The organism is Paenibacillus sp. FSL H7-0326, assembly GCF_001955535.1.
GTDB lineage: Bacteria > Bacillota > Bacilli > Paenibacillales > Paenibacillaceae > Paenibacillus > Paenibacillus shunpengii.
On the sequence record NZ_MPVN01000006.1, the window covers coordinates 172,880 to 230,550 of the forward strand.

Genomic DNA, 57,671 nt, shown 5'->3' on the forward strand with positions numbered 1-57,671 from the left:
ATGGTGAGTATACCCTTGATGTGAATGGAAGAAGGCTTACGGGGGACGAATTTAAGTCCGTCAACATTACCGATCACAATAACATCGCTGCGAGCATCGGGGCTTACCTCTATGAAGGCATCAATAAGATTGTGGTTGAGGTTCGGATCGAGAATGACGATGACGGGCTTTTGGATCCTTTGATGCTCTCGGGCAGCTTTGGTGTTTATTACGTGGGTGAACAGCTTGTACTTCAGGATATACCAGACCAGACGGCCATTCTCCAGCCGGAGCCTGTGGAGGGGTATCCGTATTATGCGGGCACTATGCGTTATCGCCGTACCTTTATGTACTCAGCTCCAGCCATTCAAAATACCGATAAATTCGAGCTTACCTTCGACGATTTCCGGATTCAAGATGTGGTCGAGCTCCGTGTAAATGGCCATTCACTCGGTGTAAGAGCATGGTCGCCGTACCAATGGACCGGAAGCACCTCTATCCTGAAGGATGGAGAGAATGAAATCGAAGTGAGTGTGACGGGAACGCTGATCGGGCTGCTCGAAGGAGCGTATTTTGATCAGGATGAGCACGCGCTCAGAAATGTGAAGGAACGTTATCGCAAGCCAAAATCGCTGTCTAAGGAGAGAATTTGATATGAGCAAAAAAACGTATGTACTTGTCGGTACGGGCGGAAGAGCTGGATTTTTCTATACGGCACTGGCCAAAGATTTTCGGGAGCAGTCGGAGCTGCTGGCATTTTGCGATACGAATCAGACACGGATGAATTACGCGAATCAAATATTAACCGAGCAGTGCGGATATCACGAGGTTCCTACCTACAAGGATCATCAGTTTGACGAAATGATTGAGGCGCACAAGCCGGACTACGTCATCGTGACGAGTATTGACCGGACACATCATCGTTATATCATTCGAGCCATGGAGCTTGGCTGCGACGTCATTACAGAGAAGCCGATGACGGTTGACGAAGAGAAGTGCCAGGAGATACTCGATGCGGTGGAGAAGACCGGACGAAACGTGAGAGTGACCTTCAACTACCGCTATGCTCCTCATCATACCAAAGCTCGTGAGCTTATTATGAACGGTACAATCGGTGACGTGCATTCTGTACATTTTGAATGGTTGTTAAACACTCAGCATGGGGCCGACTATTTCCGCAGATGGCACCGGGATAAGCGAAACAGCGGAGGTCTGCTGGTACATAAATCAACACACCACTTTGACCTCGTCAATTTCTGGATTGGCTCACAGCCGGAGACTGTATTTGCCTTCGGGGACCTGCTCTTCTATGGCAAGGAAAATGCCGAGAAACGCGGTGAGCGTCATGACTATCCGAGAGCAACCGGTCATGCGAATGCCAAGGAGGACCCGTTTGCGCTGCACCTGGATCAAAGCGAGGGATTAAAGGCCATGTATTTCGATGCTGAGCACGAGGACGGCTACCAGCGTGATCAGAATGTGTTCGGAGACGGAATTAGTATAGAAGACACGATGGGCGTTCTCGTTAAATACAAGAACCGTGCTGTGCTGACATATTCCTTAAATGCCTATATGCCGTGGGAAGGGTACCGAATTGCCTTTAATGGCAGCAAAGGCCGGATCGAGATGAATATCGTCGAGCAGTCCTATGTGAATGCCGGTGGTGACAGAGCCATTGAAGGCGCACTTCAGGGACATAACATCACCGTGTATCCTATGTTTGATGCCCCTTATCGTGTCGAGGTAGAGGAAGGCGAAGGAGGCCATGGCGGTGGTGACCCGGTGCTGCTTAACGATCTGTTCGGAGAGCCAGTTGAGGATCCGTTTCATCGTGCAGCGAATCATGTGGACGGTGCAAGGTCCATTCTGACAGGTATTGCGGCGAATAGAGCCATACGCACAGGACTGCCTGTTCAGATCAATGATCTCGTTAAGTTTTATAACTGATCCCTGTGATCGTCTCGTGCAGTTAATCTATATCAGAATAAAGGAGCGGATAAGATGCGTTATTTTCACGAAAATGAGTCCATTGCAAGCCGCACTCACGATGCTATAGAGGATGTGTTGTCCACCATTGCGCAGCGTTATATCGGTGATAATCCGAAGCAGTCCTTCTTGTTCAGGGCGTATAATGAAGCTGGCTTTAACCGTCTGCCTGACTATAGATATGAGATGAATCTGAATGATCGTCTGCCGGATGCACCGTCAGGAAGCTATGCCTTTATATGGGGGAAGCTGTGGAGTCAGAATCCGAATGAAACCAAGCTCAATATGAGCCTGAGCTGCTATAGCCCGGTAACCATATACGTAAATGGGGAGCTGTTCTTCAAATCAGATCTTCATCAGGAGCTGTTTCCCGACAGACGCTGGCCGCTTGCTGTTCCCGTTCAGTATGGCTGGAATGATATTGTACTTCAGTTTGTGAAGACCGATGTCGGCTTTGGCGGTGTGTTTGGTACGGGATCCTTTAAAAATTTCCCGCTGCACTTCATCAATCCTAGCGCTGATCGTAACGATCAGGAGGGATGGATGTACTCAGAGTTCTTCACCAATCCGGAGCAGGAGCTGCCTAGACTTGGAATGAAGGAGAAGGACACGGATCTCATCTGGTATCCTCGCCAAAGCTGGACCAGGGAGGAGCTGGATCAAGGAGTGTTCGGCAGAATGTACGGGCTGGAGGCAGCGCAGACGGCTTATGCATGGAGCACCTTCCACGTCAAGCAGCCCGAGGGCAAGCCGGTGCGGATTAAGGGGCGTCATGACGGGGCTCTATCGCTGTATGTCGATGGTGAAGAAGTCTATGCTTCAAGTACTTCCGGCGAGATCGACCTGAAGCTTCCACGGATATTCGGAGCCCATCAGCTCATCGCAAAAGGGACCAATACAGAGGCAGCGGCTGCACGGTGGGGATTTGAGCTCAAGGACTTCGGACGTAACAGCGGGGTGAGCTGGAATTTGCCTTATCGGGTGGCAGGCAGTCAGGATTCATGGCTGTATTTAGGGTCGTTTGATCCTTCGAACGAGCCGCAGCTGAGCACCGTTCAAGAAGTGAATCGAATCCATGGTGACGATACTAGAGGTGTATACTACCGGATTGATCTTCCGAATACAGTCATTCGGCCTTATCTGGAGAGCACACATTACGGGAAATGGAATTATCCACTCGGTGTGACGCTGCTCGGATTGATGCAGACCGGGCTTGAGTTGGGCGAGGAAGCGTATGTCCGCTATGCGGTAGAGCATATTTCGCTCAGCACGTCATTTGATAAGTATGGATTATGGGACAGAGCGACTTATGGTGCAGCAGGTATTAACAATCAGCTGTCCGCTATAGATAGTCTCGATGACTGCGGATCCTTTGGAGCAACGATGCTGTTTGCCATGGAGCAGGCTTCTATTCCAGGCGGCAGGGACACGGCGGATCGAATTGCCAAATACATGAGGGAAGATCAAGAGCGTCTGCCGGACGGGGCTTTTTTCCGAAGAAGAGGAGCAGCAGAGATGAGACAGGAGACGATGTGGTGTGATGATCTATACATGAGCACTCCGTTTCTGACGCGGTACGCCAAGCTGACTGGCGACAGCACCTATCTTGAGGATGCCGTCCAGCAGTTTCTGCTGTTCAAGCAATATCTCTATATTCCAGAACGGAAGATCATGTCACATGTTTATGATTTTGTCAGAGGAAGCGCAACAGGCATCCCATGGGGAAGAGGCAATGGCTGGGTGCTGTTTTCACTGACAGAACTGCTGACAATGCTGCCAGAGACACACGAGAAGCGGTCCGAGCTGCTTGGGTTCTACCGTGATTTATGTGAAGGATATCTTGCGCTGCAAGGAGAAAACGGTCTATGGCATCAGGTACTGAATCGTCCGGACAGCTATGAAGAGAGCTCCTGTACCTCAATGTTTATATACGCTTATGCCAAAGGCGTGCGTTTTGGCTGGCTGAAGGATGCGGGCAAGTATGTGGATTCCGTGTTAAGGGGCTGGGAGGGACTCACCCGGATCGCTATCGACTACAAAGGGAATATATATGGAGTCTGCAGAGGGTCAGGATATTCCTTCACGGCTTCCTACTACAAGGATGATCTCGGTTGGAACCTGAATGATACCCACGGAATCGGCATTGTACTGCTCGCAGGGGTAGAAGCTTTAAGAATGCAGGTTGCACTTAGGGAGAGTGCAGATTCAGATGCTTTTGCGGTATCAGGACAACATTAATTGAACCTCAACCTATTGAACATGCAATAAAGCCTTCTCTTCATAACCGAAGAAAGGCTTTATTTGCATGGATTTTGATGACTTGAGCTTCGCTCTGATCAAAATAATTCCAGCTGCTCGGGTTCTTCATCCTGCTTCTTCCGGATCACTTCAGAAGCCAGCGGCTGTGGTATCATACCGAGCATCGTCATCAGCTGCTTAGCGTTTGCTGCGGCATCTCCGCCGGAGTTATTATTGAACACGACACAGATCTCCTGGCTTTGCTTCTCAAGCTGATCCAGCCGTTCCTTCCATTCAGAGAGCTCCTCCTCATTGTATCGATAGAGATATCTTACCTCCCGCCAATTCGGGGCTCCGCTCTGATGCCAGCCGGATGCGTTTCGCCCATGGAATCGCACGATGCTGAGATCTGCATCTGTAGCACTTAGTACGGTCGGAATCGAACCTTGCCCTGCACTCGGCTCGTCGCAGATGCTGTGGATCCAGCCTTCTTTTTTCATAAAGGCAAGCGTTCTATGCATCATCTCACCTTCAAACCAGCTGCGGTGTCTGAATTCAAGTGCACAGGGGATATGCTGCATTCGATCCTTGATACTGCGAAGTGTACCTACGTTCTCTCGATTACAATCAAACCAAGGCGGGAACTGGAACAGTACGGCTTTCATTTTACCTTTCTCGATCATGGGTGCGAGCGACTCCATAAAAGCGGCATACATGCTGTCTGTATCGGGGAAATAGGGTTTACCTCGCAGGTGACCGGTCATGCCTTGATAGGCCTTGACAATGAAGGAGAAATGATCAGGCGTTTCCTCCGTCCATCTTGCCATTCTCTCTGCCGGCTGCACTGCATAGAAAGAGCTGTCGACTTCTACCACGGAAAAATGGGCACTGTATTTGATCAGCTTGTCCTTCGGCTTCGTACCGGGCAAATATAAGTCGTCATGGTCTCCCCAGCCGGTCAGACCAATGTTAATCATCGGATATCCCTCCTTCATTAAGGGTCGTACTTATTATTAAGCTGTATTGGGCCATTATAAATCATGATTTCAACCATGTTCAAACCGGTCAATTATGGAGTATCCTTTAGAATGACGTCATTAGGAAGGAGGCCATTCATGAAACTGCCGGAATGGACACATCACGAACAAGAAGGAATTATCCAGGTGAAGATCACGATGTCATTCCCGCTTAGATGGGTGAACAGCTACATACTTCGAGGAGATGACGGAGTTACGATCATTGATCCCGGGCCGCGCTCCCCTGTAACAGAAGCGGAGTGGGACAAGGTCTGGTCTGAGCTTGCAATTCATCCGAAGCACGATATTAAGCAAATTGTGCTGACACATCATCATCCGGATCATTATGGCCTTTCAGGCTGGATGCAGGAGCAGAGTGAAGCAAGCGTATGGATGTCGAAGAGGGCACACGCAGAAGCTCAGTATATGTGGGGAGAAGCTGCAGATATTAACGATCAGCTGCCCGATTTTTTCAGAGCACATGGCATGACAGAGGAGTGGGCACAGCAGCTGAGACCCCATTTAGAGAGCTTTGACAGCGAGGTGCTGCCTGCGCCAATGGTTAGTTATATAGAAGGTGAACGGTTTGATATGGCTGGAAGGCACTTTTCTGTGATAGAGACCGGTGGACATGCTCCGGGTCATCTGTCTTTTTATGAAGAGAGCACGGGAATCATCCTCTGTGGAGATGCCGTCCTTCCCCAAATCTCACCGAATGTGAGCCTGCTGCCCGGAAGTGATGAACAGCCTTTGCGCCATTTTATTGAGGGACTGCATCAGTTGTCGGGACTGAAGGTGAGCAGAGCCTTTGCGGGACATCGCCATCCTTTCACTGGCTTTGAGAGTCGTATTCAAGGACTGCTGAAGCATCATGAGGAACGTCTGGATGAGATGGAAGGGATGCTGCAGGAGGGGGAGAAGACGGCTTTTGAGGTCTGTGTGAAGCTGTTCGGGACGAAGTTTGGTATTCATCAAATGCGGTTTGCTATGGCAGAGACATTGGCGCATTTGGATGAATTGGTACGGCTGGGCAGGGCTGTCATGAAACTGCCGGATTCGAGAGAAAAAATAGTGAAATTTGCTCCAGCATAAGCGAGTAATACTCCGAATCATTCGGTTGATAATTTGCTAACCAAAGGGTACCGATCACGGGATGAACGGTACCCTTTTTGTTTACACATAGTTTCCCTTCTGGTGTTATTACAAATCCTCTTCGGCATCATCCTTTACAGGCTCATCTCCAAGTTCAGCTTCCCGCTCAGCCTGTTTACGATGGGCAATCCGGCTGCTGGCGGATGCGGCAACAGCACCGACAATGTCATCCAGGAAAGTGTGGATATGCTGATCCGATTTATCATTCAGCCGCACGAGCACTCCAGGCTTCAATTTATCTACATATCCATAGTTCGTAAATCCAATGCTTCCATACACGTTCACGATGGAGAACGCCAGAATTTCATCGACACCGTACAGGCCTTCATCGTATCGAATCATATCCTGTAAAGGCTGAATCAGCTTGCCTTCTTCGGCGAGCAGGTCCAGCTGAATGCCGGTTAGGACCGCATTTTGTACCTCGCGTTTACTCAGCACCTGCTCCACGTTATGTATGCATTCTTCCATCGTTAGATCCGGGTAATAGTCCTTCTGCAGCAGCATGACCAGCTCTGCGATCTCAGGAATTTTCACGCCTCTTTTTTCGAGCCACTCCCAGGTGGCCTCCGCTACCTTTCTGCTGTTCAGACTGTAAGGGATTTTCTCCATTGGTATCTAACCGCTCCTCTTCATGTCAATTTGAGTAAGTTCTAAATTAACATAACCGATTTTGGACTTTTTGATTTCAATAGATCATGTTAAGGCATTTTTTCTATTAGAGCTCGTATACATAGTAGTACAAACTGTACAAAATTGTTAGGAGGACTTTTCACATGAGCCGTTTCCATCGCAAGGTTAAAATGATATCTGCAGCAGGGCTGCTTACCGTTCCTGTGCTGCTCGCCGGATGCAGTGCCCTCTCTTCTCAAACATCCGACAGTGTTGATGCTCCCCCGCCGATCCTTGAATCTGCCATGATTCAGGCTGCAGAAGGCAACGGAGAGATGGTTCAGACGGAGCAGATGACGGTATATCTGAAAGATCAGAATGGACTGCTCGCTCCGGTTTCAATGTCACTTCCGGCTCTCCCAGATCTTACTTTTGTGGAATCCTCACTTGCAGCACTTGTCTCAGGCGGTGCTTATTCGGGATACATGCCTGATGGCTTTACGGGTGTGCTGCCTCAGGGAACCGAAGTGATGGATGTGACGGTTACGCCGGAGGAGAAGCTGGCCGTTGTAGAATTTAATTCCAAGTTCACTGAATACATGCCAGAGGAAGAGCGTCAAATTATGGAGGCTGTGACCTGGACCCTTACCGGAAATCCGGATATTCAGAACGTACAGCTCTGGGTAGATGGCAAAAAACTGAATGAGATGCCCGTGAATGGAACACCGATGGCTCAATCGCTCACCCGGGGAATCGGTATCAATCTGGATCTGGGCAATCACTTGAGCACGAATTCCAGTCCGGTGACTGTGTATTTCTCTGATGAATCCCCTGCAGGAGAACAGTATTATGTTCCGGTCACAAGACTGGTTGAGCCGAGTCCGAATCGTGTGGAGTCCGCATTATCTGAGCTGATCAAAGGTCCTGACAGTGAAGGACTCGAGATGGTGCTGACCACGGCAACATTGCTGGAGTCAGTTGTCACTGGCGAGGATGGCACAGTCTCGGTAGCGCTGAAAGATGAAATGTTTGCAGAAGGTGACCCGATCCCGACAGAGCTGCTTCAATCGGTTGTCTTAACGGTGGCGGATAATTCAGGCAACGCTGATACGAAGGTGCAAATTACGTTTAATGATCAACAAACCGTGATAGGTACCGATGAACAGAACTATGGCGAGCCTGTGACGAAACCGGAATATATTAATGAGATTGGTATCTAAGGAATCGCATCTGTAAAGGGTGCTTTTACAAAAGCATTTTGGTAGAATGATAAGGACTAATACAGGACGCTTAAGACGTAGGAGGCAATATCATGAGATCTAACGGACGTACCAGCGAACAGCTGCGACCGATCACAATGACAGTGGGTACCAACAAATTTGCGGAAGGCTCCGTATTCATAGAAGTAGGAGATACCAAAGTCATATGTACAGCAACAGTAGACGAGAAGGTGCCCCATTTCATGAAAGGACAAGGCAAGGGCTGGGTAACAGCCGAGTACTCCATGCTTCCTAGAGCAACACAGACTCGGAATCAACGCGAGGCAGCTCGCGGTAAGTTAAGTGGACGCACGATGGAAATTCAGCGGCTCATTGGACGCGCATTAAGATCCGTCGTTGACCTGCATGCGCTTGGAGAGCGTACGATTACTTTGGACTGCGATGTCATTCAGGCAGATGGAGGAACCCGTACAACCTCGATTACCGGATCATTTGTCGCAATGGCGATTGCGTTGGACAAAATTGCACAGCAGCACCGGCTGCCCGTGTTTCCGATCACTGATTTTCTGGCTTCTGTCAGTGTTGGTGTTGTTCAGGACAAGGCACTGCTTGACCTGAACTATGAGGAAGATTCCAAAGCCAAAGTGGATATGAATATCGTGATGACCGGAAGCGGAGAATTCGTAGAGCTGCAAGGGACCGGGGAAGACAGACCCTTTAGCCGCAAAGAGCTGGATGAACTGCTCAGCCTTGGCGAGCACGGTATTCTTCAGATGATCGAGAAGCAGAAGGAAGTACTGGGACCGATTGCACTCAAGATCGGCTCCCGCAAGATTGGGGAGGCTTAATCGACAGCATGAACAATTTGGACAGCCCAGTCATTATCGTCGCTACCAAAAACAAAGGAAAAGTACGTGAGTTTGCCCACGCTTTTGCCCGGATTGGCAAAGAGGTCAAGAGCATGTACGATTATCCGGATGTACCTGATGTGGTGGAGGATGGCACGACTTTTGCCGAGAATGCATGGAAAAAAGCGAAAACTGTAGGCGATGCTCTTGGCCTGCCTGTTCTCGCCGATGATTCCGGATTATGTGTGGATCTTCTGGATGGCGCTCCAGGTGTGTATTCGGCGCGGTATGCCGGCGAAGGCGCTGCCGACGCGGATAATAATGAGAAGCTGCTAAGCGAGCTCGAATCACGCAAGCTGGGAGAGGATACGGAGCAGCCGCTCCTTAGCCCTGCCCGGTTTGTCTGTTCACTCGTGCTGTATGATCCGGCAACGGGAGAGAAGCTGGAATCCTATGGTACAGTTGAAGGCTTCATCACTTCCGAAACCGCCGGATGCGGCGGTTTCGGCTATGATCCGCTCTTCTATCTTCCAAGCTATGAGAAGACCATGGCGGAGCTCAGTATGGACCAGAAGCAAGCCATCAGCCATCGCGGTGCAGCACTTCGGGACTTAATGACCAAGCTCGGCGGTTAATACCCGATTAAGATCTTCATATACTTCAAAGAGACCTGCTGTTGACAGCAGGTCTCTTTGTGCTTGCTTGGTGCTCCCAATTACCGAATAGACACTTTATAAGTCTTTAACCAGTTGTTTACTTGTGTCAGGTAAGCAAATAACTGAGGTCCGGACATCAGCTGACCAAACCAAGGATTATTGGAAGAAGCCTCTTTAGAGGCTGCAATTTCTTTGATTTTCTTGACATCCAGCAGAGGCAGCACCGGGGATGAGGGATCATCCAGCACATCCAGCAGTTGCTGCCGAACGCTCTCTAGATAAGCGGGATTATGCGTCTTTGGATAAGGACTTTTTTTGCGATAGAGCACGTCATCAGGCAGGATTCCTTCCAATGCCTTGCGCAGAATACCTTTTTCCCGATTGCCTGTAATCTTAATCTCCCAAGGGATGTTAAATACATATTCCACTAGCCTGTGATCGCAATAAGGAACCCGGACCTCAAGTCCGACCCCCATACTCATCCGGTCCTTGCGGTCAAGCAGTGTGGGCATGAACCGGGTGATGTTAAGATAAGACATGACACGCATCTGCGCTGCTTTGCCGGTCTCTCCAGCGAGAAGAGGAGTCTCCGCCACCGCATCCGAATAGCGGTCATTCAAATATTCAAGCGGACGCGTCCATTCAGCAATATCCGAGGACAAGAGACTGGCTCTCATCTTCGGGGCGACCGCCCAAGGAAATGTACCTGAATTCAGCATTTCATCACGGTGAAACCAGGGATATCCGCCGAATACTTCGTCTGCGGCTTCTCCCGATATGGCAACGGTCGCCTTCTTTTTGATTTCCCGGCAAAATAAATAAAGCGACGAATCGACATCCGTCATCCCCGGCAAATCTCGGGCGAGCGTAGACGCGTTCAAGGCTTCCACAACCTCCGCCGTATCAAACTCCATAAAATGATGATTCGTCTTCAGCTCATCGACCATTCGCTGGATATAAGGAGCATCTGAATTGGGCTGGAAAGAGTGGGCTTTAAAATGCTTGTCGTTATCTACATAATCGACAGAGAACGTGTCAATATTTCCTTGCCCGTTTCTTTTGTAATACGCTACGGCCAAGGCAGACAAGGCGCTGGAATCCAGTCCCCCGGATAGTAATGAGCCTAATGGTACATCTGAAGCAAGCTGTCGTTCTAAGGTGTCAATGAGCAGACTTCTAACTTGTGCTGCCGTAGCGTCCACATCGTCTTCATGGGGCTGGCTGACGAGCTTCCAGTAGGCGTAAGAACGGAATCCGTTTCTGTTAAATGTGGCTGCATGACCGGCGCGAAGTTCCTTCATTGAGGAATATACACCGTGACCTGGTGTTCTTGCTGGTCCAATGATGAATACTTCAGCCAAGCCTTCAGGTCCGACAACCGCTTCGACCGCTGGATGCAGCAGCAGTGCCTTGGGTTCAGAGCCGAACACGAGCAGATCTCCCTGATCGCTGTAAAATAGAGGCTTTACTCCAAGCCGGTCTCTGGCCATGAATATATGTTCGCGTCCGCTATCCCATATGACAAAGGCAAATATTCCATTAAATCGTTCAACACATTCAGGCCCCCATTCTGCATAGCTGGCAAGCAGCACCTCGGTGTCACAATTGGTTTTGAAATGATGTCCACGGTTCTCCAGCTCTTTTTTGAGCTCAGGTGCATTGTACAGCTCTCCATTATAAACAACGGTATATTGCGTATCTCCATGATTCATGATCATCGGCTGGGCCCCATTCTCCGGGTCCATGACGCTCAGTCTGCGATGACCGAAGGCACAAGGATTCGAGATCCAGGTTCCGCCGGCATCGGGTCCGCGATTTGACATGCTTTCCGTCATGCGGACAAGCAGTTCTGATTCTTGGGTAAGATCACGATTCCATTGTATAAATCCTGTTATACCGCACATGACTGTTCATCCTTTCTTTTACGTAACTTCTCAGAGGCTCATATAACAGCGTGTGGAGAGCGGTCATGCCTCATCCCCTTTTTTCTTCACGAGCAGTACTAGCAAATATATGCCGAAATTAGGCATAAAATGTCTGTCCACATCCGAAACTATAAGAGGCGAGCATATTAGTGTTGGGAGCGATGAATTTGACTAGAAGCCTGTATTTTGTTTCTGTTGGCGGACGTTCTGTTCTGAATGATCAGCAGGCAGCATCCTACGAATGGGTGATTGAGGCGACGCCAGAGCAAGCAGATTATTTGAGAGGGCTCCTTAGCTTGATGCAGGAAAAAGAAGAAGAGGCCTTCCCGGGCTATATCTTCCCTTGGCCGGACACCGAAGAGGCCTCTGTCAACTCGTTATATGAGCAAGCACTTCAGAACGTGTATAACGAAATTTATCAGCTGGGTACGCGAGAAACTCGCAGTCACTTAGCGCAATATGGGATTGTCCGTCACAGTGTTAACGGGAATGGATGAACGTAAGGCGATTAACCTAACATAAGAACAGGAGATGGGCTCATGTATGTGATTCAAAATGCCAAAATTACAAATACCACTGAATTAAATGGAGTACGTTGTGTGGAAGTAGCGGTGGAGCCGGCTCAGGCGGGAGATCCTTCATTGCTTGTATACGTAGCGCAGAATGCGTATGGAACAGGACTTGATCTGCACAGAGTCGTGCGTAATCATCATGATTTGGCTCTGGATTGGTACAATGATAATCAAAATGCAGCATTTGAGGATGCGACAGCAGTTGCGTTTGAGAACAGTCAGCTTGTAACGGCCGAGCAGGAGAAGGGACAGTTTCTCCAGTCCTTATTGAATTACGGGACGTTGAACCAAGATATTTTAAGTAAATTGCAAAAATAAAACTTACACGAGGCTGCAAATGGAATGGATAACTCCAATTTCTTTGCAGTCTTTTTTTGTGATTAGAAAATACTCAGCACATTTATTACACATAATACTGATGTATCCCGGGGAGGTGAATATGATGGCTTCAAAGTACAAGGTAACGAAGAAATACCGTCACGGTTTGGCAAATGAATTTGCTAGTGAAGTACTTGCGAAGAATAAAAATCACCAGCGGCAACTGAACAGAGCACGTTTAGGAAGCAGCAACTAATCCGGGCTGCACACAGGCCTCCATTCTTTCAGTGATGAAAGGATGGAGGCTGTCTATTATAAAAATATGAGGCACAATACGGGATATTGCAGAGGAATACATATCATGAAATAGGCTTGAACATGATTTTATACCTATACAGCAGGGTAAACGCATTAAGGAAGGATACAGAGCAGCATTTTACGATTAATTACAGATTGAAGGTGAACCCCATATGAACGACATCGATATTCGAAGCAGAGAACAGGATTTGCACGATCTAACCCTCACGATAGAGGACGCTGTCAGGCGCGGCAGCATAGAAGAGATGCACGATGAATTTGAAGAGTGGGAAGCATATGACCTGGCCACGATCTATTTAGCACTAAATGAAGCTTACCGGCCTCGATTTATGGATGCACTCGATACGGAGCTATTAGCTGAGATGCTGAGCGAGCTTGAGCCCGTAGTAGAAATTGAAGCCTTATATATTCTGAGTAAAGATCGCGCAGCTCAGGTGCTGAATCGAATGGATAACGACGATTTGGCCGATTTGATGGGCGAAATGACAGATGAAGTTAGAGAGTACATGCTCTCGATCATGGAGGCTTCGGAGCGGGAGACCGTTAGGGAGCTAATGAATTATGGACCGGAGACAGCGGGCGGTATCATGACGAACCGTTATGTGTGGTTCTATGCCAAATATACGGTTCGCGAGGCAGTCGAAAAGGTGAAGCATTTTGCAGACCTGACCAATGATGTACAGGATCTGTATGTATTAAATCAAAACAAAGAAGTCATAGGGCTTACCACCTATAGAGATCTCGTGCTTGCTTCAGATACAGAGCTTATCGAGCATTTAATGAGAGAAAATGTGGTCAAGGTATCAGCGGATATGGACCAGGAGGCGGTTGCGCACTTATTCGAACAATATGATCTCGTGTCGATCCCGGTTGAGAATACAGCGGGCAAATTGATTGGAGTTGTCACGTTTGACGACGTGCTGGACGTCTTGAGGGAAGAAGCGAACGAGGATATCAACAAGCTGGCGGGTACCGACAAAACGATTGATTTTAACACACATTTCCTAACCGCGGCCAAAAGAAGACTTCCTTGGCTTATTATGCTGTTATTTCTCGGGCTGCTATCTGGAAGCATTATTAGTATATTTCAGGGGACGCTCAGTCAAGTGGTGGCTCTCACTTTCTTCATGCCGATGATCGCAGGAATGACCGGGAATACGGGAACACAATCGCTTGCGGTCGTCATTCGAGGGCTGACACCACAGAACAAAATGAACGGAGGAGCCATATTACGTCTACTATGGAGAGAGCTTAGAGTCGGATTTACCATTGGAGCCGTTTGTGGAATAAGCGTAGCGCTTGTTGCGGGAATTTGGCAGAGCAGCTTTGCTCTAGGTGCCGTTATCGGCTTCTCTCTGATCCTAACCATTGTGATTGGTACGATGGCCGGGACGATTATTCCTATTCTGCTGCATAAGCTGAAGATCGATCCGGCAGTAGCCTCCGGCCCTCTTATTACGACGCTGAATGATTTGTTCTCTTTGACGGTGTACTTTGGTACGGCGACGTTATTTATTTCATACCTGGTTTAGAGTTCAAGTAACTTGGCAGTAAGATAAAATGGATTCATATGAAGATAAAATGAAAACCAGCCGCTCGAGGCTGGTTTTTGAACTGTTATGCTAAGTTGTTGTTACGCTGCTTCTCTTAATGATTTGATACCTTGGTAGACGTTATAAATAAATGAACCGAAATAGATGACAAAAAACACAATGATGTATCCTATAATCGAGGCAGGATGGTCTGCGGTGAACAGAAAATAAAGCAATGGAATCGCTGAAACGAAAGGGAATACATGTGAGAATAATGCGCGTTTCGCATGTTTGGTTATGTAATCGTCCTTGGCTACAATCCATATGATTAAGGGGAACAGGAAGGGGGCAAAAAAGATACTGAAATAACTAAGGGAAGATAACAGCTGTCGCATGAAATAACGCTCCTTTTGAATTTTCCTAATATTTAAATCATATTACCCTTCATCGCATGTGATGATACATAAAAAATACTTTGACAAATACAGATTATACGATATAATAAATATCGCACTGTGAAAATAAGTACATATCTTGTCCCAGTAGCTCAGCAGGATAGAGCAACGGCCTTCTAAGCCGTCGGTCGGGGGTTCGAATCCCTCCTGGGACGTAAAAAAGAGAGACAACCGAAAGGGTGTCTCTTTTTTGCGTCCGCGGGGATGAGAACCCCAAATGGGGGTTCGTCGGAGCATAGGCATCGATAGCAATTGCATCGCAGTCAGCCGTAAGGCTGTACCCCGACTGGGACGGTGAGAGACAACCGAAAGGGTGTCTCTTTTTTGCGTCTGCGGGGATGAGAACCCCAAATGGGGTTCGTCGGAGCATAGGCATCGATAGCAATCGCATCGCAGTCAGCCGTAAGGCTGTACCCCGACTGGGACGGTGAGAGACAACCGAAAGGGTGTCTCTTTTTTGCGTCCGCGGGGATGAGAACCCCAAATGGGGGTTCGTCGGAGCATAGGCATCGATAGCAATTGCATCGCAGTCAGCCGTAAGGCTGTACCCCGACTGGGACGGTGAGAGACAACCGAAAGGGTATCTCTTTTTGCGTCTGTGGGGATGAGAACCCCAAATGGGGGTTCGTCGGAGCATAGGCATCGATAGCGTCCGTAACCTAACTAAATAAAAAACTTTACAATTAACGCTTGCTATCATCACATATATATGATACGATATGTCTCGCGCTTGAATTTGTCCCAGTAGCTCAGCAGGATAGAGCAACGGCCTTCTAAGCCGTCGGTCGGGGGTTCGAATCCCTCCTGGGACGTAAAAAAAGAGAGACAACCGAAAGGGTGTCTCTTTTTTGCGTCCGTGGGGATAAGAAGCCCAAATGGGGTTCGTCGAAGCATAGGCATCGATAGCAATCGCATCGCAGTCAGCCGTAAGGCTGTACCCCGAGTGGGACGGTGAGAGACAACCGAAAGGGTGTCTCTTTTTTGCGTCCGTGGGGATGAGAAGCCCAAATGGGGTTCGTCGAAGCATAGGCATCGATAGCAATCGCATCGCAGTCAGCCGTAAGGCTGTACCCCGAGTGGGACGGTGAGAGACATCCGAAAGGGTGTCTCTTTTTTGCGTCCGTGGAGATGAGAAGCCCAAATGGGGTTCGTCGAAGCATAGGCATCGATAGCAATGGCATCGCAGTCAGCCGTAAGGCTATTTATCTGACGCAACATATCCCTGGTCTCAATGAAATAAGCTAGAACATGTTTTTTTTAGACCGGAATCGGTTATGTTAATATATTAGAGCTATACACGGATATGTAGTTTCTATATAATTCAACAAGTCGATTGGTTGTCGTTAAACCGGATAGAGAGGAGGCAGTCATAATGAGCGATACGAACTCCCAAACCAAAGAGAAAAATATTGTTCTCTTCCCGAAGACGCTGGATTACTATCAGATTCAGCTTACTGTAATGCTGGAGAATGAGCGCTATTCGGAAGCGATGCGTTTGCTTGAGTTCCTGCTTCAATGCGAAGGGCAGGAGAAACGGAATTATGAAGAATGGGAAGCTTTGCTGGACTGGCTGCGTGCAGCTTTCCCTCAATATATAGATCGTGATCAGAGAGAAGACGGACGAAATGACGAGGATTTGGAAGAGAGTGAAGAGGATTTTGCTCGTCAAAATGCCCGAAATAAAATGGCGGAAGATGGAGCATATGCGGATAAGCTGCTAAGAACGGTCATGGAAGAGCCGCTGAGCGAGCAGACGATGCTGGCACTGGATCAGCTTGCCTATATCGAAACCCCGGGTATTGATCATTCGCTGTGCGAGTGGCTTCAGCAGCGTAAGCTGCATCCGTTGCTTCAGTTTCGAGTGCTGCAGACCTTGCGAAAAAGAGGATCTCAGGCAACCGTATCTCTTACACGAGGATCGGAGAAAGTGGAGGTTGAGGTGGAATCTATTCCACTGAAGCCGGATGAATTTCCATTTCCAATTATTCGAGTGCTGGAACTGGTGGCAGATCAGACGGAAGTACATGAACCGACCTTATTTTATTTTGCTCAGGAATTGTGGTCTCAATATGTGATGGCTGTATATGGCACAAGCGACTACCGCTCTATGCTTGAAGGCGATGATTCGACACTCGATATATGGGCTGCGGCGCTCCATGCGGCAGTCGCTGAGAGTCTGGGCGGATCACTGGACGAAGAGGAGATTAGAAGGGTCTATGAAATCACGAGTGAAGTGAGATTTAGATTCGAGCAGGCGTACCGATCTATTAAACGATTTGTATCCGGCGGACTGGATGTGAAATAGCCGAAAACTTCCTTTTGACGCCTGCAAGGGTTTACCCTTGAAATTGCATTTAATGTTGTTTATACTAAAATGGTTATTTTGTACGCGCTTGACATGGTTAACATGTGAAATTTGGAGGGGAAAGCATAAATGAAAGCAACTTGGGAAAAAATAGAGAAGAACCTTGGGGTTCTTGAAGTTGAAGTAGAAGCAGATCGTGTAGCTGCTGCTCTCGACAAGGCTTTTAATAAAGTCGTTAAAAAGATAAATGTACCTGGATTCCGTAAAGGTAAAGTGCCTCGCTCGATCTTTGAAGCTCGTTTCGGCGTAGAGAGCCTGTATCAAGACGCAATTGATATCCTTCTTCCTGAAGTTTACACGGAAGCTGTTGATCAAACAGAAATCTTCCCTGTTGAACAACCAGAAGTGGACATCGATCAATTTGCTAAAGGTGAAGCTTTCAAATTTAAAGCGAAAGTTGTCGTTAAACCTGAAGCTAAACTTGGTGAGTACAAAGGACTTGAAGTTCCTAAGGCAAACACAGAAGTTTCCGAAGAAGAACTGAATGCTGAGCTTGAGCGTTTGCAACAACGTCATGCTGAGCTTGTAGTTATCGAAGAAGGTACAGCTGAGTCCGGCGATATCGCAGTAATCGACTATGAAGGTTCTGTTGATGGTGAGCTGTTCGACGGTGGACAAGCTGAGCGTTACTCCCTGGAACTGGGTTCTAACACATTCATCCCTGGCTTTGAAGAGCAAGTGATCGGTCTTGCTACTGGCGACAACAAGGATGTTGAAGTGACATTCCCTGAGGAATATCATGCAGCAGAACTTGCTGGCAAGAAAGCCATCTTCAAAGTGAAAGTGCACGAAATCAAACGCAAAGAGCTTCCAGCAATCGACGATGAGTTTGCTAAAGACGTAAGTGAATTCGATACTCTTGCTGAGTACAAAGAAGATCTTACGAAGCAGCTGTCTGAGCGCAAAGCAGAAGAAGCAAAAGCAAACCAAGAGAATGTTGTTGTTGAAAAAGCGGCTGCTAACGCAGAAGTTGAAATTCCACAAGGAATGATTAACAGCGAAGTTCGCAACATGATGCGTGACTTTGACAACCGTCTTCGTCAACAAGGCATGAACCTTGAAATGTTTATGAGCTTCTCTGGTCAAACGGAAGCAGATCTTCAAAACCAAATGAAGGGCGATGCTGAGAAGCGCGTTCGCAACAACCTGGTTCTTGAAGCAATCGGTAAGCAAGAGAACATTGAAGTATCCGATGAGGATGTTAACGAAGAGCTGAATAATATGGCGACTTCCTTCAGACGTACTCCAGAAGAGATTCGTCAAATTCTCGAAAGCAACGGTTCTTTCGACAGCCTTCGTGAAGAAGTTCTGCTTCGTAAAACGATTGACTTCCTTCTTGCAAACAGCGTAGAAGTTGACGCTCCAGCTGAGGAAGCTGCTGTAGAAGCAACTGAAGAATAAGATCACACATCCATCACGTTAGAAATATAACAGATAAGGCACGTAAAGTATTTTACTAAACGTGCCTTATTTCTTCTCATGAATATCCATTTTATAGTTAAATATATTATTAAATGGTAATCAGTGAGATGTCGTGATATTTTAACTGTACCTTCCATATACTTGAGTTATAGGTCTTAGCTCCATAGGATGGAAGTCCGATTTGCACATACATAAAAAAAATGGTTAAATATGATCAAGCTTTCTCTTTAGCAGTTACTTGGCTGAGGAAAGTAGTCATAAATGACATTGAACAGGGAACATGATAAAATTAAGACTGATATTTATTTAACCCTGATTAATGTGGCAGTAAGATTCTATTATGGAGAAGAGGTCGGAACATGAATCTCGTGCCTATGGTTGTTGAACAAACTAATCGCGGTGAACGTTCTTACGATATATATTCAAGACTATTGAAGGATCGTATTATCTTCCTCAGCGGTGCAATAGATGATGATGTGGCCAACAGCGTTATTGCTCAGCTCTTATTCTTGGCTGCAGAGGATCCGGAGAAGGACATCAGCTTATATATCAATTCACCAGGTGGTTCTGTTACTGCAGGGTTGGGTATATATGATACAATGCAATTTATTAAGCCAGACGTTTCAACCATCTGCGTAGGGATGGCTGCCAGCATGGGCTCACTACTGCTCACTGCGGGTGCACCTGGCAAGCGCTTTGCGCTGGAGAATAGTGAAGTTATGATACATCAGCCGCTTGGCGGGATCCAAGGTCAGGCATCCGATATTCAAATTCACGCCGACTGGATTATTAAAACGCGTCAGAAGCTTAATCAGATCTATGTGGAGCGTACGGGTCAACCCCTTGATAAAATCGAGCGTGATACGGACCGCGACTATTTTATGAGCGCGGAAGAAGCTTTAGAATACCGTATCATTGACCAAGTACTCACCAGACCGATTAATTCTTAAAGGGGTGGTTAGATGTTTAAATTTAACGATGAGAAAGGGCAGCTTAAATGTTCTTTCTGTGGTAAATCCCAGGAACAGGTTCGTAAGCTTGTCGCTGGACCAGGGGTATATATTTGTGACGAATGCATCGAGCTGTGTGCAGAAATTGTAGAGGAAGAACTCGGTCATGATGAAGAGATTGATCTGAAGGATATTCCAAAACCGATGCAGATTCGTGATATTTTGGATCAGTATGTTATCGGTCAGGAGCAAGCGAAGAAATCGCTGTCTGTTGCCGTTTATAATCATTACAAGCGCATTAATACACAGAGCAAGATTGACGATGTAGAAATGTCGAAGAGTAACATTCTGCTATTGGGACCAACGGGCTCTGGTAAAACGCTCTTGGCTCAAACTATGGCTAAGATTTTGAACGTTCCATTTGCGATTGCAGACGCTACCTCGCTCACAGAAGCAGGGTACGTAGGTGAAGACGTTGAGAATATTCTGCTCAAGCTCATTCAAGCTGCCGATTATGATGTAGAGAAGGCAGAGCGCGGCATTATTTATATCGATGAGATTGATAAAGTAGCACGTAAGTCGGAGAACCCTTCGATTACACGTGATGTATCCGGTGAAGGCGTACAGCAGGCCCTCCTCAAAATTCTAGAGGGTACGGTTGCTTCCGTTCCACCACAAGGCGGACGTAAGCATCCTCATCAGGAATTCATCCAAATCGATACGACAAATATTTTGTTCATCTGCGGCGGGGCCTTTGACGGACTCGAGCAAATGATCAAACGCCGTATCGGCAAAAAAGTGATTGGTTTCAACTCTTCTGCTGAGCAGAAGGATCTGAAGCCGGGTGAGTACCTCGGAATGGTTCTTCCAGAGGACTTGCTCAAGATCGGTCTCATCCCAGAGTTTGTTGGACGTCTTCCAGTCATCTCTACATTGGAGCCGCTTGATGAAGCGACACTTGTTCGTATTTTGTCTGAGCCGAAGAATGCTCTGGTTAAGCAGTATACGAAGATGCTGGAGCTCGATAACGTAACTCTCGAATTTGAGAAGGAAGCACTTGAAGCGATCGCTCGGGAAGCGATTAAGCGTAATACGGGTGCCCGTGGACTTCGTGCGATCATAGAGAGCCTGCTGCTTGATGTGATGTATGAAATTCCTTCTCGTGAGGATGTTACAAAGTGTGTAATTACGAAGCAGGTTGTTGAAGAGAAGACAGCACCTGAACTGCATGGTGATAAAGATAAGAAGCAAGAAGAGAGTGCCTAAATAAACAAGTCTTACTCCACTCGTAATGAGGTTTATTTATACTGGATTTTTCCAGGCCTCTTGCGGGTGGAGATTTGACGTTATGGGGAGAGAAAGGAATCATGTTTTTAAGACAAGATACACGTCCCGTAAAAGTCGGCAACATTACCATTGGCGGAAGCAATGAAGTCATTATTCAAAGTATGTGTACAACGAAAACGGCTGATGTGGATGCAACGGTAGCTGAGATTTTGCGGCTTGAAGAAGCGGGATGCCAAATCGTTCGTGTAACGGTCAATAATGATGAAGCAGCAGAAGCGATTAAGGAAATTAAGAAGAGAATTCATATTCCGCTCGTTGCGGATATTCATTTTAATTATAAATTAGCACTGAAAGCGATCGAGAATGGTATTGATAAAGTACGGATTAATCCTGGTAACATCGGCAGACGCGAAAAAGTAGAAGCCGTTGTAAAAGCATGTAAGGAAAAAGGAATCCCGATCCGTATTGGTGTTAATGCTGGCTCGCTTGAGAATCATTTGCTTGAGAAATACGGTTATCCTACAGCCGACGCGATGGTAGAAAGTGCCTTGTTCCATATCGGCATTCTGGAAGAGCTGGATTTCCATGATATTATCGTATCGCTCAAGGCATCTGATGTCCCAATGGCCATTGAGGCTTATACTAAGGCCGCACAGGTCATTCCATATCCATTACACCTTGGAATTACAGAAGCGGGTACGCTGTTCTCAGGTACAATTAAGAGCTCGGCAGGCATGGGCGCTCTGTTATCTATGGGAATCGGCTCTACCATGCGGATTTCACTCAGTGCAGATCCGGTTGAAGAGATTAAGGTTGCCCGTGAGCTGCTCAAAACCTTTGGTTTGATTACAAATGCTGCAACCCTGATTTCTTGTCCGACCTGCGGCCGTCTGGATATCGACTTGTTCTCCATTGCTAATGAAGTAGAGGATTATATTTCACAAATCAAAGTGCCGATCAAGGTATCGGTGCTGGGGTGTGCGGTTAATGGTCCTGGTGAAGCTAGGGAAGCAGATATTGGGATCGCAGGGGCGCGAGGCGAAGGTCTTCTGTTCCGTCATGGAGAGATGATCCGCAAAGTGCCTGAGGCTGAAATGGTTGAAGAGCTGAAGAAAGAAATCGACAAGATTGTAGAAGTGTATGAAGCAACCGGCGTTATTCCGGGACGCAAGCACTAATCTTTTTTTCTAAAATAAGAATTTACTCATCACTGCTTCCTCGTGTAGGAAGCAGTTTTCTTTTTGCCTACTTGAAGAAATGTCTTCTGTTCATGTTTGGTGTTCAAATCTATAAGAGAACTTCTATTTTCTACGTTTATGCCGGAGTGAAAAGGCTATACTACCATGTATCGAACTTTTTATGGTAAGAACGTAAAGAACAGGAGGGACACCTAATATGGGTACTGAGTTAACCATTATTGTCATGTTAATCAATTTGTTTTTCGGAGTCGTGATCGGGCTCTATTTCTGGAATATGCTGCGTGGACAAAGAAACAATAAGAGTGCAGTGGAACGTGAGTCTCGGAAGGAACTCGACAAGCTGAGAAAGCTTCGCTCCATATCGCTGACTAAACCGCTTGCCGAGAAGACCCGTCCAGCCAAGATGGAGGATATCGTCGGTCAAAAGGATGGGCTCCGTGCGATGAAGGCAGCACTGTGCAGTGCAAATCCACAGCATGTTATTGTTTACGGCCCGCCGGGAGTAGGTAAAACAGCGGCAGCGAGGGTCATTTTGGAGGAAGCCAAAAAAAATCCATCCTCTCCCTTCAAAGCAGATGCCAAATTTACGGAGATTGATGCGACAACTGCCAGGTTCGATGAGCGCGGCATTGCCGATCCACTGATTGGCTCTGTTCATGATCCGATATACCAAGGTGCAGGTGCAATGGGCGTTGCAGGTATTCCTCAGCCTAAACCAGGAGCTGTTACGAAGGCGCATGGCGGGATTTTATTTGTCGATGAAATTGGTGAGCTTCATACGATTCAGATGAACAAGCTGCTCAAAGTGTTAGAGGATCGTAAAGTTATTTTGGAAAGTGCGTACTATAACTCTGAAGATACGCATACTCCTGCTTATATCCACGATATTTTCCAAAACGGTCTGCCGGCTGATTTTCGTTTGGTAGGGGCAACGACCCGTTCACCTCACGAAATTCCTCCGGCTCTTCGTTCCCGGTGCATGGAGATCTTCTTCCGCGCACTGCTGCCTGAAGAGATTGGACGAATAGCAGAGGATGCGATCAGTAAAATTGGCTTTGCAGCCAATCCTGAAGCGGTGGAGGTCGTTAAAAGATATGCCACCAATGGTCGTGAAGCGGTGAATATCGTACAGCTCGCCGCAGGACTTGCTCTGACTGAGAATCGGGATGAACTCCGTGCTGCGGATCTCGAATGGGTCGCAAGCAGCAGTCAGATTCAGCCGAGACCAGACAGGAAGGTGCCAAGTGTTCCGCAAGTGGGCTTTGTCAATGGTCTTGCTGTATACGGACCTAACATGGGCGCGCTGCTTGAGATCGAAGTATCAGCGGTGCCTGTAATGAAGGGGAAAGGAACATATAACATCACGGGAGTTGTCGATGAGGAGGAGATTGGCGGCGGTTCAAGAACGCTCCGTCGGAAGAGCATGGCCAAAGGGTCTGTAGAAAATGTAATCACCGTACTCAGATCAATGGGGCTGGAGCCTTCTAACTACGATCTTCATATCAATTTTCCAGGAGGTACACCAATAGATGGTCCTTCCGCGGGAATTGCCATGGCAACGGCTATTGCTTCTGCAATTAAGGGGATTCCCGTCGATCATGAGCTGGCAATGACAGGTGAGATCAGCATTCATGGAAAAGTAAAGCCAATCGGCGGCGTGCTGGCTAAGGTAGAGGCTGCTTTTCAGGCTGGAGCTAAGACGGTTATTATCCCCGCAGACAACTGGCAGACCATTTTTGAAGGTTTGGATGGCTTGAAGGTTATTCCTGTTGAGTCCGTGGATGAAGTATTCGAGCATGTCTTCGGCAAAGAGCTGATGACAGACAATGAAGAGAAGGCTGCACCTGCGCCCGAGCTGTTTCCACAATCTTCGCCTTCAATACTGCATGCAGACTTAAATCGCGGCGGAACGATGAATAGTACAGAAAGCATGTAAAGACTTCTCCTTCATTGGTTTTTTATGTGAACATTTGATAGAATAATGAATGATAACAACCTGAGAGCCATTGGAGGTGTGAAAGCGATGGGGCCGAGCAAAGCCAAAGTTCGTCGTTTTCCTTTACTGCCTTTAAGAGGACTTCTCGTCTATCCGAGTATGGTGCTACATCTCGACGTGGGCAGGGAGAAATCCGTCAAGGCTTTGGAAAAAGCGATGGTAGAAGAACATCTGATTCTCCTGTGTTCTCAATCTGACGTAAATATAGAAGATCCTGCACGTGAGGATATTTATCGGATCGGTACAGTCGCGAAGGTCAGACAAATGCTGAAGCTTCCGAATGGAACCATTCGTGTCCTCGTGGAAGGACTTGAACGAGCAGAGATAACAGAGTATACAGATCAAGACGAGTTCTATGAAGTGCTGGCGGTGGAGCTGCTGGAGGAAGAGGCAGACCATCCAGAGACGGATGCATTAATGCGGACCGTTCTCAGCCAGTTTGAAAATTATATAAATCTATCGAAGAAGGTTACACCCGAGACTCTTGCAGCTGTATCCGATATTGAAGAGCCGGGGCGCCTTGCCGATGTCATCACAAGTCACTTGTCGCTGAAGATTAAGGACAAACAAGAAATTCTGGAAACCGTAGATGTGAAACAGCGGCTTGAGAAGCTGTTGGACATTTTGAATAACGAGCGTGAGGTCCTTGAGCTGGAGCGCAAGATTAACCAGCGGGTCAAGAAGCAGATGGAGAAGACCCAGAAGGAGTATTATCTTCGCGAGCAAATGAAGGCGATACAGAAGGAGCTTGGCGAGAAGGAAGGGCGTGCCGGTGAGGTTGAAGAGCTTCGTGCCGGGGCAGCAGAGCTGTCACTCCCTGACAAAGTGCGCGAGAAGGTCGAGAAGGAAATTGATCGGCTTGAGAAAATGCCCGCCAGCTCCGCAGAGGGCGGCGTTATCCGCAATTATGTGGATTGGCTGTTAGCTCTCCCGTGGAGCCGCAAGACGGAGGATGATCTGGATATTCATGCCGCTGAAGAAGTGCTGGATGCAGATCATTACGGTCTAGAGAAGCCGAAGGAGCGCGTACTTGAATATCTGGCTGTCCAGAAGCTGGTGAAGAAGCTGAAAGGTCCGATTCTTTGTCTTGTAGGTCCTCCTGGGGTAGGTAAGACATCACTTGCGCGTTCCATTGCCAAATCACTTGGCCGTGAATTTGTGCGTATCTCCTTGGGCGGTGTAAGAGACGAAGCGGAAATTCGCGGACATCGAAGAACGTATGTCGGTGCCATGCCTGGCCGAATCATTCAAGGAATGAAGACCGCAGGTTCACTGAATCCAGTATTTTTGCTGGATGAGATCGACAAGATGGCTTCTGATTTTCGCGGGGATCCATCCTCTGCTCTGCTTGAAGTGCTTGATCCTGAACAAAACAATACGTTCAGTGACCATTTTGTAGAGCTTCCCTTTGACCTGTCAAACGTCATGTTTGTTACGACAGCCAATACAATTCATAGTATTCCGCGTCCGCTCCTCGATCGGATGGAAGTGCTTAATATTCCAGGGTACACGGAGCTGGAGAAGCTGCAGATTGCAAGCCGCTATTTGCTGCCGAAGCAGATCACAGAGCATGGATTGACAGAAGAACAAGTGGAAGTACAGCAGGATGCTCTCTTGAAAGTCATTCGTGAATACACGAGAGAGTCCGGCGTGAGAAATCTGGAGCAGCAGATGGCTTCCCTATGCCGCAAGGCTGCGAAGAAGATCGTATCCGGTCACACAGGCAAGATCATTATCGCTCCGGATGATGTGAAAGATTACTTAGGTCCGCAGAAATTCCGTTACGGTGTTGCTGAGCTTGAGGATCAGATCGGGACAGTTACCGGACTTGCTTGGACAGAGGTTGGTGGTGAGACACTCGTCATCGAAGTGACGGTTGTACCGGGTACCGGTAAGCTTACCTTGACAGGTAAACTCGGGGATGTTATGAAGGAATCTGCGCAAGCAGCCTTCAGTTATACACGTTCCAAAGCAGGGGAACTCGGGATCGCGCCTGACTTCCACGAGAAGAATGATATTCACATTCACATCCCGGAAGGTGCCATTCCGAAGGACGGACCTTCTGCCGGAATTACAATGGCTACTGCACTGATATCTGCATTGACTAACCGTCATGTATCCAAGGATGTAGCGATGACAGGTGAGATTACACTCCGCGGCCGGGTTCTACCGATTGGCGGACTGAAGGAGAAATCGCTTGCGGCACATCGTGCAGGATATAAGAAAATTTTGCTCCCGAAGGATAATGAACGGGATTTAAGAGATATACCGGACAGTGTGCGAGAAGATGTTGAATTCGTACCTGTTGCACACATGGATCAAGTGCTTCAGCATGCACTGGTCGAACAGCAGGCAGGTGTGCACTAGATAAGCCAATGAGCATCAACGAGAGTTCCATTATTTCATTGGTGTGTTATGAAGAGAGGATAAATATCGATTATGAAAGTTACCAAATCCGAATTTATCATTAGTGCGGTCAGCCCTAGCCAGTACCCTGAGGACGCCTTGCCGGAGATTGCTCTGGCAGGGCGTTCCAATGTGGGGAAATCTTCGCTGATCAATCGAATGATTAATCGTAAGAACTTAGCAAGAACGAGCTCAACCCCAGGCAAGACCCAGCAGCTTAATTATTACCGGATTAATGATGCGCTTTATTTTGTGGATTTTCCAGGCTATGGGTATGCCAAAGTGTCGAAGACGCAGCGTGCGCTCTTCGGTCAAATGATGGAGAAATATTTGCTTGAACGAGAAGAACTGAAGCTGGTCATGCAGATGATTGATATGCGTCATCCCCCTACGAAAGACGACATAATGATGTATGAATGGCTGAAGCACCATGGGCTTCCCGTATGCGTCGTGACTACGAAGATGGATAAGATTCCTAAGACACGCCGAGCCAAGCATGCAAAAGTTATAAGAGATGCGATCGGTCTTCATCCTGAAGACAGCTTTGTCTCTTTCTCGTCAGAGGAAGGCTTAGGCAAGGATGAGCTGTGGGCAGTAATATCCCGTTATGCAGGGTTTACAGAAGAACAGCCGTCTGTAGAAGAGTAGTCTTACAACTCTCATCAAAAGCAAGTGACAAGACGATCTTGCAGAACAATCGAGCTAACACGAACTTTCTTGCAGAATAATGAGCATTTTCCCTATGGGATGTATAATTTCAAGTTTCTTCCTGATTTTTAATGATTTAAAGCAGAAATTCATTGCATGGCAGAAGGGCGGGTTCCGCCCGCGGTAGTGTATAATGAAGCTAAGTAATGAACATTATGGTTTTAAATCGGCCTGACTACAGAATGGTCGGGAAAGAATTGAGGAGATTTTTATGGCTCAGCGGTTAGCCACAGAATATGTTAAAGCCACTTTGAAATTAACAGAACCTCAGATGCAGCAGTTTTTAAAAATGGCCGAAGACAGCCAGCTTCAGCACCAACGAGTGAAAGTGCTGGGCAAGGGCGGGCAGGATGTTGTACTTCGTGATGGTGCTGGAGAGGAAGTTTGTTTCCCATTTGATCGAGAAGATGGATTATATGTCTGTGAGTTGTCTTGCCGTCTAGTGAATCCTCAGCTGACGAGTGTCGTACGCAAGTTGTTTCTTACTTTCAAGGGTGAAGGAATGGAGAACCGGGTGTATGCTGGTTTTACTATGATGTATTTTTATTCCCAAGGCTCTGTTCGCAAGATTATTGAATTCAAACAAAACCAAGCTCGAATCGTATACGAATATAAGAATTCCTTGCAGGAGCTTGAACAGCAATACCGATCACGTGATGTTGAACAGAAAATTTCACGTGTGAAGAACAGCATCAACCAACTGCTCGATGCAAGAAACAAGGTGTCTTGCCAGGAGGAAATTCGTCATATTGATGAGCAGTTACGGATAGAAGCATTTATACTATTTACTCTTGAAGCTTAAACATATTCAAGCCAAAGCCTGCTCTTCACTGAGCGGGCTTTTCTTTAGTTCTCGTAAGCCTTGAACTGGATTATTTTTTTTAAGGTGTTTGTTCCACTTCAGATCATAAAAAATATACTGTATTGTTCTTGAAAAAACTGTTGCATTTGTAACGAATAGGTGTTATTTTTATTCTCGTTGAAAAGAATATAGGAACCAGGATTCACTCAGGACATTGTGTATGTTGCGAGAGATTTATCCCTCGGGAAGTGAATGACGTAGGTCCTAGCGGATGAAATTTTTCAAACATTTTATTCCTAGGAAGGGGGAACCGAAAGATGGGAAGTACAACTTTCGGAAGACACGTTGCTGTTGACACTTGGGGAGTAGACTTTGATCTGTTGAACAATGAGGATTACTTGCAAGTACAGATGGTAGAAGCCGCAGAAGCTTGTGATGCGACCATCTTGTCCGTGCAATCCAGACAGTTTGAGCCACACGGGGTTACTGTGCTAGTCATGTTGGCTGAGAGTCATCTCTCGATTCATACGCACCCTGAAAGAGGCTTTGCCGCGATTGATTGTTACACTTGTGGAGAATTGGTTGATCCGCAGCTTGCTGTTGAGTACCTGGTATCGGCTTTGAACCCGGAGAAGATTTTTTCGAAGACATTAGTGCGTGGTAATGGCGAATTAGATGTCGAACAGCCTGTAAAACAACAGATTGAGCTTGTATAATACACAGATTTATAATACGATACAATTAATAAAGAACCATGGAATTTCCATGGTTTTTTTATATATTTTATGTAATTAACTAGAAATTCTCCTAACGGTAATATCCGATTGCGAGTAGTACAAGTTTCAAATGGGTTTGCAACGTATAAATTAATGAAGTGGCGGTAAAATTAAGTAGGCAAAATGGAATCCATAAGTTAAGAAGATGAGGATTTCATAAACATGTCATAAAAAGCATTAGGGCGAAACTGTACATATGTTATACTAAATACTGCTTGAGGCTAATTGTTAATAACACATTTGATGTTTTTATAGACTAAATCCATTTCGTTTGAAATTGATTCAATAATTACCGAATTTTGTAGAGGCAGGTGAACTTGCAATGCACATCGTCGCAGTTGGGTTAAACTATCGCACAGCGCCTGTAGAAGTAAGGGAACGGTTTACATTTGACGAAAAAGACCTGCCATCAGCGCTCCGAGAGCTCAAGAAGACAAACAGTGTATTGGAAGGCGTCATCGTTGCTACATGCAACCGTACGGAAATGTATGTGGTGGTTGATCGTCTCCATATGTGCGGGTATTTCATACGCAGCTTCATGGAGCAATGGTTTGGTATTTCCCGCGAGGAGTTTACTCAACATCTCTATATATATGAAGATGAACAGGCGATACGTCATTTATTTCGGGTAACCAGTGGACTGGACTCCATGGTGATCGGAGAGACCCAAATTTTAGGCCAGGTTAAGCAGGCCTTCTTAACGGCTCAAGCTGAGAAGGCAACCGGAACATGGTTTAATACGCTGTTCAAGCATGCCATCTCTTTAGGCAAGAGAGCGCATAGCGAGACCTCGATTGGTGAAGCGGCGGTTTCTGTCAGTTATGCTGCGGTTGAACTAGGCAAGCGCATCTTTGGCTCCTTTAATCACAAGAAAGTAATGATTCTTGGTGCAGGGAAGATGAGTGAGCTCACTGTTCAGCATTTATATGCGAATGGTGCGGAAGAGGTAATTGTGGCGAATCGGACCTTCTCACGTGCAGAGGAGCTGGCAGCCAAATTTGACGGAACGGCATGTACCATGGAGCAGGCATTTACGCGTCTCCATGAAGTGGACATTTTGATCAGCTCAACAGGAGCGAAGGATTTCGTTATCTCGGCTGATATGGTTAAAGACAGCATGAAGCGAAGAAAGTCACGTCCTTTGTTCATGATCGATATTGCTGTGCCTCGGGATATTGATCCTGTAATTTCAGATATTGCTAACGTCTTCTTATATGATATCGATGATCTTGAAGGTGTGGTTGAGACGAATCTGGAGATGCGCCGGATCGAGGCGGCGAAGATCGATTCCTTTATCGAGGAAGAGATCGAAGAATTCAATCACTGGCTCAAAACTTTGGGAGTTCGTCCTGTGATTCGAGCTTTGCAGGAGAAGGCCAACAGTGTCCATGAAGAAACGCTCGAGAGCTTGTTTAACAAGCTGCCTGAGCTGGATGAGCGTCAACGTAAGGTGATACGCCGACTGACGAAGAGTATGCTTAATCAGATGACGCATGAGCCAATTAACCGTATAAAAGAAATGGCAGTGGATAAGAATGCGGATGATGCATTATCGATGTTCACTACCATGTTCGGTCTTGAGGAAGAGCCTGAAGTCAAGGAAGAGTCTTCTGTTTCCCCAAGAGTGAATATGAAGCCGGCCACGGAGCCTAGTCGTGAGGTGGAGCAAGCACCTTCACGGATTGCATATGTTCCAGTGAGCCTGTAAGGCAGGTGTCATAAGTGTCTACAGTAGATACGATTCACACTTTGCTGATTTATATTTATGCCCTGAGCCTTCTGTTTTATTTCTCGGATTGCATTCGACGCAACACGAGTGCGAAGCGGATGGGCACAGGGCTTCTTGCTGTCGTGTCCCTGATGCAGCTGATTTACTTGATTCTCCGAACCGTTGATTTGGGACATATTCCGATCTATTCGATGTATGATTTTGTATTCTTATTTACGTTTAGCATCGTCATTACTTCTCTGATTATGACAACGTTCAGGAAATCGGAATATATCGTATTCCTGCTGAATGTGGTCGGATTCAGTGCTTTGGTGCTCAGTGATTTTTGGCTTGCTCCGGTCGTTAATCCTATGCTTAATTGGCAGACCGTACATGGACTTCTTGTCATGCATATCGCTCTTGCTAATCTGGGGTTTGCTGCACTGACACTCGCCGCCGTATTTGCTGCGATCTATCTCTTCCTGCATTTCCGGCTCAAATCGAAGCAATGGGGCGATACGATGCGGCGTATGCCGAGTCTTGAAATGCTCTATCTGTACATGAACAAGGCAAGCTCTATTGGGACGCCCATGCTCGGCGTTTCAGTCATGCTTGCTGTATTATCGATCATGGCAGAGAAACGCTGGCCATTATTACTCGATGCCAAAGTTCTCTCAACACTCATTGCATTATGCATCTATTTAGGATACTTCATTTCAAAACGATACAATGGTCAAGCTCCCCATGTTATGGCACGGTGGACGCTAATCGGTTATGTCTTTGTCATTGTTAGTTTTATTAGTAATGCTTGGTCTGTATTTCACCGCTGGACAGGAGAGTGAAGTAAATGGAGCAGGCTTATGTTCCGATATGGCTGGATTGCTCAGACCGCACTGTCATTGTTATTGGCGGTGGTCCAGTGGCTGAGCGCAAGGTAAGTGGACTTCTTAATTCAGGAGCGAACATTACGATCATCAGTCCCACGATGACCGAGAGACTTCTTCAGCTGGCTCAGCATAGTGAAGTCTCCTGGATTCAAAGGCCCTACCGTCAGGGAGACCTGAGAGGGGCTTTTCTTGTATATACAGCTACAAATCACACGGATATCAACCGACAGGTGGTTAAAGAAGCGAAAGAGACGGGTGCTTTGGTGAACAGCGCAGATGAGCCTCGCAGCGGTGATTTTATTACACCGAGTGTCGTACGGCGCGGCAGGATGTCGATCGCCGTGTCAGCCTCGGGTTCAAGTCCGGGAGCGGTCGCACGCATTGCGAAGCAGCTAGACCAACAATATGGTGATGAATATGGTGTGTACTTTGATTTTTTGCATCAAATTCGTCAAACCATTCTGTCTCGTATTGAAGATCCGAACAAAAGAAGACATCTGCTGAAGAAAGTATTAGAGTTAGATATATTAGATGAAATTAGAGAAGGACGCTTTGAATTATGGTCCGATGAACAACGGAATGAATGGATTGCAGACAATCAGGAGGGGTAATGAATAAATGCGAACGATTGTAGTAGGAAGCAGACAAAGTGCACTGGCTCTAACACAGACAGGGCATGTCATTGATGATTTGAAGAACCTGTGTAAGCAGCATGGGCTTCCATTTGATTTTGAGATCAAGAAGATTGTAACGAAGGGCGATCAAATCCTGGATGTTACGTTGTCCAAAGTCGGGGGCAAGGGGCTGTTTGTAAAAGAAATTGAGCAGGCCATGATGAACGGCGAGATTGATATGGCTGTACATAGCATGAAGGATATGCCTTCTGTACTTCCCGAACCACTGACTACCGGTGCCGTGCCGCGCAGGAAGGATCCAAGGGATGCCCTGATATCCAGAACCGGATCTTCCCTGGATGAGCTGCCTCAAGGTGCAAAAGTAGGGACGAGCAGTCTGCGCAGAGCGTCTCAGCTCAAAGCTTACCGTCCTGACTTTCAAATTGAATGGATTCGCGGCAATATTGACTCCAGACTCCGCAAGCTTGAGACGGAAGGCTTTGATGCCATTATTCTCGCTGCGGCGGGACTTTCTCGTATGGGATGGGAAGATCGAATAACAGCTTATTTGTCTCCGGACACTTGTCTGCCTGCGGTAGGCCAGGGTGCGCTCGGTATTGAATGCAGGAAGGATGACAAGGAGCTCCTTCATTTGCTCAGTTTGTACAATGATTTGGAGACGGCCCTGCCGGTTGCAGCTGAACGGAAATTTTTGAATGTGCTGAACGGAGGCTGCCAAGTACCTATCGGAGCGTATGCAACATGGGCTACTCATCAAGGAGAGGATGGACATAAGCAGCTTATCGAGCTGACGGGTATGGTTGGAACACCGGATGGATCGACAGTGCTTAAAGAGACGGTGATTGGGAGCGATCCTGAACGTCTTGGAGAGGAAGTTGCTGAACGCTTGATTCGTAAAGGCGCAGAGAAGATACTGGCAGACGTAAGGGGATGAGGAAATGGCAGGTAAGGTCTATCTCGTGGGTGCAGGACCGGGGAATGCGAAGCTTATTACAGTAAAGGGCTGGGAGTGTATTCAGAAGGCAGATGCGGTCGTCTATGATCGTTTGGCCAGTCCCAGACTGCTTCGAATCATGAAGCCTGGAGCTTCCAAAATCTATGTTGGCAAAAAAACAAACCGTCACACAATGAAGCAGGAGGATATTAATCAGCTGCTTGTGGATCTCGCTCTTGAAGGTAAAACCGTCGTTCGTTTGAAGGGCGGGGACCCGACCATTTTTGGAAGAGTCGGTGAGGAGGCAGAGCTGCTTCGCAGGTATAATATTCCTTATGAGATCGTGCCGGGAGTCACCTCTGCAATCAGTGTGCCGGCCTATGCCGGTATCCCTGTCACACATCGGGATTATGCATCATCCATTTCAATTATTACTGGACATGAGAGTCCGGATAAGCTGAATAGAGCGATCTATTGGGATAAGGTAACGAATGCCACAGGAACCCTGGTGTTTATGATGGGGGTCGCTAACATCGGCTATATCAGTCAGCAGCTGATTGATCATGGCAGACCGAAGGATACGCCTGTGGCACTGATTCGCTGGGGGACTTGGGCTGAGCAGGACACCCTTGTAGGTACACTTGAGGATATCGAGCACAAGGTGCAGGAGCACGGATTTCGTCCACCCGGCGTCATTGTCGTTGGTGATGTCGTCAAGCAGCGTGAACGGCTGCAATGGGCAGAATTCATGCCTCTCTTTGGCAAAAGAATACTGGTGACAAGAGCAAGAAGTCAGGCAAGTGAGCTCGTCACACGGATTGAGGAATTAGGTGGGGAGCCTTACGAGCTGCCTGTTATTGAAACGGTTCCTGTCCAAGCAGATCACCAGAGGGAGCAAATTGCAGAAGCACTAGATCAGTTAGAGCAGTATGACTGGGTCATATTTACGAGTGTGAATGGAGTCGAGCATTTCTTTAGAGCAATGGAAGAACAGGAGAGAGATATACGTTCACTCTATCGCGCAAGAATTGTGGCCATTGGCCCGTCAACGAAAAAGGCACTTCGAGACCGAGGAATTCTGGCAGAGCAGGTTCAAGGATCTTACCAACAGGAAGGGCTGATGGATACCTTTGACGCCGATCTGCTTCCTGGACAGAAGGTGCTGCTGCCTACAGGTAATCTGGCTCGCCCTTGGCTCTCCGACAAACTGAAGGAGAAAGGACTTGAAGTCCACAGTGTCAGTGTATATGAGACGGTTATACCTGATGAGCAGGACGATGAGCTGATAGGACTCTTGCAGAAGGGTAAAGTCTATGCTGTCACATTCACCAGCTCTTCAACAGTAACGCACCTTCTGACACTGTTAGAACGGATGGGATGTGAACAGCCTGCTTCTTTATTTAAAAATGTTCACGTCGCCTGCATCGGACCTGTTACTGCAGAAACGGCCGCGAACGCGGGGCTTCATGTCAGTATCGTTTCAGAAGAGGCGACAATAGAGAGCTTGGCGGATGCACTGTGTCATATTAGCGACTATGTGCATGATATTTAAATTTAAGATAGGATATAGGCGAACTAGAGAAAGGGGTTATTCAGAATGGGATTTCCAATCGTAAGACATCGCAGACTTCGGCAGTCCGCCGGTATTCGCAGTATGGTGCGTGAAACACATTTGAATGTCAGTGATTTTATACAGCCGATCTATGTTACATACGGTACAGGGGTTAAACAAGAAATTTCGTCCATGCCTGGAGTGTACCGTTTCTCACTCGATACGCTAAAAGAGGAAGTACAAGAGATTGCTGAGCTCGGCATTCCGGCTGTGCTTCTATTTGGTATTCCAGATACGAAGGACGCTGTAGGTTCTTCCGCCTATGCAGAGAATGGAATTGTACAGGAAGCAACGAGACTCATCAAATCCTGGTACCCCGATCTGCTCGTCATTGCAGATACCTGCCTGTGTGAGTTTACGGATCACGGTCATTGCGGAATGATTCATACGCATGAACGTGACGGTCATGTATGTGTTGATGTCCTGAATGACGAATCGCTTGAGCTGCTGGTGAAGACCGCTGTGTCCCAGGCAGAAGCTGGAGCTGATATCATTGCACCATCCAACATGATGGACGGTTTCGTAGGTGCGATTCGTGCAGGGCTTGATGAAGCAGGATTCACGCATATTCCAATTATGTCTTACTCGGTGAAATACGCCTCCGGCTTTTACGGACCTTTCCGTGAGGCAGCAGATTCAGCACCCCAGTACGGTGATCGCAAAGCTTACCAGATGGATCCGGCTAATGCAAGGGAAGCGCTGCGTGAAGCCGAAACGGATGTTCTTGAGGGAGCAGATATGCTGATGGTGAAGCCTTCTTTATCTTACCTGGATGTGATGCGCACGATTAAGGATCAATTTGATCTGCCGCTGGTTGCGTATAACGTCAGCGGTGAATATGCGATGGTCAAAGCCGCAGCGATCAATGGTTGGATTGATGAAGAGAAGGTGGCCATGGAAATCCTGCTCAGTATGAAGCGTGCTGGAGCAGATATGATTATTACGTATTATGGCAAAGATGCAGCCCGCTGGCTGTCAGCTCGTTAATTTTTAGAAGAGATACATTATGCATATAAAATTTATGAACAGAGGAGTGAGTTTTGAGAATGAGTGAACAGAATCGACAGCCGCGCAGGGAGGAACGTTCCCGAAACGCTTTTGAAGAAGCGAAGCAATACATGCCTGGCGGTGTGAATAGTCCGGTACGTGCATTTAAATCTGTAGGGCTGACTCCAGTATACGCAGACCATGGCACAGGTTCTAGAATCTATGATATTGATGGTAATTCTTTTATTGATTATGTGGCTTCCTGGGGTCCTCTTATTATGGGACATGCCCATCCGGAAGTGATATCCGCGATTCAGGAGACAGCTGTAAAAGGGACAAGCTTCGGCGCGCCGACTCTTATTGAAACGGAAATGGCCAAGCTGGTATGCGAGCGCGTACCTTCCATCGATGTTGTTCGTATGGTGAACTCTGGCACGGAAGCTACGATGAGCGCGATCAGACTTGCTCGAGGAGCAACAGGCAGAAGCAAAATTTTGAAATTTGAAGGCTCCTATCATGGACACGCGGACAGCCTGCTGATCAAGGCAGGTTCCGGAGTAGCAACTCTTGGACTTCCGGATAGCCCTGGTGTTCCAGAAGGAGTAGCTGCCAATACGATTACCGTTCCTTATAATGATCTGGAATCGGTTCGATTGGCATTTGATAAATTCGGGGAACAGATTGCTGCGATCATCGTTGAGCCTGTAGCAGGCAACATGGGGGTTGTGCCGCCAGCGGCAGGATTCCTTGAAGGGCTGCGCCGGATTACCGTAGAATACGGCAGCCTGCTTATTTTTGACGAGGTCATGACCGGCTTCCGTGTAGGGCTTCACAGCGCTCAAGGGCGGTTCGGTGTCATCCCGGATTTGACTTGCCTTGGCAAGGTCATTGGCGGCGGCTTGCCTGTTGGCGCCTATGGCGGAAGAAGAGACCTGATGGAGCAGGTGGCTCCGGTCGGTCCAATCTATCAAGCGGGTACACTCAGCGGTAATCCGCTGGCGATGGCAGCAGGCTATACGACACTTAAGCTCCTTAACGAAGAAGTATACACTCGTCTTGAAGAACTGGGTGCAAGGCTAGCCGCTGGCTTTGAGAAGAATGCGAAGGAGCTGGGTGTTCCTGTAACCATCAACAGAGTCGGATCGATGGTATGTCCATTCTTTACCGATCAAGCAGTGACGAATTATGATGTTGCCAAGTCGAGCAATCTGGATCATTTCCGTGCTTACTTTGGCCATATGCTTCAGGAAGGAATCAGCGTAGCCCCTTCTCAATTCGAGGGGATGTTCATCTCCGGGGTGCATAGTATCCAGGATATCGATGATACGATTGAAGCGAACTATAATGCGCTGAAGGCTTTATGATGAAGTATAAGAAAAGAGGAGATTGGGCTGAGCTGATGCCAGGCAAAAAGGTGCTCTCCCAGGATGATCGGAGTATGGCAGCTGAGAAATGGCTGCTTGATGAGCTGGGTATGCCCGAGAAGCTCTTGAACGAGCTGAAAGCTAATAACGGTATTCAACTTGCAGGGGACCGGCTTCGGCTGGCCCTTTTTCCTTCTGCACCGTATGGATTTGTACCACGATATGTAGAGCTTGATGTACTCTATGAGGATGATTTTTGCCTTGTTGTAAACAAGCCGGTAGGGATGCCTATTCATCCAGACGGAAGTGAGCGTCAGGACGGAATCGTCACGCTTGATCATGCAGTGGCTGGATATTACCAGGCAAGTGGACTCGAGGTCGCAGTGAAGCATATCCATCGACTGGATGTGGACACATCAGGTCCAGTGCTGTATGCGAAGAACCGCTACGCAGAACTGAAGCTGAATGCCATGATGCAGCTTAAGCAGATCGAGCGCAAATATGTTGCAATCGTTCACGGGGTCGTAGCACAGAATAAAGAGAAGATCGACTTGCCGATTGGCAAGGACAGACATCATAAACAGAGAAGAAGAGTCTCCCCTACGGGGCAGCATGCAGTAACACATATGGAGACATCCGAAAGACTAAGAGAAGCAACCGTGATCCGGCTTCGTCTGGAGACAGGGAGAACACATCAAATTCGGGTGCACCTAAGTCATTTGGAACACCCCTTGTTTGGCGATACACTGTATGGCGGTATGAGAGAAGGAATTCGCAGACAGGCACTGCATGGAGAAGAGCTCAGCTTCAGGCATCCTTTTACGGGAGAGTTACTTACGGTTACAGCCCCTTGGCCTCAGGATATGATGGATTTATATGACTCGTTAAAATTGTAAATATAATATGAATCCTCGGATAATGGTATGAGTCTTTTGACCAGTGCATATACATGTTCACGAGAAGCATCTTGAGTTTACTTGTGTAACATGACGTAAAGCTATGAAAATCTCATGGTGAATATATGCTGTGAAAGGAGGACTAGCGCTATGTTAAACCCGCCGTATGGACTTCGGTTTGATATTTACGAGCGTGTTCATCTGCCTGAAGATGTGCCTGCCATTAGTGAGCTGGATGAGATCGAATTGTATCCTCGCATACAGGTTATCTCGGAGCAGGAGCATGCTGCGCTACGTGGACACTTGCTGTTGTCCGGTATTTATCAAGGAGAGAATAATCAGCAGGAGGAGCTGTCGCATCAGATTCCTGTTGAGATTACGATTCCGCTCAGCCGTGTCGCATCCATTGAAGATATTGCAGTGGAGATTGAGAATTTTGACGTGGATTTGCTGTCGACACGCAGTCTGAACATTACGGGCGTGCTCTCTTTGCGCGGTATTGAGGGAATTGGGCCGGCAGAAGAAACCTCTGACTGGAATCCGGAGGAGTTTACCGTTGTTCATTCTAATTCAGGTGAAGAAGAGACGACGACCAACCCGCTATATTCGGGGTACAATCCGTATAACCGTGATCCATTCCTAACGGATGCAGAACAAAAAGAAGCGTTATTGTCGGAATCGGAATCTCCAGAGGAGCTTCATTATGATTCGGTAGCCCCGGCGTATTCACCTTCAAGGCCTTTTTTGCATACGCCATATGAGGCGTCAGTATCCGAGCCGGCAGAAGAGAGCAGTGCTGCATGGTCTCTTCCGTATGAAGCGGAGTCGGTCGGTGATTCCGTGAATCGGGAAGAAGCTCAGCCACAGGTTCCGTACAGCGCAAATACAATCGACAGCATAGAGGAACAGTACTACGAACAGGATGCAGAAGAGGCGGATCGGGGACAAGATGATCCATTGAATCAATTCGGTGCGCTCACGTCCGTTAATCAAGAGCCGGAAGCATACTCAGCCCCAGAGGTGTGGAGCTTCGAGCCTGCTGTAGTTTCGGGCTCAGAGCGTGACTCGGGAGCTCCTGCTGCAAGTGCAGATGCGGATTCAGCTTCCGCAGTGATTGAAGAGTCATCCAGCCTTGGTGATTCGGAGGTCGAACTTGAGACAGACTCTAGTCCGCGAGAGCCCGAAGCTCAGGAGGTCTTGCTCGAAGCGGATGTGCCGCAGCCGGATCCTTCCCAAGAGAAGCCTGAACTGAAGGTTGCCTTTGGAACCAAAAAATCGGTCGAAGCTTCGGCACAAGGCTCCTATGGAATTACTTCACTCTTACAAAAGAACAGGACGGCAGAAGAAGTCCTGCAGCTGGAAGAGGAGCTTCCGATTGAACAGCGTGATGAAGAACCGGCAGAGGAGATTCAATGGAAGAGTCTGTTTCTCGGAAGCGGTGCAGAGCAGACGCCATTCAAGAAGGTTAGACTCTGTATCGTGCAGCGTGAAGAAACGCTAGAAACCATTGCTGATCGGTATCAGCTCAGCACGCGTGAGCTGCAGCTATATAATCGTCTGTCCGAGCAATCGGTAGAGGAAGGTCAGGTACTCTACATTCCGTAGTAGAGCTGCATACAGGAGAGTTCCCGGTTTGAATCGGGGACTCTTCTTTTTTGTCATGTAAGGTCAAAAGCCCGGTTGACGAATGGCACAAAAGAAATGTATGATGACTGTAGGATTGGGAATACAATGAATAACAACAGTAATTAATCTAACGACTTGGATCGGGAATAGTAGGCAGTGAGCCCTTCAGAGAGTGGAATTGATATGGTGTGAAATTCCGCAGGATCGTGAGCTGTACCGAAGTCGCCCGTGAGTTGCCCTTTTGAACTTTCTTGGTATGATGAGGAAGCTAGAATGCGGCCGGTAGCAGCCGTTATCTGCCTAATGAAGTGTCATATCGAGATTAATGATTTCGCTTTTTACAAGTGAATTCGGACCTGCTCGGTTATGAAACAAAGGTGGTACCGCGAAAGAATGGCCTTTCGTCCTTTGAGGATGAAGGGTCTTTTTGTATTTTCAAGAATGTGTTAAACGAAGATTAATTGGAGGAATGTATGATGTCAGAACCGACAGCAAATCCGAACCAGACGGAAATGTCGACAACTTACGATCCGCGGGCAGCGGAACAGAAATGGTATCCATATTGGATGAATAATGAATTTTTCAAGGCAGGTCAGCGCAAGGATGCGAAGCCTTTTACGATCGTGATCCCTCCGCCTAACGTTACGGGTATTCTTCATATAGGGCATGCACTGGACTTTACGCTGCAGGATATCATTATCCGGGCCAAAAGAATGCAGGGCTACGATGCGCTCTGGCTTCCCGGCTCTGACCATGCAGGAATTGCGACACAAACAAAGGTCGAACAGAAGCTTAGAGAAGGCGGCGTGTCCCGCTATGATCTGGGCCGTGAGAAATTCCTTGAGAAGGTATGGGACTGGAAGGAAGAATATGCGAACACGATTCGTTCCCAATGGGCGAAGATGGGGCTTTCGCTGGATTACTCCCGTGAGCGGTTTACGCTGGATGAAGGTCTGTCCAAGGCCGTTCGTGAAGTTTTTGTTAAGCTGTACGAGAAAGGGCTCATTTACCGCGGTAAACGCATTATTAACTGGGATCCTGCAGCACGCACGGCCTTGTCAGACATTGAGGTTGAATACAAAGAGATACAGGGACATTTGTACCATTTGAAATATGAGCTGAAAGACGGAAGCGGCTCGATCACGGTGGCCACAACACGTCCGGAAACGATGCTTGGAGATACCGCTGTTGCTGTACATCCTGAAGATGAGCGTTATAAGGACATGATTGGCAAGACCCTCGTGCTTCCGATTATTGGTCGTGAAATACCGGTGATCGCGGATGAGTACGTGGACAAAACGTTTGGCAGTGGTGCTGTGAAAATTACTCCAGCCCATGATCCGAACGATTTTGAGGTGGGCCTGCGTCATGATCTGCCGCAAATTACGGTTATGGATGAGTCCGGTAAAATGAATGAAGAAGCCGGCAAATATAAAGGACTGGACCGCAGTGACTGCCGCAAGCAGATCGTTCTTGATCTCAAAGAATCCGGTGTCCTGATTAATATTGAAGACCATACACATCAAGTGGGCCATAGTGAACGTTCCGGTGCGGTTGTAGAGCCTTACTTGTCCACGCAGTGGTTTGTAGCTATGCAGCCGCTCGCAGAACGTGCCATTGAAGCACAGAAGAGCGGTAAAGGAGTTAATTTTGTTCCTGACCGCTTCGAAAGAACCTATTTGCAATGGATTGAGAATGTTCGCGATTGGTGTATTTCACGTCAGCTGTGGTGGGGTCACCGCATACCTGCGTGGTACTGTGATGCTTGTGGTGAAATTCATGTCAGCCGTGAGGATATGACGGCTTGTCCGAAGTGCGGATCGCAAGAGCTTCGTCAGGACGAAGACGTCTTGGATACTTGGTTCAGTTCAGCACTATGGCCGTTCTCCACACTTGGCTGGCCGGAAGAGACAGAGGACCTGAAGCGTTACTATCCAACCTCTGTACTTGTAACGGGATATGATATCATTTATTTCTGGGTAGCACGTATGATCTTTACGGCACTTGAGTTTACGGATGAAATTCCGTTCAAGGATGTTCTGATGCATGGACTCGTGCGTGATTCGGAAGGACGTAAGATGTCCAAGTCGCTGGGCAACGGAGTAGATCCGCTTGAGGTTATTGAAAAATACGGAACAGACGCGATGCGCTACATGCTCTCCACAGGGATTACTCCAGGTCAGGATCTGCGCTTCCGTTGGGAACGTGTTGAGCAGGCCCGCAACTTTGCGAACAAGATTTGGAATGCCTCCCGCTTTGCGCTGATGAACCTGGAAGGCTTCAAGGCGGAAGACATAGATATTTCAGGTGAACTGACTACAGCGGACCGCTGGATTCTGCATCGTCTGAACGAAACAGCGAAGGACGTAACTCGTCTGATGGATGCCTACGAATTCGGAGAAACGGGCCGTACATTGTATAATTTCATATGGGACGATCTCTGTGACTGGTATATTGAGTTCTCCAAGCTCTCATTATACGGGGAGGATGCGGATGCAAAACGCAAAACACAATCCGTTCTTGCCTATGTCCTTGACCAAACCATGCGCCTGATCCATCCGTTTATGCCGTTTATCTCCGAGGAGATCTGGCAGCACCTTCCGCATGAGGGTGAGACCATTACTTTGGCAGCTTGGCCAGAATTCAATGAGGCCTTTGTTAATGACAAGGCTGTCGCTGAGATGAATACGCTTATGGATCTGATTCGCGCAGTACGTAATATCCGTGCTGAAGTGAATGTACCGATGAGCAAAAAAGTTGAACTGCACATAAATGCAAGTGGTCAGGACAGCCTGAATATTATTGAAAATAACTTGATTTATGTTCGTCGTTTCTGTAATACTTCAGAACTATCTACTGGAACAGAACTTTCTACACCAGAAAAGGCGATGACTGCTGTGATCTCTGGTGCCGAGCTGTATTTCCCTCTTGCAGGTTTGATTGACATTGATCAGGAGATCGCGCGTCTCACGAAAGAGAAGGAAACACTGGATAAGGAAGTATTGCGGATCGAGAAGAAACTGGGCAACGAGGGCTTTGTATCCAAAGCGCCTGAGAAAGTAATCGAAGAAGAGCGTGCAAAGCTTGCGGATTATTCTGATAAGCGGACAAAAGTCATTGCACGAATTGACGAACTTCAAAATTAATATAAGACGGCAGGTGTTCCTTACTACTGTGAGGGATGCCTGTCTCTTACTTACTTTATACTTAGAAGGTGAAGCATATGGATCGAACCACTGGTAATAGCACGGCTGCTCCGCTGAATACGTATCATGACGCGGTAGCTTGGATCAACAATCTAATTCCGTTTGGAATCAGACCGGGACTCTCCCGCATTGAATTGCTCTTGTCTAAGCTGGGTAATCCGCATCAGCATCTGAAGTTTATCCATGTCGCAGGAACGAACGGAAAAGGTTCTACCTGTGCCTTTTTGACGTCAGCCTTAAGACAGTCCGGTTATGATGTAGGTACATTCACTTCACCGTACATTACCAAGTTTACGAATCGGTTTCAGTACAACGGGGAGGACATCCCTGAAGAAACTTTACTGATGCTTGCAAGACGCCTTCATCCGTTAGTAGAGGAAGTCGCGGAGACAGAGCTAGGGTCTCCCACCATGTTTGAGGTTGCGACGGCGCTTGCAATTCTGTATTATGCTGAGGTGTGCTATCCTGATGTAGTGGTATGGGAGACAGGACTCGGGGGAAGGCTTGATGTAACAAATGTCGTAACTCCCATTATTTCCGTGATCACCAATATTGGGATGGACCATACCGATATTCTTGGAGATACGATCAGCCAAATCGCAACTGAAAAGGCAGGAATTATTAAACCCGGCGTTCCTGTCGTCAGTCTAGTAGAGCAGCCGGAAGCGATTCAAGTCATTCGTGAGGTCGCAGAGAAACAGAAATCCACCTTATATCTTGCTGGTGACCAGTTTACCTATGAACAGGTTCGGGTTAATAAGGATGGACAGAAATTGCATTTTAATGGACCGTTTCGTGAACTTGATGTGGAGCTTACATTGCAGGGCAAGCATCAATGTGCCAATGCCGCTGGGGCTTTAATGACACTTGAAGTGCTGCGCCAATACATGGCGTTCTATATGGAAGAGGAAGATTTGCAAAAAGGTTTCCGACTTGCCTCTTGGGCAGGCCGTTTCGAGAAGGTGTCCGACGAACCGCTTCTCATTCTGGACGGAGCGCATAACCCTGAGGGGGCTGAGATGCTGGCACAGAGCATCAAGGATCTGTATCCAGAGCGGAAACTAATTTTAATGATGGGCATGCTGGAGAATAAGCATCACAAATTGTATTTTGAGCATATACTGCCACTAGTGGATACGCTTATCCTGACTGAGCCAGATTTCCGACGTAAAATGGACGCGGCCCAGTTAAAAAATATGGTAGAAGAGCTTCGTCCATCCTATGCCAAACCAAACCTTGACATCATCGTAGAACCTTCATGGAAACAAGCATTGAGCTTACTTAAGTTACGGACGGAAGCGGAAGATCTGGGGGTTGTGTCCGGCACATTATATTTGATTGCCGATGTAAGGGCCGCCCTTCTGCATCAAACCGATTCTGAAAAAGGTTGGTGAAAATTTGTTAAACACTTCGGAACATGTACATTTTATCGGTATCGGCGGCTATGGGATGAGCGCCATTGCAAGAGTTATGCTGGAAATGGGATATACCGTCACGGGATCGGATGTCGTATCCCAGGAGCTCACGGAGAAGCTTGCCGCTAAGGGAGCAAAAATATATATCGGGCATACGCCGGAACAAGTCCATGGTGCGGACTTGGTTGTCTATTCAACAGCGGCTTCCAAGGACAATGTGGAACGCGTTGAAGCCGAGCAGCTGAACATCCCTATTCTTCATCGTGCTCAAATGCTTGCAAGGCTGCTGAATGAACGTAAGGGAGTAGCGGTTGCCGGAGCGCACGGTAAGACAACCACTTCTTCGATGATTGCACTCGTCATGGAGGAGTGCGGTGTAGATCCCACCTATATTATCGGCGGAGAAATTATGAACCTGGGTACAAATGCCAAGGCGGGCAAGGGTGAGCATGTTGTAGCAGAGGCGGATGAGAGCGACGGCTCCTTCCTGCAGTATCATCCTTGGCTGGGTATTGTAACGAATCTTGAAGCCGATCATATGGAGAACTACAACAATGATTTTAATGAGCTGAAGAATGCTTATATCAAATTCTTGAATCAGGTTAAGCCGGAAGGCTGTGCGATTGTCTGTGCGGATGATGAGAACATTCAGAGCATCATGCCGCAGCTCAAATCCAACATTATCACTTATGCAATCGATGCAGAAGCTGATTATACGGCAACAGATATTGAGCTCGGAGATCGCCATATTTCATTTACGATGAATCATCGAGGTGCGCCTCTTGGAACCGTTGAGTTGTCCGTACCCGGCAGACATAATGTGAGCAATGCCATGGCGACTGTGATTTCTTGTCTCGAGGCAGGCATTCCGTTTGAGTCAATTGTGAAGGCAATTGTGAAGTTCAGCGGAGCGAAGCGGAGATTTCAAGTGCTCGGAGAAGCTCGAGATATACTCATTATTGATGATTACGCGCATCACCCAACGGAGATTGAGGCGACGATCAGTGCTGCCAAAGCGACAGGCAAGCGGATCATAGCGGTCTTTCAGCCGCAGCGCTACACACGTACCTTCTTCCTGCTGGATGCGTTCAGCCGTGCATTTGGAGAAGCAGATGAGGTCATTATTACTGATATCTTCTCACCTGCAGGAGAGAAACAGATTGAGGGTGTACATTCCTCCAAGCTGGTAGATCTGATCAAGCTCAACAGTAATCCAAATGCCATATATATTCCTTCCAAAGAGGATGTTGTGAAGCAGCTCGAGCATCGTTTGCAGCCCGGGGATCTCGTCCTAACAATGGGAGCCGGCGATATTTGGAAAGCAGGTTATGTGCTTGCGAAGGGAATCAAGTAGGATCTTTACCGTTTGAGTCATACCGCACCGTTTCTTTATTAAAGAAACGGTGCTTTTTTTTGCATAACTCCTCTATTAGGCACATATAGCTGTTAGAAAGGACAAGAGGAGGGTGGTTAGCCGTGAACAAAGCTAGAATGACATTTCGTTTCAATGAGGACAAGCCTGCTGCCAAGCTCGAATCAGACATAGTGATGCCTGGCGATGAATGGAAGCACAGCAAGGAGAGAACAACTGCGAAGCATGATATAACAGACCCTGTCCCTGCTGAAATGCCGCAAACCACCATCCCGCTGCAAACCATGACAAGCCTTCCTCTTGACGAACGGGAAGAAGGACGTTCTGATCGAGACAGCTTCAGTGGAAATAATGTTTACGCGGATCAGAGAATATACGAAGATTGGGAAGAGCCTTTTGGATCTTATTCTTCTGTGCCTATTGTTGCAGGTCATGAGCACTACAAAGAGCCCCAGGAGAAAGACAAGCAGCACCCAGATTCATACGAGGAACTTGAGGATCAGGATCCATTCTATTTGGGTCAGGCAAGTGAAAATTACACCATGTACCGGGGACCTCGAAATGTGTGGAAAATGACGGGATCCATTATCGCTGCAGTCGTTACAGGTGTCATGTTTGGGTTTGTTGCCATGTCCATGGTGAATTCAGAGAACACCTCAAATACCGTTTCGCCTGTATCGGTGCCTGCATCATCAGGTGTCACTCAAGAAACAGTTACAGAGGGAGGGGCAAATGTTCCTGAAGGTGCATCATCTGCAGCAACCATTCCAGCTGTGACCTATTATATGCTGCAATATGGTGTGTTCAGCAGTCCAGAAGGTGCTGAGCAAGCCAAAGCTGAGTTGACATCAGCGGGTATAGCTGCTGGGAGCGATCCTTTGGATGAGCTCCGTGTGTATGCGGGAGTTTCCGCTGATCGTGAGAATGCCAAGCTGATCAGTAACCAGCTAAGAACGGAAGGGGTAGAGCTGTACGTACGTGAGATTCACCTTCCTGAGATAACAGGCCTTCAGTTTTCAGGTGATCAGAGCACGGTGACGGATTTTTTTAATTCCAGCCGGGCGATTACAGAAATATTGACCTCTGTATCAATCAGGCAGCTGGGTCAGCAGGAGCAGAAGGCACTGTCAGAAGCGGATATGAACGCTGTCACGGACGCGCATCAGCGCTGAACAGGCACGGTAGCTAAGATCAGAAGCGGTTTACCGGCGGAGAGTGAGTCTGTCGAGCTGCAAATGGAAGCCGCTATGAATACGGCAGTCACTGCAGTTGCAGAATATAATAAAAATCCCTCCAAAGAACATATTTGGAAAGTACAATCACAGGTCATGAATTATATACTGCTCGAAAAACAACTGCTTGAAATCATCAAACAAGCATAGTATGCGCGCTGATCCGGCACGGGACTGGAAATAGTTCCCCATGCCGGATTTCTGTTTGTACTTATGTCTAGGTTCCCGTATAATAATGAAGGTGTCAAAATATGGCGAGGGAAGAGTAGAATGAAAAAAAACTTCGGAATATTCATCTTGTTTCTGCTCCTCGGTTGGTTAATTGGAGCATCCATATCCAAAGGATTAGAGCAGTTTGAGGCTCTTTCTTTTTTAACGAATGCAACGACGATCAGCTGGTCGCCAAAGGCAAATTTCGACATCATTAGCTATCGTCTTAACATTCAATTAAAGATCAGCCTGCTCAGTCTGTTAGGGGTTGTATTTGCGATTTGGCTTTACCGAAAACTATAGCTTTTTAATATCACAGAACTGATGCAGAACAGAAGCTTGAGCAGGAGTAAAAAACAGACCAAAAAAGATATGTAACACATGCGAATAGCATTATCATTCTCACGAAGGAGTTCATCTCTTGAAAAAGCAGCGGATTATACTTGCCTCCACGTCTCCAAGACGCAGGGAACTCATAGCGACGCTTTGCCTTCCGTTTGAAGTTCGCCCTAGCCACACCCCGGAAGATACACCAGAAGACTACACACCTCAGCAAATTGTAGAAGAACTTGCCTACCGCAAAGCAAAAACTGTCTATGATTCTTATGATTCCGAACTGGCAGGAACCATCGTAGTAGGCAGTGATACAATTGTCGTACTCGACGGAGAAGTGCTTGGCAAACCAAAGGATGAGCAGGATGCTTACCGGATGCTTAGTTCCCTTCAAGGTCGCACTCATGAAGTATATACGGGTGTTACTAGTATTTCGGGTGAGGATGGACGTGTAATTACGCAGCATCGCCGTACGAAGGTCAAGATGAAGCAGCTTAGTCCAGATGCCATTCATGCTTATATACGGACAGGCGAGCCTTCTGACAAGGCAGGCGCATACGCCATTCAGGGTTTGGGCGCTACATTTGTTGATTCCATTGAAGGATGCTATTTTAACGTCGTGGGTTTGCCGCTTTCCTTGCTTAGTGAACAACTGTCAGAGCTGGGCTTGAACGTGCTGTCCATTGACGAATAGGAAGTCATAGTAACAAGAGAACGGGTTCGTTTTTTATGTGAAAAGAGGGAGAAAATGAGTTCGCCACAGTATATGCTGCGCGACATCCCCCAAGAACAGCGCCCGAGAGAACGCATGCTAGAAGTAGGGGCGGGTGCACTAAGTCATACGGAGCTTCTGGCGATTCTGCTTAGAACAGGAACGAAGCAGGAATCGGCCATTCATATCGCTCAGCGTATTCTGAACGAAGCAGGGAGTCTTCGGAATCTGGTGGATATGAGTGTTGATGAGCTGTGTCAGCTCAAAGGCATTGGACCCGCCAAAGCCATTCAGCTGAAGGCAGGGATCGAGCTGGGACAACGGGTTATGCAGACCAGATTCGCGGAGAGACCCGTCATTCGCAGTCCGAGAGATGCGGCTGATTTGCTTATGGAACAGCTTAGGTATCTGCAGAAGGAGCATTTTGTCTGCCTTTTCCTGAATACCAAGAACCACGTGATTTCCCAAGAGACGTTATCTATGGGCAGCCTCAACGCTTCCATCGTTCATCCGAGGGAAGTGTTCCGGGCTGCCATGAAATGCAGCAGCGCCTCCATCGTGTGTGCGCACAATCATCCGAGCGGTGATCCTGCCCCGAGTCCGGAGGATATACAGCTGACACGTCGTCTTGTCAAAGCTGGTGAAATTGTAGGAATTGACGTGCTCGATCACATCGTGATCGGGGACGGGAAATATGCAAGTTTGAAGGAGCAAGGGTTCATATAATATAATGTGGTACGTTAACGGTTTTTTTATTAAGCGTAAATTACAAGGAGCGTTTTTCCTTCATCGCTTCGATCGCTTTATTTTGAATCGGATTATAATGACGCAGCTGCTAAGTAAGGTATGGGACGGCAGCATAAATAATGCAAGTAAAGAAAGGGAGAAAATAGCATGTTAGGTGGCTTTACAAAAGATTTGGGGATTGACTTGGGAACGGCGAATACGCTCGTTTACGTACGGGGAAAAGGCATTGTGGTCAGAGAACCATCCGTTGTTGCATTACGTACAGATACACAGGTTATCGAAGCTGTCGGTGAGTCAGCCAAAAAAATGATCGGACGTACTCCTGGCAACATCCGTGCCATTAGACCGATGAAGGATGGAGTTATTGCGGATTTCGATACTACGGCAACGATGATTAAATATTTTATTCGCCAAGCTCAGAAGCAGCGTTCCTTCTTCCAGCGTCATCCGAACGTGATGGTATGTGTTCCTTCCGGCATTACGGCGGTAGAACAGCGTGCCGTAGAGGATGCTACGAAGCAGGCGGGAGCTAGAGAGGCATACACCATCGAGGAGCCGTTTGCTGCTGCGATTGGTGCAGATCTTCCTGTATGGGAGCCGACAGGCAGTATGGTCGTTGATATCGGCGGCGGTACAACAGAAGTTGCAGTGATCTCCCTTGGAGGCATCGTGACAAGCCGTTCGGTGCGTGTTGCCGGTGACGAGATGGACGAGTCCATCATCCAGTACATCAAACGTCAATACAATCTGATGATCGGTGAAAGAACAGCGGAACAGCTCAAAATGGAAATTGGATCTGCACTTCCTCTGGAATCTGTAGAAACGATGGAAATTCGTGGACGTGACCTTGTTACTGGATTGCCGAAGACCATCACAATTACTTCAGATGAAATTAGTGAAGCACTTGCCGATACAGTGGGCTCTATTGTTGAAGCTGTTAAAGTAACCCTTGAGAAATGCCCGCCTGAGCTGGCTGCGGATATTATGGACCGTGGTATTGTGCTGACAGGAGGAGGAGCTCTTCTTCGTAACCTGGACAAGCTGCTTGCAGGCGAAACAGGAATGCCGGTCATCGTTGCTGAGAATCCGCTGGATTGTGTAGCCATTGGTACAGGCAAAGCGCTGGACAACATTCATTTGTTCAAATCTAGAAGCAGTGCTGCAATCAGATCTAAACGCTAAAATACGAAACATTGAAAGTCACAGCTAAGCAGGCTGCATCCACCCGTGCTGGCCGCAAAGCGATAAGGCATAGCTGCATATGGAGATGCGGTTATGCCCAGATTTTTATGATGTTGCTACCTATGGGATAGTAAGTCAGTAGTTTAAGGTTCGCACAGCTATAGGACCACTACGCACTTGCTTTCCCTTTTTAAGTGAAGCTAATAATCGGCTTAGCATCATAACGAAATAAGGATGTTAGAGGGTGTTGTAACTGTTTAAATGGTTAGGCAACAAGCGATTGTTTATTTTACTCGTTGGTATTATCATTTTTATCGCACTTATGGGTTTTACAGTAGGATCAAGAGCAGGCTTATCACTGCCCGAGAAGTTTACAAAAGATATGGTCGGTTTTGTACAGCAGGTATTCTACAAACCGACTTCCTATATTGCTGGGTTCTTCGAGGATATAGCTAATCTTAAATCGCTGCAGGAAGAGAATGAGATTCTGAAAACCTCAGTTGCACAGTATAAGCAAGAAGCGGTGAGATACGGTAATTTGGCAGAAACGAATCAGCGTCTGCAGGAGAATCTTGATTTCACTGAGGAGCAAAAGAACAGACATAATTACAAGCTGCGGACAGCCCAAGTCATCAGTGTGAACTCGGATCCGAACAACAGAGTTCTGAATATTGATATTGGAGAGAATGCGGGGCTGAAGGTCGGGATGGCCGTAACGACGCTGGACGGGCTGGCAGGAACCATCAGCCATGTCAGCAACTTTACTTCTACGGTCACACTGCTAACAGCGCTGGATCCAAGCTCAAGCGACGCTAATGCTATTGCAGCTACCGTTGTAGGTAAAGAAAATGATACTTTCGGTATGATCGAGAAGTATAACCCGCAAACAGGTTATCTGGAAATGACGAAAATCAGCGAAAATTCCAAGATTGCCAAAAATGATGTCGTCATGTCCTCAGGAATTATCGAAGGATTTCCGAAATATATGATTATAGGGACAGTCAAAGAGATTAAGGAAAGTGAATTCGGGCTTGCACAAGTCGCCTATATTGAGCCGGCAGCGAACTTTACGGACTGGAAAGAAGTCTTCGTTGTCATTCCACCGGAGGTAACTCCATAGTGGCCGGGCGGAAGCAGTTGCTGATCATTCTGTTGTTTGTGCTCTTTATTATTGAAGGGACTGTCGTGCCTTGGATTATCCCGGACAGCTGGCTTCCTCGAATTGGACACAACTTCGTGTTTATCGCCATTCTGTTTGTTACGGTATACTATCATCGTCATTCGGCTCTCGTACTGGGTATTATATTTGGTCTGCTTCATGATGTGGTCTACTACGGCCATATGATTGGTCCGTATTCTTTTGCGATGGGGCTGACAGCCTATCTGATCGGCTTGTTCTTCAAATCCCCAAGAGCGACGATGCCGGTCATGATGATGATGGTGATTCTGGGGAGTCTGCTGTTCGATTCTATTCTCTTTTTCACCTATAAGTTATTCCGGCTTAATCAGGAATCTTACAATTGGGCACTGCTGGAGTATATGATTCCAACCGTGTTTATTCATTTTATATTTGCATTAATTATTTATGTTCCGCTACGAAAACAGCTTGATCGACTAACACGGCGTAGAGTAACGAAGAAGGATAAAGTGTAATAATATCTAACGCTTTTCAGGCAAAAAGAAGGAACTGCTGCGCTTCGGCACGAATGTTTGAGATGGGAGGGACAGGCTTATGACAGTAAAATCGAATCATGTGACGATCAAAGGCATCAAAGACGGCCTGGTATTCCTGATGGATGACGAGTGTGATTTGGAGGAACTGCTGAGCGAGCTTCGCTTTAAGCTTGAACATAGCCATCAAAATATATTGTCCGGTCCCATTATTCATGTCGACGTAAAGCTTGGATCTCGAATTGTGACCGAAGAGCAGAAAGAAGAAATTCTTCATATTTTGAAGCAAAAAGGCAATTTGCTCATACGTTCCATTGAATCCCCGGATGCTGAAACCGATGAGAACAAGGCTTCGGCTCTGACCACCATTACCGGTATTGTGCGTTCCGGTCAAGTGCTTCAACATGAAGGAAACCTGCTGCTGCTTGGTGATGTCAATCCTGGTGGAAGTGTCAGCTGCACGGGTAATATTTATATTATGGGTGCACTTCGCGGAATGGCACATGCGGGAAACAAGGGCAATGAGGATGCTATTATATGTGCATCTTATTTTGCGCCGACGCAGCTTCGAATCGCGGAAGTTATCAGCCGTCCTCCGGATGAATGGGAGCAAAGAGAAGCAGGGATGGAGTTTGCTTACTTGCAGAACGGACACATGCAGATCGACAAAACGAGCAATATCGTTCGGTTGCACCGTGATTTTAACGTGTTTAAAGGGGTGTAGCATACATGGGAGAGGCGATTGTTGTCACTTCAGGAAAAGGCGGTGTCGGCAAAACAACCACATCTGCCAACATTGGCACTGCACTTGCGCTGCTTGGTAAAAAAGTATGTCTGGTTGATACAGACATTGGCCTTCGAAATCTGGATGTCGTTATGGGACTCGAGAATCGAATCATCTACGATCTGGTGGATGTAGCAGAAGGCAGATGCCGATTGAACCAAGCTTTGGTCAAAGACAAGCGCTTTGATGAATTATATATGCTGCCAGCCGCGCAGACAAAAGATAAAAACTCGGTTACACCTGATCAGGTAAAGGATATTGTGCTGGAGCTCAAAAAAGATTTTGAGTATGTTATTATCGACTGTCCTGCCGGTATTGAGCAAGGGTTTAAGAACGCCATTGCTGGTGCCGATCAGGCCATTGTTGTAACTACACCAGAGAATGCTGCAGTTCGTGATGCGGACCGTGTAATCGGGCTGCTCGAAAGCTCGCATGTCGGATCTCCAAAGCTGGTCGTTAACCGGATTCGGAATAATATGGTCAAAACCGGCGATATGCTGGATATCGATAGTATTTTACAAGTGCTGAATATCGATCTTATTGGGATTGTTCCCGATGATGAGCTTGTTATCAAAGCAGCCAATTCTGGTGAACCTACCGTGATGAATCCGAACTCGCAAGCTGCCATGGCCTATCGTAATATCGCAAGACGTATTCTTGGCGATACGGTGCCGCTTATGCTGCTTGATCAAAAGAAAGGTGTCTTTACACGGTTTAAGAAGTTTTTCGGAATGGGTTGATGCAATTTGCTTCGCAAATGGAAAGAGCTGGACTGGCCGCTAATGGCAGTTCTCGTTTTATTTATGCTGGTAAGTACGATGGTTGTACATAGTGCCATTATTCCAACACCCGAATTTGAGGGTTATGATATTAGGACAGCGCTCTTTTACATCCTAGGCTTCATTATTGTGCTGGGTATCGCGTTGGTCGATTATCGGGCACTGCTAAAGTATAGCTTCGTTATATACGGTATAGGCTTGATTATGATCATTCTCCTGTTCTTTATTGGAGCCGAAGTGAATGGTGCGAAGAGCTGGTTCAAGCTGCCGGGAGGATTACTGTTCCAGCCCGCCGAATTGGTCAAGCTGGTGCTTATTCTCGTCTGTGCATACATGCTCGGCAAGCGTGGTGGAGAGCCGCTGAGATTCAGGACGGATATTATTCCAGCCGCTCTCATTGTCCTCGTTCCTTTTGTGCTCGTGCTGATTCAGCCGGATTTGGGAAATGCCATCATTTATTTGGTTGTATTTGTCGGGATGCTGTGGATTGCGGGAACGAGGTATAAGCATGTGTTGATTGGCATTACGACAGTGCTTGCCGCACTGATCCTATTTGTCACCTTGTTTAATACCTTTAATGATCAGATCAGAGCAACGCTTGAGGAACAGAATCGCTTGCACTGGTATCAGCGTATCAATACCTTTCTCAATCCGGGAGAAGCTTCGAGTGATGATAGACATCAATCCAGCTATGCCATCATTGCGATTGGCACCGGCGGACTGGCGGGGGATGGCTTTAAACAGGGTGAACTCAAGAACAATCATTTTATCCCGTATCCCTATTCGGACTCCATATTTGTGGTCATTGGTGAAGAGTTTGGATTTTTGGGAAGTGCGTTTGTTCTGCTCATGTATTTTGCGCTGATCTATCGTTTGGTCCGCATCGCAGCAGCTTGTTATGATAAACGAGGAGCCTATATTATTATTGGGATTGCCACGATGTTTATTTTTCAGGTATATGAAAATGTAGGTATGATGGTAGGCCTAATGCCGATTACAGGCATCACACTGCCCTTTATTAGCTACGGCGGGACATCCCTTCTCATCAATATGCTCAGTATCGGAATTGTCATGAGCATTAAGCTGCATCAGGATAAATACGATCTGCAAAATAACGAAACCACAACGACAACAGCACCTGGGCTTTAGAGCTCATGGTGCTTTTTTTGTATATACGCTCGAAGGCTTGTTCATAATTGCTCGTCCCTATTCATAAGATGTAACAGTTAGAGTGAATCCTCACAAGGAGGACAAAAGGGATGAACATTAAAGCCAATATTAAACAGCGGAGACAGGAACGGATCAGACAGCTTCTTGATGTCGAAGCTACCCACGAGAAACAGAGCTTAAAGACCATAGAACATGTACGGCCTATAGACAGGAGAAGGGTGCCGCAGGCAGAACAGCATCCTCCCTTTTTTCAATCGGTTGATGAAGCAGATATAAATACAGCTGAGCGAGATCCTGAGCTGTTGTGGAAGAAGGATCGCAGAAGATGGGCAGAGGATGACAACACTTATTTCGATGGCTCTGATCCTCAGCCGCGTTTTCTAAACGGACTGCTTAAGCGGATTGTAATCAGCGGCATATTATTTGGTGCGATCTGGGGCGCGTTTCAGTGGGATGCTCCTTTTTTGGAAAGAGCCAAGTTTTTTGTGGCAGACAGCCTGCATCAGGAAATGGATTTTCAAGCAGCGGCAGCCTGGTACACAGACCATTTTGGCAGCACGCCTTCCTTTTTGCCGATCTTTCAAAATGATGGCGCTTCTCCACTGAAAGTGACAGCTTCCCGCAAATTGTCTCCTCCCATTGCAGGTACAATCGCTCAGCCCTTTGCTATAACGATGGAAGGGGTGGAGATTGTACCCAATTCTGAGGGTGGAGGCGTTTTTCAAGTTGACAGTATTGATGCAGGACGAGTTATCCAGGTCATTAACAACCCTGAGACAGGTACGACGGTAGTTGTTCAGCATACGGGCGGGCTTACAGGCATCTACGGACGTCTTGCAGAAACCAAGCTGGAGACAGGCTCCTGGGTTGAAGAAGGCGGGAAGATCGGTCAGATCCCAGCAGGCACATTAGAGCATGATCAGACTTTGTACTTTGCAGTAAAGGATGGGGACACCTATATTGATCCAGCGGAAGTGATTGCTTTTGATTAATGTAATGGGGATCCGGCTATCCCTGCATCCGGTATTTGTTCTTGTCATGATGCTCTCTGTAGTAACAGGTCGATTTATTGAGCTGTTAACGTTATTCGCCATCGTATTTATTCATGAGCTCGGTCATGCAAGCTGCGCTTTATTACTAGGGATTCGGGTTACCTCCATTCAAATGCTTCCTTTTGGGGGAGTTGCAACGATTGAGGATCGGGGAGATTTGACGGCCAGAAAAGAAATCCTGATATCACTTGCGGGCCCCCTCCAAAATGTAATGATGATTGCGGCAGCTTATGCCATGAACGCCACAGGTATGTGGGATGGACAGTTTTTGCGTTATTTTATCTCCTCTAACATAATCATTGCTTTATTTAACTTGCTGCCGATTCTGCCATTGGATGGCGGGAAGATCATACAAGCCTTGCTGAGTATCTTTCTTCCTTATCACAGGACACTTCTCGTTACTTATAAAATAAGTATCATTTTCAGTGCAATGATGCTGACCTATGCATGTTTGCCGCTAATACGGGGACAGGAAATGGTTGATCTCAACGCAGCTATGATGGGCTCTTTTCTCCTATATTCCAACATCGTGGATTTTCGGAATATCCCTTATCGATTCGTGCGCTTTTTGATGAACAGGGATATTCTTTTTTCGGCCCATGCCTCTTCCGGGAGCTTGGCTCAGCCAATAATTTCGATGCCAGCGAAACCTTTGGACAATATCTTGCGTTTATTTAAGAGAGAGAAATATCATATGATATACGTGATGGACAAGCATGGGAATATTGTTGGCGTTCTGCCAGAGCAGCGCATAATCAAGTCGTATTTTGATAAAAGAACGTAATTTACAAAATAGGAGAGCGCAAACGAATGCCACTATCTTCTCTCTAAAAGAGTACTCTAGAGGTGAAGCCATGAAGCAAACGATTGTGAACTGTGAACCAAATCTGATTCGAATGGCTCTTCTGGAGGAAGGTAAAGTAGTTGAATATGCAGCGGAACGGGCGGGTGAAAGGGGACTGCTCGGTTCCTTTTTTAAGGGACGTGTAGTCAATGTGCTTCCAGGTATGCAGGCTGCGTTTGTTGATATCGGGCAAAAGAAAAATGCCTTTTTATATATCGATGATGTACTGCATCCCAACCTGGACAAGCAGCCTAAGATCAAGCCAGCCATTACAGAGCTACTTTACGTGGGTCAGGATATTATCGTTCAGGTGTTCAAGGAGCCTGTGGGCGGAAAAGGGGCAAGAGTAACAACACACTATGCATTGCCCGGGCGCTGGATCGTTTATATGCCTACGGCAGGATATATAGCGGTATCCAAGAAAATTGCAAAAGAAGGTGAGCGATCTCGTCTCAAAAGTATTGCTGAACGTTGTAAACGGGATGAAGAGGGGATGATAATAAGAACGGTTTCTGAGCATGAAAGTTTGGAAGCCATTGAAGGTGATGTCATTCAGCTGCGCAAGGTATGGCAGAGGATTGAACAAAAAGCCAGCATGAACAATGCTCCGCGGCTGCTGCATCAGGATCTCAGCATTCTGCAAAGATTCATTCGGGACAGTTATACGGCTCATAGTGATGAATTTGTAATTGATAACGAGCATCAGGCCAGAGAAGCCAAGCAGTTCTATCAGGATGTTGCTTTTAATGGAGTGCCTCATTTTCATATTTATCGCGGGGATAAGCCTGTTTTTGAAGCGTATGGAGTTCAGGAGCAGCTGGTAAGAGACTTCAAGAGAAAAGTGTGGCTTGAAGGTGGCGGTTATGTCGTCATTGATCATACCGAAGCTCTGACCGTCATCGATGTCAACACGGGTAAGTATATAGGTGGTCGAAACCTGGAAGAAACGGTAACGAAAACGAATATTCAAGCAGCGATTGAAATCGCCAGACTGATCAGACTTCGAGATATCGGAGGAATTATCATTATTGATTTTATTGATATGGAGTTTGATCGTCATCGGGATGAGGTTATGCTTACACTGGAGCGAGAGCTGCAGAAGGATCGCACCAAATCTCACGTGGTAGGATGGACAAGGCTTGGTCTGCTGGAGCTGACCCGCAAGAAGGTAAGGGAAGAGAGCAGCCTGTTGCTGGAGTGATTATTGCAAAATGATTGATTTCAGAATAGACTCATGATATAATCTTCAGGTATGTGTCTAGTATTAAGTTGCTGCACATGCTGTAACCGCTCCGATCGGGTTCTGAAGCATTCTGTTTTTTTGAGGCAGGATCACCTGGATTAGGCGAGTCTGAGACATGAGGAGGTGCAAGCAAATGTACGCAATTATTGAAACTGGTGGTAAACAGTACAAAGTTCAAGAAGGCGATGTTCTTTTCATCGAGAAATTGAACGCTGCAGACGGTGAAACAGTAACGTTTGACCGCGTGTTGGCTGTTTCTAACGACAACGGTTTGACTGCAGGTACACCGGTTGTTTCCGGCGCAACTGTAACAGCGACTGTTGAGAAGCATGGCA

The 57,671-nt window shown here is 47.1% G+C and carries 52 protein-coding genes, 2 tRNA genes and 1 other annotated feature (2 of these 55 running past the window's edge); of the genes, 50 read left to right on the forward strand and 4 right to left on the reverse strand.

Annotated elements, in window-relative coordinates; genetic code table 11:
- The 3 genes in view from BK126_RS24410 to BK126_RS24420 are tightly spaced (at most 54 nt apart) and all read left to right on the forward strand, a layout consistent with a single transcriptional unit that may run on beyond the window.
- On the forward strand, nucleotides 1-632 hold the end of the coding sequence (locus BK126_RS24410) for a glycosyl hydrolase (RefSeq protein ID WP_076315102.1). The gene continues 2,662 nt to the left of window position 1, outside the view; only the last 632 of its 3,294 coding nucleotides appear in the window; its start codon lies beyond the left edge, outside the window; the stop codon is at nucleotides 630-632.
- 1 nt (nucleotide 633) lies between these two features.
- Complete coding sequence (locus BK126_RS24415) at nucleotides 634-1,926, forward strand: Gfo/Idh/MocA family protein (protein ID WP_076315103.1); 1,293 nt, start codon at nucleotides 634-636, stop codon at nucleotides 1,924-1,926.
- Nucleotides 1,927-1,980: 54 nt separating this feature from the next.
- The gene (locus BK126_RS24420) at nucleotides 1,981-4,203 is read left to right on the forward strand and encodes a glycoside hydrolase family 88/105 protein (RefSeq protein ID WP_076315104.1); all 2,223 of its coding nucleotides are present in this window, start codon (nucleotides 1,981-1,983) and stop codon (nucleotides 4,201-4,203) included.
- Nucleotides 4,204-4,301: 98 nt separating this feature from the next.
- Here the strand turns inward: BK126_RS24420 and BK126_RS24425 are convergent, their stop codons facing one another.
- On the reverse strand, nucleotides 4,302-5,180 hold the full coding sequence (locus tag BK126_RS24425; protein ID WP_076315105.1) for a DUF72 domain-containing protein: 879 nt from the start codon (nucleotides 5,178-5,180) through the stop codon (nucleotides 4,302-4,304).
- A gap of 138 nt (nucleotides 5,181-5,318) precedes the next feature.
- Here BK126_RS24425 and BK126_RS24430 point away from each other — a divergent pair, with 138 nt between their 5' ends.
- Nucleotides 5,319-6,311 carry an MBL fold metallo-hydrolase gene (locus BK126_RS24430; protein WP_076315106.1) on the forward strand — a complete coding sequence of 331 codons (993 nt, stop codon included), beginning with the start codon at nucleotides 5,319-5,321 and terminating at the stop codon, nucleotides 6,309-6,311.
- Nucleotides 6,312-6,419: 108 nt separating this feature from the next.
- On the opposite strand, the gene BK126_RS24435 is transcribed toward BK126_RS24430, so the two are convergent.
- On the reverse strand, nucleotides 6,420-6,980 hold the full coding sequence (locus tag BK126_RS24435) for a phosphatidylglycerophosphatase A family protein (RefSeq protein ID WP_076315107.1): 561 nt from the start codon (nucleotides 6,978-6,980) through the stop codon (nucleotides 6,420-6,422).
- A 164-nt stretch (nucleotides 6,981-7,144) separates the two neighbouring features.
- On the opposite strand from BK126_RS24435, the gene BK126_RS24440 reads away from it, so the two are divergent.
- From BK126_RS24440 to BK126_RS24450, 3 genes are all read left to right on the forward strand, one after another.
- Nucleotides 7,145-8,200, forward strand: a complete 1,056-nt coding sequence (locus tag BK126_RS24440) for a GerMN domain-containing protein (RefSeq protein ID WP_076315108.1) — start codon at nucleotides 7,145-7,147, stop codon at nucleotides 8,198-8,200.
- A 92-nt stretch (nucleotides 8,201-8,292) separates the two neighbouring features.
- On the forward strand, nucleotides 8,293-9,048 hold the full coding sequence (gene rph, locus BK126_RS24445) for a ribonuclease PH (protein ID WP_076315109.1): 756 nt from the start codon (nucleotides 8,293-8,295) through the stop codon (nucleotides 9,046-9,048).
- An 8-nt stretch (nucleotides 9,049-9,056) separates the two neighbouring features.
- Entirely contained in the window at nucleotides 9,057-9,683 is a 627-nt protein-coding gene (locus BK126_RS24450; protein WP_076315110.1) for an XTP/dITP diphosphatase, read from the forward strand.
- Between the two features lie 80 nt (nucleotides 9,684-9,763).
- Here the strand turns inward: BK126_RS24450 and asnB are convergent, their stop codons facing one another.
- A complete protein-coding gene (gene asnB, locus BK126_RS24455; protein WP_076315111.1) occupies nucleotides 9,764-11,608 on the reverse strand; it encodes an asparagine synthase (glutamine-hydrolyzing) in 1,845 nt (614 codons plus the stop codon).
- Between the two features lie 188 nt (nucleotides 11,609-11,796).
- On the opposite strand from asnB, the gene BK126_RS24460 reads away from it, so the two are divergent.
- From BK126_RS24460 to mgtE, 4 genes are all read left to right on the forward strand, one after another.
- Complete coding sequence (locus BK126_RS24460; RefSeq protein WP_076315172.1) at nucleotides 11,797-12,126, forward strand: hypothetical protein; 330 nt, start codon at nucleotides 11,797-11,799, stop codon at nucleotides 12,124-12,126.
- 42 nt (nucleotides 12,127-12,168) lie between these two features.
- Entirely contained in the window at nucleotides 12,169-12,519 is a 351-nt protein-coding gene (locus BK126_RS24465; RefSeq protein ID WP_076315112.1) for a hypothetical protein, read from the forward strand.
- A 121-nt stretch (nucleotides 12,520-12,640) separates the two neighbouring features.
- The gene (locus BK126_RS30030) at nucleotides 12,641-12,775 is read left to right on the forward strand and encodes a hypothetical protein (RefSeq protein ID WP_256209896.1); all 135 of its coding nucleotides are present in this window, start codon (nucleotides 12,641-12,643) and stop codon (nucleotides 12,773-12,775) included.
- Nucleotides 12,776-12,989: 214 nt separating this feature from the next.
- Nucleotides 12,990-14,369: a magnesium transporter gene (mgtE, locus tag BK126_RS24470; RefSeq protein ID WP_076315113.1), complete on the forward strand. Its 1,380-nt coding sequence runs from the start codon at nucleotides 12,990-12,992 to the stop codon at nucleotides 14,367-14,369.
- Between the two features lie 101 nt (nucleotides 14,370-14,470).
- On the opposite strand, the gene BK126_RS24475 is transcribed toward mgtE, so the two are convergent.
- Nucleotides 14,471-14,764 (reverse strand): magnetosome magnetite crystal formation protein family, encoded by a 294-nt coding sequence (locus BK126_RS24475; RefSeq protein ID WP_076315114.1) that lies wholly within the window; start codon nucleotides 14,762-14,764, stop codon nucleotides 14,471-14,473.
- 141 nt (nucleotides 14,765-14,905) lie between these two features.
- On the opposite strand from BK126_RS24475, the gene BK126_RS24480 reads away from it, so the two are divergent.
- From BK126_RS24480 to rplU, 39 genes are all read left to right on the forward strand, one after another.
- Nucleotides 14,906-14,979, forward strand: a tRNA-Arg gene (locus BK126_RS24480).
- Between the two features lie 583 nt (nucleotides 14,980-15,562).
- Nucleotides 15,563-15,636, forward strand: a tRNA-Arg gene (locus BK126_RS24485).
- A 560-nt stretch (nucleotides 15,637-16,196) separates the two neighbouring features.
- Complete coding sequence (locus BK126_RS24490) at nucleotides 16,197-17,129, forward strand: hypothetical protein (protein ID WP_076315115.1); 933 nt, start codon at nucleotides 16,197-16,199, stop codon at nucleotides 17,127-17,129.
- A 129-nt stretch (nucleotides 17,130-17,258) separates the two neighbouring features.
- Entirely contained in the window at nucleotides 17,259-18,590 is a 1,332-nt protein-coding gene (tig, locus tag BK126_RS24495) for a trigger factor (RefSeq protein WP_076315116.1), read from the forward strand.
- Nucleotides 18,591-18,970: 380 nt separating this feature from the next.
- Nucleotides 18,971-19,561, forward strand: coding sequence for an ATP-dependent Clp endopeptidase proteolytic subunit ClpP (clpP, locus tag BK126_RS24500; RefSeq protein WP_047914315.1), 591 nt, complete (start codon nucleotides 18,971-18,973; stop codon nucleotides 19,559-19,561).
- Nucleotides 19,562-19,573: 12 nt separating this feature from the next.
- Nucleotides 19,574-20,827, forward strand: coding sequence for an ATP-dependent protease ATP-binding subunit ClpX (gene clpX, locus BK126_RS24505; RefSeq protein ID WP_076315117.1), 1,254 nt, complete (start codon nucleotides 19,574-19,576; stop codon nucleotides 20,825-20,827).
- A gap of 101 nt (nucleotides 20,828-20,928) precedes the next feature.
- Nucleotides 20,929-22,026 carry a flavodoxin-dependent (E)-4-hydroxy-3-methylbut-2-enyl-diphosphate synthase gene (ispG, locus tag BK126_RS24510; protein ID WP_076315118.1) on the forward strand — a complete coding sequence of 366 codons (1,098 nt, stop codon included), beginning with the start codon at nucleotides 20,929-20,931 and terminating at the stop codon, nucleotides 22,024-22,026.
- A gap of 217 nt (nucleotides 22,027-22,243) precedes the next feature.
- Nucleotides 22,244-23,983, forward strand: a complete 1,740-nt coding sequence (gene lonB, locus BK126_RS24515; protein WP_076315119.1) for an ATP-dependent protease LonB — start codon at nucleotides 22,244-22,246, stop codon at nucleotides 23,981-23,983.
- Between the two features lie 87 nt (nucleotides 23,984-24,070).
- Complete coding sequence (gene lon, locus BK126_RS24520) at nucleotides 24,071-26,410, forward strand: endopeptidase La (protein WP_076315120.1); 2,340 nt, start codon at nucleotides 24,071-24,073, stop codon at nucleotides 26,408-26,410.
- A 72-nt stretch (nucleotides 26,411-26,482) separates the two neighbouring features.
- Nucleotides 26,483-27,097, forward strand: a complete 615-nt coding sequence (yihA, locus tag BK126_RS24525) for a ribosome biogenesis GTP-binding protein YihA/YsxC (protein ID WP_076315121.1) — start codon at nucleotides 26,483-26,485, stop codon at nucleotides 27,095-27,097.
- A 271-nt stretch (nucleotides 27,098-27,368) separates the two neighbouring features.
- Entirely contained in the window at nucleotides 27,369-27,959 is a 591-nt protein-coding gene (locus BK126_RS24530) for a non-ribosomal peptide synthetase module (protein WP_076315122.1), read from the forward strand.
- A 317-nt stretch (nucleotides 27,960-28,276) separates the two neighbouring features.
- On the forward strand, nucleotides 28,277-28,675 hold the full coding sequence (gene speD / locus BK126_RS24535; RefSeq protein WP_076315123.1) for an adenosylmethionine decarboxylase: 399 nt from the start codon (nucleotides 28,277-28,279) through the stop codon (nucleotides 28,673-28,675).
- A gap of 382 nt (nucleotides 28,676-29,057) precedes the next feature.
- Nucleotides 29,058-30,443 (forward strand): glutamyl-tRNA reductase, encoded by a 1,386-nt coding sequence (hemA, locus tag BK126_RS24540; protein WP_076315124.1) that lies wholly within the window; start codon nucleotides 29,058-29,060, stop codon nucleotides 30,441-30,443.
- A 14-nt stretch (nucleotides 30,444-30,457) separates the two neighbouring features.
- Nucleotides 30,458-31,285, forward strand: a complete 828-nt coding sequence (gene ccsA, locus BK126_RS24545) for a cytochrome c biogenesis protein CcsA (protein WP_076315125.1) — start codon at nucleotides 30,458-30,460, stop codon at nucleotides 31,283-31,285.
- A gap of 5 nt (nucleotides 31,286-31,290) precedes the next feature.
- Complete coding sequence (locus BK126_RS24550; protein ID WP_076315126.1) at nucleotides 31,291-31,941, forward strand: precorrin-2 dehydrogenase/sirohydrochlorin ferrochelatase family protein; 651 nt, start codon at nucleotides 31,291-31,293, stop codon at nucleotides 31,939-31,941.
- Nucleotides 31,942-31,948: 7 nt separating this feature from the next.
- Nucleotides 31,949-32,899: a hydroxymethylbilane synthase gene (gene hemC / locus BK126_RS24555; RefSeq protein WP_076315127.1), complete on the forward strand. Its 951-nt coding sequence runs from the start codon at nucleotides 31,949-31,951 to the stop codon at nucleotides 32,897-32,899.
- Between the two features lie 4 nt (nucleotides 32,900-32,903).
- On the forward strand, nucleotides 32,904-34,451 hold the full coding sequence (gene cobA / locus BK126_RS24560; RefSeq protein WP_076315128.1) for a uroporphyrinogen-III C-methyltransferase: 1,548 nt from the start codon (nucleotides 32,904-32,906) through the stop codon (nucleotides 34,449-34,451).
- Nucleotides 34,452-34,496: 45 nt separating this feature from the next.
- Complete coding sequence (gene hemB, locus BK126_RS24565; RefSeq protein WP_076315129.1) at nucleotides 34,497-35,498, forward strand: porphobilinogen synthase; 1,002 nt, start codon at nucleotides 34,497-34,499, stop codon at nucleotides 35,496-35,498.
- A gap of 59 nt (nucleotides 35,499-35,557) precedes the next feature.
- Nucleotides 35,558-36,862: a glutamate-1-semialdehyde 2,1-aminomutase gene (gene hemL, locus BK126_RS24570; protein WP_076315130.1), complete on the forward strand. Its 1,305-nt coding sequence runs from the start codon at nucleotides 35,558-35,560 to the stop codon at nucleotides 36,860-36,862.
- Nucleotides 36,859-37,758: an RluA family pseudouridine synthase gene (locus tag BK126_RS24575; protein ID WP_445321912.1), complete on the forward strand. Its 900-nt coding sequence runs from the start codon at nucleotides 36,859-36,861 to the stop codon at nucleotides 37,756-37,758. The genes hemL and BK126_RS24575 overlap by 4 nt, the downstream gene beginning before the upstream one ends.
- Nucleotides 37,759-37,908: 150 nt before the next feature.
- A complete protein-coding gene (locus BK126_RS24580; RefSeq protein WP_076315132.1) occupies nucleotides 37,909-39,363 on the forward strand; it encodes a LysM peptidoglycan-binding domain-containing protein in 1,455 nt (484 codons plus the stop codon).
- A 497-nt stretch (nucleotides 39,364-39,860) separates the two neighbouring features.
- A complete protein-coding gene (locus tag BK126_RS24585) occupies nucleotides 39,861-42,530 on the forward strand; it encodes a valine--tRNA ligase (protein ID WP_076315133.1) in 2,670 nt (889 codons plus the stop codon).
- A gap of 77 nt (nucleotides 42,531-42,607) precedes the next feature.
- Nucleotides 42,608-43,984 (forward strand): bifunctional folylpolyglutamate synthase/dihydrofolate synthase, encoded by a 1,377-nt coding sequence (locus tag BK126_RS24590; protein ID WP_076315134.1) that lies wholly within the window; start codon nucleotides 42,608-42,610, stop codon nucleotides 43,982-43,984.
- Between the two features lie 4 nt (nucleotides 43,985-43,988).
- Nucleotides 43,989-45,359, forward strand: a complete 1,371-nt coding sequence (gene murC / locus BK126_RS24595) for a UDP-N-acetylmuramate--L-alanine ligase (RefSeq protein ID WP_076315135.1) — start codon at nucleotides 43,989-43,991, stop codon at nucleotides 45,357-45,359.
- 122 nt (nucleotides 45,360-45,481) lie between these two features.
- Nucleotides 45,482-46,549 (forward strand): SPOR domain-containing protein, encoded by a 1,068-nt coding sequence (locus BK126_RS24600; protein WP_076315136.1) that lies wholly within the window; start codon nucleotides 45,482-45,484, stop codon nucleotides 46,547-46,549.
- A 75-nt stretch (nucleotides 46,550-46,624) separates the two neighbouring features.
- The gene (locus BK126_RS30035) at nucleotides 46,625-46,759 is read left to right on the forward strand and encodes a hypothetical protein (RefSeq protein ID WP_256703032.1); all 135 of its coding nucleotides are present in this window, start codon (nucleotides 46,625-46,627) and stop codon (nucleotides 46,757-46,759) included.
- A gap of 120 nt (nucleotides 46,760-46,879) precedes the next feature.
- The gene (locus tag BK126_RS24605; protein ID WP_076315137.1) at nucleotides 46,880-47,122 is read left to right on the forward strand and encodes a DUF4321 domain-containing protein; all 243 of its coding nucleotides are present in this window, start codon (nucleotides 46,880-46,882) and stop codon (nucleotides 47,120-47,122) included.
- 118 nt (nucleotides 47,123-47,240) lie between these two features.
- Nucleotides 47,241-47,846, forward strand: coding sequence for a Maf family protein (locus BK126_RS24610; RefSeq protein ID WP_076315138.1), 606 nt, complete (start codon nucleotides 47,241-47,243; stop codon nucleotides 47,844-47,846).
- A 54-nt stretch (nucleotides 47,847-47,900) separates the two neighbouring features.
- Entirely contained in the window at nucleotides 47,901-48,590 is a 690-nt protein-coding gene (gene radC / locus BK126_RS24615) for a RadC family protein (RefSeq protein ID WP_076315139.1), read from the forward strand.
- A gap of 168 nt (nucleotides 48,591-48,758) precedes the next feature.
- Nucleotides 48,759-49,793: a rod shape-determining protein gene (locus BK126_RS24620; RefSeq protein WP_047914293.1), complete on the forward strand. Its 1,035-nt coding sequence runs from the start codon at nucleotides 48,759-48,761 to the stop codon at nucleotides 49,791-49,793.
- Nucleotides 49,794-50,073: 280 nt separating this feature from the next.
- Nucleotides 50,074-50,913: a rod shape-determining protein MreC gene (mreC, locus tag BK126_RS24625; protein ID WP_083656174.1), complete on the forward strand. Its 840-nt coding sequence runs from the start codon at nucleotides 50,074-50,076 to the stop codon at nucleotides 50,911-50,913.
- Nucleotides 50,913-51,446 (forward strand): rod shape-determining protein MreD, encoded by a 534-nt coding sequence (gene mreD, locus BK126_RS24630; protein ID WP_047914291.1) that lies wholly within the window; start codon nucleotides 50,913-50,915, stop codon nucleotides 51,444-51,446. Before mreC ends, mreD begins: the two co-directional genes overlap by 1 nt.
- 79 nt (nucleotides 51,447-51,525) lie before the next feature.
- Nucleotides 51,526-52,188, forward strand: a complete 663-nt coding sequence (gene minC / locus BK126_RS24635) for a septum site-determining protein MinC (RefSeq protein ID WP_076315141.1) — start codon at nucleotides 51,526-51,528, stop codon at nucleotides 52,186-52,188.
- A 5-nt stretch (nucleotides 52,189-52,193) separates the two neighbouring features.
- The gene (minD, locus tag BK126_RS24640) at nucleotides 52,194-52,988 is read left to right on the forward strand and encodes a septum site-determining protein MinD (protein WP_047914289.1); all 795 of its coding nucleotides are present in this window, start codon (nucleotides 52,194-52,196) and stop codon (nucleotides 52,986-52,988) included.
- Between the two features lie 6 nt (nucleotides 52,989-52,994).
- Nucleotides 52,995-54,176 (forward strand): FtsW/RodA/SpoVE family cell cycle protein, encoded by a 1,182-nt coding sequence (locus tag BK126_RS24645; RefSeq protein ID WP_076315142.1) that lies wholly within the window; start codon nucleotides 52,995-52,997, stop codon nucleotides 54,174-54,176.
- A gap of 110 nt (nucleotides 54,177-54,286) precedes the next feature.
- Nucleotides 54,287-55,189 (forward strand): M23 family metallopeptidase, encoded by a 903-nt coding sequence (locus BK126_RS24650; protein ID WP_076315143.1) that lies wholly within the window; start codon nucleotides 54,287-54,289, stop codon nucleotides 55,187-55,189.
- Complete coding sequence (locus BK126_RS24655) at nucleotides 55,182-56,033, forward strand: M50 family metallopeptidase (protein ID WP_076315144.1); 852 nt, start codon at nucleotides 55,182-55,184, stop codon at nucleotides 56,031-56,033. Before BK126_RS24650 ends, BK126_RS24655 begins: the two co-directional genes overlap by 8 nt.
- Nucleotides 56,034-56,103: 70 nt before the next feature.
- Nucleotides 56,104-57,294 (forward strand): Rne/Rng family ribonuclease, encoded by a 1,191-nt coding sequence (locus BK126_RS24660; RefSeq protein ID WP_076315145.1) that lies wholly within the window; start codon nucleotides 56,104-56,106, stop codon nucleotides 57,292-57,294.
- A 74-nt stretch (nucleotides 57,295-57,368) separates the two neighbouring features.
- Nucleotides 57,369-57,456 (forward strand) — a sequence feature (ribosomal protein L21 leader region).
- Nucleotides 57,457-57,469: 13 nt separating this feature from the next.
- Nucleotides 57,470-57,671: the 5' portion of a 50S ribosomal protein L21 gene (gene rplU / locus BK126_RS24665; protein ID WP_076315146.1), read on the forward strand. Its footprint extends 110 nt past the window's final position; only the first 202 of its 312 coding nucleotides appear in the window; the start codon lies at nucleotides 57,470-57,472; its stop codon lies off the right edge, out of view.

Coding starts and splice junctions, on each gene's coding strand:
- BK126_RS24415 (WP_076315103.1), top strand. CDS start 634: ATGAGCAAAAAAACGTATGTACTTGTCGGTACGGGCGGAAGAGCTGGA.
- BK126_RS24420 (WP_076315104.1), top strand. CDS start 1,981: ATGCGTTATTTTCACGAAAATGAGTCCATTGCAAGCCGCACTCACGAT.
- BK126_RS24425 (WP_076315105.1), bottom strand. CDS start 5,180: ATGATTAACATTGGTCTGACCGGCTGGGGAGACCATGACGACTTATAT.
- BK126_RS24430 (WP_076315106.1), top strand. CDS start 5,319: ATGAAACTGCCGGAATGGACACATCACGAACAAGAAGGAATTATCCAG.
- BK126_RS24435 (WP_076315107.1), bottom strand. CDS start 6,980: ATGGAGAAAATCCCTTACAGTCTGAACAGCAGAAAGGTAGCGGAGGCC.
- BK126_RS24440 (WP_076315108.1), top strand. CDS start 7,145: ATGAGCCGTTTCCATCGCAAGGTTAAAATGATATCTGCAGCAGGGCTG.
- rph (WP_076315109.1), top strand. CDS start 8,293: ATGAGATCTAACGGACGTACCAGCGAACAGCTGCGACCGATCACAATG.
- BK126_RS24450 (WP_076315110.1), top strand. CDS start 9,057: ATGAACAATTTGGACAGCCCAGTCATTATCGTCGCTACCAAAAACAAA.
- asnB (WP_076315111.1), bottom strand. CDS start 11,608: ATGTGCGGTATAACAGGATTTATACAATGGAATCGTGATCTTACCCAA.
- BK126_RS24465 (WP_076315112.1), top strand. CDS start 12,169: ATGTATGTGATTCAAAATGCCAAAATTACAAATACCACTGAATTAAAT.
- BK126_RS30030 (WP_256209896.1), top strand. CDS start 12,641: ATGATGGCTTCAAAGTACAAGGTAACGAAGAAATACCGTCACGGTTTG.
- mgtE (WP_076315113.1), top strand. CDS start 12,990: ATGAACGACATCGATATTCGAAGCAGAGAACAGGATTTGCACGATCTA.
- BK126_RS24475 (WP_076315114.1), bottom strand. CDS start 14,764: ATGCGACAGCTGTTATCTTCCCTTAGTTATTTCAGTATCTTTTTTGCC.
- BK126_RS24490 (WP_076315115.1), top strand. CDS start 16,197: ATGAGCGATACGAACTCCCAAACCAAAGAGAAAAATATTGTTCTCTTC.
- tig (WP_076315116.1), top strand. CDS start 17,259: ATGAAAGCAACTTGGGAAAAAATAGAGAAGAACCTTGGGGTTCTTGAA.
- clpP (WP_047914315.1), top strand. CDS start 18,971: ATGAATCTCGTGCCTATGGTTGTTGAACAAACTAATCGCGGTGAACGT.
- clpX (WP_076315117.1), top strand. CDS start 19,574: ATGTTTAAATTTAACGATGAGAAAGGGCAGCTTAAATGTTCTTTCTGT.
- ispG (WP_076315118.1), top strand. CDS start 20,929: ATGTTTTTAAGACAAGATACACGTCCCGTAAAAGTCGGCAACATTACC.
- lonB (WP_076315119.1), top strand. CDS start 22,244: ATGGGTACTGAGTTAACCATTATTGTCATGTTAATCAATTTGTTTTTC.
- lon (WP_076315120.1), top strand. CDS start 24,071: ATGGGGCCGAGCAAAGCCAAAGTTCGTCGTTTTCCTTTACTGCCTTTA.
- yihA (WP_076315121.1), top strand. CDS start 26,483: ATGAAAGTTACCAAATCCGAATTTATCATTAGTGCGGTCAGCCCTAGC.
- BK126_RS24530 (WP_076315122.1), top strand. CDS start 27,369: ATGGCTCAGCGGTTAGCCACAGAATATGTTAAAGCCACTTTGAAATTA.
- speD (WP_076315123.1), top strand. CDS start 28,277: ATGGGAAGTACAACTTTCGGAAGACACGTTGCTGTTGACACTTGGGGA.
- hemA (WP_076315124.1), top strand. CDS start 29,058: ATGCACATCGTCGCAGTTGGGTTAAACTATCGCACAGCGCCTGTAGAA.
- BK126_RS24550 (WP_076315126.1), top strand. CDS start 31,291: ATGGAGCAGGCTTATGTTCCGATATGGCTGGATTGCTCAGACCGCACT.
- hemC (WP_076315127.1), top strand. CDS start 31,949: ATGCGAACGATTGTAGTAGGAAGCAGACAAAGTGCACTGGCTCTAACA.
- cobA (WP_076315128.1), top strand. CDS start 32,904: ATGGCAGGTAAGGTCTATCTCGTGGGTGCAGGACCGGGGAATGCGAAG.
- hemB (WP_076315129.1), top strand. CDS start 34,497: ATGGGATTTCCAATCGTAAGACATCGCAGACTTCGGCAGTCCGCCGGT.
- hemL (WP_076315130.1), top strand. CDS start 35,558: ATGAGTGAACAGAATCGACAGCCGCGCAGGGAGGAACGTTCCCGAAAC.
- BK126_RS24575 (WP_445321912.1), top strand. CDS start 36,859: ATGATGAAGTATAAGAAAAGAGGAGATTGGGCTGAGCTGATGCCAGGC.
- BK126_RS24580 (WP_076315132.1), top strand. CDS start 37,909: ATGTTAAACCCGCCGTATGGACTTCGGTTTGATATTTACGAGCGTGTT.
- BK126_RS24585 (WP_076315133.1), top strand. CDS start 39,861: ATGTCAGAACCGACAGCAAATCCGAACCAGACGGAAATGTCGACAACT.
- BK126_RS24590 (WP_076315134.1), top strand. CDS start 42,608: ATGGATCGAACCACTGGTAATAGCACGGCTGCTCCGCTGAATACGTAT.
- BK126_RS30035 (WP_256703032.1), top strand. CDS start 46,625: ATGAATACGGCAGTCACTGCAGTTGCAGAATATAATAAAAATCCCTCC.
- BK126_RS24605 (WP_076315137.1), top strand. CDS start 46,880: ATGAAAAAAAACTTCGGAATATTCATCTTGTTTCTGCTCCTCGGTTGG.
- radC (WP_076315139.1), top strand. CDS start 47,901: ATGAGTTCGCCACAGTATATGCTGCGCGACATCCCCCAAGAACAGCGC.
- BK126_RS24620 (WP_047914293.1), top strand. CDS start 48,759: ATGTTAGGTGGCTTTACAAAAGATTTGGGGATTGACTTGGGAACGGCG.
- minC (WP_076315141.1), top strand. CDS start 51,526: ATGACAGTAAAATCGAATCATGTGACGATCAAAGGCATCAAAGACGGC.
- minD (WP_047914289.1), top strand. CDS start 52,194: ATGGGAGAGGCGATTGTTGTCACTTCAGGAAAAGGCGGTGTCGGCAAA.
- BK126_RS24650 (WP_076315143.1), top strand. CDS start 54,287: ATGAACATTAAAGCCAATATTAAACAGCGGAGACAGGAACGGATCAGA.
- BK126_RS24660 (WP_076315145.1), top strand. CDS start 56,104: ATGAAGCAAACGATTGTGAACTGTGAACCAAATCTGATTCGAATGGCT.